This window comes from Ruegeria sp. CDSA193, assembly GCF_059611885.1.
Genome location: NZ_JBXWPN010000007.1, coordinates 1 through 56622, shown reverse-complemented (window position 1 = coordinate 56622; position 56622 = coordinate 1). Strand labels below are relative to the sequence as shown.

Annotated in this window: 52 protein-coding genes, 1 other RNA gene and 1 riboswitch (1 of these 54 only partly in view); of the genes, 37 read left to right on the top strand and 16 right to left on the bottom strand. The window is 57.2% G+C overall.

Features of this window, described 5'->3' with window-relative positions; genetic code table 11:
• Positions 1 to 715, bottom strand: partial view of a DUF1013 domain-containing protein gene (locus AC2FLG_RS14660; protein ID WP_142636995.1) — the 5' portion only. 44 nt of this gene lie to the left of the window's left edge; only the first 715 of its 759 coding nucleotides appear in the window; the start codon lies at positions 713 to 715; its stop codon lies beyond the left edge, outside the window.
• A 130-nt stretch (positions 716 to 845) separates the two neighbouring features.
• Here AC2FLG_RS14660 and AC2FLG_RS14655 point away from each other — a divergent pair, with 130 nt between their 5' ends.
• Complete coding sequence (locus tag AC2FLG_RS14655) at positions 846 to 1475, top strand: ribonuclease T2 family protein (protein WP_496697658.1); 630 nt, start codon at positions 846 to 848, stop codon at positions 1473 to 1475.
• Positions 1476 to 1616: 141 nt separating this feature from the next.
• On the opposite strand, the gene AC2FLG_RS14650 is transcribed toward AC2FLG_RS14655, so the two are convergent.
• The 4 genes from AC2FLG_RS14650 to AC2FLG_RS14635 all read right to left on the bottom strand — a co-directional run bounded on the left by AC2FLG_RS14650 (position 1617) and on the right by AC2FLG_RS14635 (position 5187).
• Positions 1617 to 2171 (bottom strand): thermonuclease family protein, encoded by a 555-nt coding sequence (locus AC2FLG_RS14650; RefSeq protein ID WP_496706764.1) that lies wholly within the window; start codon positions 2169 to 2171, stop codon positions 1617 to 1619.
• 106 nt (positions 2172 to 2277) lie between these two features.
• Entirely contained in the window at positions 2278 to 2871 is a 594-nt protein-coding gene (gene recR, locus AC2FLG_RS14645; protein WP_142636989.1) for a recombination mediator RecR, read from the bottom strand.
• 64 nt (positions 2872 to 2935) lie between these two features.
• The gene (locus AC2FLG_RS14640; RefSeq protein WP_142636987.1) at positions 2936 to 3280 is read right to left on the bottom strand and encodes a YbaB/EbfC family nucleoid-associated protein; all 345 of its coding nucleotides are present in this window, start codon (positions 3278 to 3280) and stop codon (positions 2936 to 2938) included.
• A 155-nt stretch (positions 3281 to 3435) separates the two neighbouring features.
• The gene (locus AC2FLG_RS14635; RefSeq protein WP_496706762.1) at positions 3436 to 5187 is read right to left on the bottom strand and encodes a DNA polymerase III subunit gamma/tau; all 1752 of its coding nucleotides are present in this window, start codon (positions 5185 to 5187) and stop codon (positions 3436 to 3438) included.
• 156 nt (positions 5188 to 5343) lie between these two features.
• On the opposite strand from AC2FLG_RS14635, the gene AC2FLG_RS14630 reads away from it, so the two are divergent.
• Positions 5344 to 5844 (top strand): protein-tyrosine phosphatase family protein, encoded by a 501-nt coding sequence (locus tag AC2FLG_RS14630; protein ID WP_425595855.1) that lies wholly within the window; start codon positions 5344 to 5346, stop codon positions 5842 to 5844.
• A gap of 1 nt (position 5845) precedes the next feature.
• Here AC2FLG_RS14630 and AC2FLG_RS14625 read toward each other — a convergent pair whose 3' ends face one another.
• Positions 5846 to 6250 carry a hypothetical protein gene (locus AC2FLG_RS14625; protein WP_496706760.1) on the bottom strand — a complete coding sequence of 135 codons (405 nt, stop codon included), beginning with the start codon at positions 6248 to 6250 and terminating at the stop codon, positions 5846 to 5848.
• Positions 6251 to 6333: 83 nt separating this feature from the next.
• A riboswitch (cobalamin riboswitch) is annotated at positions 6334 to 6553 on the bottom strand.
• A 139-nt stretch (positions 6554 to 6692) separates the two neighbouring features.
• Here AC2FLG_RS14625 and AC2FLG_RS14620 point away from each other — a divergent pair.
• A complete protein-coding gene (locus tag AC2FLG_RS14620; protein WP_496697663.1) occupies positions 6693 to 7550 on the top strand; it encodes an alpha/beta hydrolase family protein in 858 nt (285 codons plus the stop codon).
• A gap of 24 nt (positions 7551 to 7574) precedes the next feature.
• Here the strand turns inward: AC2FLG_RS14620 and rsgA are convergent, their stop codons facing one another.
• From rsgA to AC2FLG_RS14605, 3 genes are all read right to left on the bottom strand, one after another.
• Positions 7575 to 8603 carry a ribosome small subunit-dependent GTPase A gene (gene rsgA, locus AC2FLG_RS14615; RefSeq protein ID WP_496706757.1) on the bottom strand — a complete coding sequence of 343 codons (1029 nt, stop codon included), beginning with the start codon at positions 8601 to 8603 and terminating at the stop codon, positions 7575 to 7577.
• 158 nt (positions 8604 to 8761) lie between these two features.
• Positions 8762 to 8860, bottom strand: an RNA gene (ffs, locus tag AC2FLG_RS14610) — signal recognition particle sRNA small type.
• Positions 8861 to 8899: 39 nt separating this feature from the next.
• Positions 8900 to 10741, bottom strand: a complete 1842-nt coding sequence (locus AC2FLG_RS14605; RefSeq protein ID WP_496706756.1) for a 5'-nucleotidase C-terminal domain-containing protein — start codon at positions 10739 to 10741, stop codon at positions 8900 to 8902.
• A gap of 195 nt (positions 10742 to 10936) precedes the next feature.
• Between AC2FLG_RS14605 and nudC the strand changes: the two genes are divergently transcribed.
• Genes nudC through AC2FLG_RS14590 form a run of 3 tightly spaced genes read left to right on the top strand, consistent with a single transcriptional unit; the run spans position 10937 to position 12917 of the window.
• Positions 10937 to 11917 carry an NAD(+) diphosphatase gene (gene nudC, locus AC2FLG_RS14600; RefSeq protein ID WP_496697668.1) on the top strand — a complete coding sequence of 327 codons (981 nt, stop codon included), beginning with the start codon at positions 10937 to 10939 and terminating at the stop codon, positions 11915 to 11917.
• Between the two features lie 40 nt (positions 11918 to 11957).
• Complete coding sequence (locus AC2FLG_RS14595) at positions 11958 to 12425, top strand: SRPBCC family protein (protein WP_142636970.1); 468 nt, start codon at positions 11958 to 11960, stop codon at positions 12423 to 12425.
• A gap of 24 nt (positions 12426 to 12449) precedes the next feature.
• Positions 12450 to 12917, top strand: coding sequence for a GNAT family N-acetyltransferase (locus AC2FLG_RS14590; protein ID WP_496706754.1), 468 nt, complete (start codon positions 12450 to 12452; stop codon positions 12915 to 12917).
• A 1-nt stretch (position 12918) separates the two neighbouring features.
• Here AC2FLG_RS14590 and AC2FLG_RS14585 read toward each other — a convergent pair whose 3' ends face one another.
• Positions 12919 to 13752, bottom strand: a complete 834-nt coding sequence (locus tag AC2FLG_RS14585; protein WP_271949791.1) for a prephenate dehydratase — start codon at positions 13750 to 13752, stop codon at positions 12919 to 12921.
• A 119-nt stretch (positions 13753 to 13871) separates the two neighbouring features.
• On the opposite strand from AC2FLG_RS14585, the gene AC2FLG_RS14580 reads away from it, so the two are divergent.
• The 5 genes from AC2FLG_RS14580 (at position 13872) to AC2FLG_RS14560 (ending at position 20236) form a co-directional block, all read left to right on the top strand.
• A complete protein-coding gene (locus AC2FLG_RS14580) occupies positions 13872 to 14381 on the top strand; it encodes a c-type cytochrome (protein WP_281973121.1) in 510 nt (169 codons plus the stop codon).
• A 174-nt stretch (positions 14382 to 14555) separates the two neighbouring features.
• Positions 14556 to 16460 carry an extracellular solute-binding protein gene (locus AC2FLG_RS14575; protein ID WP_282021944.1) on the top strand — a complete coding sequence of 635 codons (1905 nt, stop codon included), beginning with the start codon at positions 14556 to 14558 and terminating at the stop codon, positions 16458 to 16460.
• A gap of 9 nt (positions 16461 to 16469) precedes the next feature.
• Positions 16470 to 17555 carry a microcin C ABC transporter permease YejB gene (locus tag AC2FLG_RS14570; RefSeq protein ID WP_142636962.1) on the top strand — a complete coding sequence of 362 codons (1086 nt, stop codon included), beginning with the start codon at positions 16470 to 16472 and terminating at the stop codon, positions 17553 to 17555.
• Positions 17556 to 18662: an ABC transporter permease gene (locus AC2FLG_RS14565; protein WP_496706752.1), complete on the top strand. Its 1107-nt coding sequence runs from the start codon at positions 17556 to 17558 to the stop codon at positions 18660 to 18662.
• Positions 18659 to 20236, top strand: a complete 1578-nt coding sequence (locus AC2FLG_RS14560) for an ABC transporter ATP-binding protein (protein WP_142636958.1) — start codon at positions 18659 to 18661, stop codon at positions 20234 to 20236. Before AC2FLG_RS14565 ends, AC2FLG_RS14560 begins: the two co-directional genes overlap by 4 nt.
• A gap of 19 nt (positions 20237 to 20255) precedes the next feature.
• Here AC2FLG_RS14560 and AC2FLG_RS14555 read toward each other — a convergent pair whose 3' ends face one another.
• Together AC2FLG_RS14555 and hemN are read right to left on the bottom strand one after the other, a co-directional pair.
• Positions 20256 to 22184 carry an elongation factor G gene (locus AC2FLG_RS14555; RefSeq protein ID WP_496697674.1) on the bottom strand — a complete coding sequence of 643 codons (1929 nt, stop codon included), beginning with the start codon at positions 22182 to 22184 and terminating at the stop codon, positions 20256 to 20258.
• Positions 22185 to 22391: 207 nt separating this feature from the next.
• The gene (gene hemN, locus AC2FLG_RS14550) at positions 22392 to 23747 is read right to left on the bottom strand and encodes an oxygen-independent coproporphyrinogen III oxidase (RefSeq protein ID WP_496706751.1); all 1356 of its coding nucleotides are present in this window, start codon (positions 23745 to 23747) and stop codon (positions 22392 to 22394) included.
• A gap of 61 nt (positions 23748 to 23808) precedes the next feature.
• On the opposite strand from hemN, the gene fnrL reads away from it, so the two are divergent.
• Both fnrL and AC2FLG_RS14540 read left to right on the top strand, forming a co-directional pair.
• On the top strand, positions 23809 to 24552 hold the full coding sequence (gene fnrL, locus AC2FLG_RS14545; RefSeq protein WP_496702633.1) for a transcriptional regulator FnrL: 744 nt from the start codon (positions 23809 to 23811) through the stop codon (positions 24550 to 24552).
• A 72-nt stretch (positions 24553 to 24624) separates the two neighbouring features.
• Entirely contained in the window at positions 24625 to 24879 is a 255-nt protein-coding gene (locus AC2FLG_RS14540; protein ID WP_142636950.1) for a GlsB/YeaQ/YmgE family stress response membrane protein, read from the top strand.
• A gap of 28 nt (positions 24880 to 24907) precedes the next feature.
• Here the strand turns inward: AC2FLG_RS14540 and AC2FLG_RS14535 are convergent, their stop codons facing one another.
• Entirely contained in the window at positions 24908 to 25747 is an 840-nt protein-coding gene (locus AC2FLG_RS14535) for a universal stress protein (protein WP_142636947.1), read from the bottom strand.
• 195 nt (positions 25748 to 25942) lie between these two features.
• Here AC2FLG_RS14535 and ccoN point away from each other — a divergent pair, with 195 nt between their 5' ends.
• Genes ccoN through ccoP form a run of 4 tightly spaced genes read left to right on the top strand, consistent with a single transcriptional unit; the run spans position 25943 to position 29377 of the window.
• Positions 25943 to 27550 (top strand): cytochrome-c oxidase, cbb3-type subunit I, encoded by a 1608-nt coding sequence (gene ccoN, locus AC2FLG_RS14530; protein WP_142636945.1) that lies wholly within the window; start codon positions 25943 to 25945, stop codon positions 27548 to 27550.
• 14 nt (positions 27551 to 27564) lie between these two features.
• Positions 27565 to 28293: a cytochrome-c oxidase, cbb3-type subunit II gene (gene ccoO, locus AC2FLG_RS14525; protein ID WP_142636943.1), complete on the top strand. Its 729-nt coding sequence runs from the start codon at positions 27565 to 27567 to the stop codon at positions 28291 to 28293.
• Positions 28294 to 28304: 11 nt separating this feature from the next.
• Positions 28305 to 28517, top strand: a complete 213-nt coding sequence (locus AC2FLG_RS14520) for a cbb3-type cytochrome oxidase subunit 3 (protein WP_142636941.1) — start codon at positions 28305 to 28307, stop codon at positions 28515 to 28517.
• Positions 28514 to 29377, top strand: a complete 864-nt coding sequence (gene ccoP / locus AC2FLG_RS14515) for a cytochrome-c oxidase, cbb3-type subunit III (protein ID WP_142636939.1) — start codon at positions 28514 to 28516, stop codon at positions 29375 to 29377. The genes AC2FLG_RS14520 and ccoP overlap by 4 nt, the downstream gene beginning before the upstream one ends.
• A gap of 103 nt (positions 29378 to 29480) precedes the next feature.
• Here the strand turns inward: ccoP and AC2FLG_RS14510 are convergent, their stop codons facing one another.
• The gene (locus tag AC2FLG_RS14510; protein ID WP_281973103.1) at positions 29481 to 29663 is read right to left on the bottom strand and encodes a hypothetical protein; all 183 of its coding nucleotides are present in this window, start codon (positions 29661 to 29663) and stop codon (positions 29481 to 29483) included.
• Positions 29664 to 29763: 100 nt separating this feature from the next.
• Between AC2FLG_RS14510 and AC2FLG_RS14505 the strand changes: the two genes are divergently transcribed.
• The 12 genes from AC2FLG_RS14505 to rplA all read left to right on the top strand — a co-directional run bounded on the left by AC2FLG_RS14505 (position 29764) and on the right by rplA (position 40174).
• Positions 29764 to 30639 (top strand): LysR family transcriptional regulator, encoded by an 876-nt coding sequence (locus tag AC2FLG_RS14505; RefSeq protein WP_281973104.1) that lies wholly within the window; start codon positions 29764 to 29766, stop codon positions 30637 to 30639.
• A 100-nt stretch (positions 30640 to 30739) separates the two neighbouring features.
• Positions 30740 to 32167 carry a cytochrome c oxidase accessory protein CcoG gene (gene ccoG, locus AC2FLG_RS14500; protein ID WP_496706749.1) on the top strand — a complete coding sequence of 476 codons (1428 nt, stop codon included), beginning with the start codon at positions 30740 to 30742 and terminating at the stop codon, positions 32165 to 32167.
• Positions 32168 to 32169: 2 nt separating this feature from the next.
• Complete coding sequence (locus AC2FLG_RS14495; protein ID WP_281973106.1) at positions 32170 to 32628, top strand: FixH family protein; 459 nt, start codon at positions 32170 to 32172, stop codon at positions 32626 to 32628.
• Between the two features lie 3 nt (positions 32629 to 32631).
• Positions 32632 to 34809: a heavy metal translocating P-type ATPase gene (locus AC2FLG_RS14490; protein WP_271949818.1), complete on the top strand. Its 2178-nt coding sequence runs from the start codon at positions 32632 to 32634 to the stop codon at positions 34807 to 34809.
• A gap of 5 nt (positions 34810 to 34814) precedes the next feature.
• Entirely contained in the window at positions 34815 to 34973 is a 159-nt protein-coding gene (gene ccoS, locus AC2FLG_RS14485) for a cbb3-type cytochrome oxidase assembly protein CcoS (protein ID WP_142636927.1), read from the top strand.
• 70 nt (positions 34974 to 35043) lie between these two features.
• Positions 35044 to 35241: a preprotein translocase subunit SecE gene (gene secE, locus AC2FLG_RS14480; RefSeq protein WP_142636925.1), complete on the top strand. Its 198-nt coding sequence runs from the start codon at positions 35044 to 35046 to the stop codon at positions 35239 to 35241.
• Positions 35242 to 35442: 201 nt separating this feature from the next.
• Positions 35443 to 35976, top strand: coding sequence for a transcription termination/antitermination protein NusG (gene nusG, locus AC2FLG_RS14475; protein WP_142637254.1), 534 nt, complete (start codon positions 35443 to 35445; stop codon positions 35974 to 35976).
• Between the two features lie 207 nt (positions 35977 to 36183).
• Positions 36184 to 36969, top strand: coding sequence for a phosphodiesterase (locus AC2FLG_RS14470; RefSeq protein ID WP_271949821.1), 786 nt, complete (start codon positions 36184 to 36186; stop codon positions 36967 to 36969).
• A gap of 3 nt (positions 36970 to 36972) precedes the next feature.
• On the top strand, positions 36973 to 37836 hold the full coding sequence (locus AC2FLG_RS14465; protein WP_496706747.1) for an EamA family transporter: 864 nt from the start codon (positions 36973 to 36975) through the stop codon (positions 37834 to 37836).
• 36 nt (positions 37837 to 37872) lie between these two features.
• A complete protein-coding gene (locus AC2FLG_RS14460; protein ID WP_496706745.1) occupies positions 37873 to 38103 on the top strand; it encodes a hypothetical protein in 231 nt (76 codons plus the stop codon).
• Positions 38104 to 39024: 921 nt separating this feature from the next.
• Positions 39025 to 39474, top strand: a complete 450-nt coding sequence (rplK, locus tag AC2FLG_RS14455; RefSeq protein ID WP_085823307.1) for a 50S ribosomal protein L11 — start codon at positions 39025 to 39027, stop codon at positions 39472 to 39474.
• A 1-nt stretch (position 39475) separates the two neighbouring features.
• Positions 39476 to 40174 carry a 50S ribosomal protein L1 gene (rplA, locus tag AC2FLG_RS14450; protein ID WP_142636917.1) on the top strand — a complete coding sequence of 233 codons (699 nt, stop codon included), beginning with the start codon at positions 39476 to 39478 and terminating at the stop codon, positions 40172 to 40174.
• Positions 40175 to 40243: 69 nt separating this feature from the next.
• Here rplA and AC2FLG_RS14445 read toward each other — a convergent pair whose 3' ends face one another.
• Positions 40244 to 41203: a phosphotransferase gene (locus tag AC2FLG_RS14445; RefSeq protein WP_496706744.1), complete on the bottom strand. Its 960-nt coding sequence runs from the start codon at positions 41201 to 41203 to the stop codon at positions 40244 to 40246.
• Between the two features lie 401 nt (positions 41204 to 41604).
• Between AC2FLG_RS14445 and rplJ the strand changes: the two genes are divergently transcribed.
• From rplJ to AC2FLG_RS14420, 5 genes are all read left to right on the top strand, one after another.
• Positions 41605 to 42123: a 50S ribosomal protein L10 gene (gene rplJ / locus AC2FLG_RS14440; RefSeq protein ID WP_142636913.1), complete on the top strand. Its 519-nt coding sequence runs from the start codon at positions 41605 to 41607 to the stop codon at positions 42121 to 42123.
• A gap of 79 nt (positions 42124 to 42202) precedes the next feature.
• A complete protein-coding gene (gene rplL, locus AC2FLG_RS14435) occupies positions 42203 to 42577 on the top strand; it encodes a 50S ribosomal protein L7/L12 (protein ID WP_142636911.1) in 375 nt (124 codons plus the stop codon).
• 250 nt (positions 42578 to 42827) lie between these two features.
• A complete protein-coding gene (gene rpoB / locus AC2FLG_RS14430; protein ID WP_271949830.1) occupies positions 42828 to 46961 on the top strand; it encodes a DNA-directed RNA polymerase subunit beta in 4134 nt (1377 codons plus the stop codon).
• Positions 46962 to 47010: 49 nt separating this feature from the next.
• The gene (rpoC, locus tag AC2FLG_RS14425; RefSeq protein ID WP_271949832.1) at positions 47011 to 51252 is read left to right on the top strand and encodes a DNA-directed RNA polymerase subunit beta'; all 4242 of its coding nucleotides are present in this window, start codon (positions 47011 to 47013) and stop codon (positions 51250 to 51252) included.
• Between the two features lie 174 nt (positions 51253 to 51426).
• Positions 51427 to 52314 carry a DMT family transporter gene (locus AC2FLG_RS14420; protein ID WP_496706743.1) on the top strand — a complete coding sequence of 296 codons (888 nt, stop codon included), beginning with the start codon at positions 51427 to 51429 and terminating at the stop codon, positions 52312 to 52314.
• Here AC2FLG_RS14420 and AC2FLG_RS14415 read toward each other — a convergent pair.
• Positions 52299 to 53105, bottom strand: a complete 807-nt coding sequence (locus AC2FLG_RS14415; RefSeq protein WP_496706742.1) for a putative rhamnosyl transferase — start codon at positions 53103 to 53105, stop codon at positions 52299 to 52301. The two genes, AC2FLG_RS14420 and AC2FLG_RS14415, sit on opposite strands and share 16 nt — an antisense overlap.
• A gap of 386 nt (positions 53106 to 53491) precedes the next feature.
• On the opposite strand from AC2FLG_RS14415, the gene rpsL reads away from it, so the two are divergent.
• From rpsL to fusA, 3 genes are read left to right on the top strand one after another with little or no spacing between them, the layout of a single operon-like run.
• Positions 53492 to 53863, top strand: a complete 372-nt coding sequence (gene rpsL, locus AC2FLG_RS14410; RefSeq protein ID WP_005621086.1) for a 30S ribosomal protein S12 — start codon at positions 53492 to 53494, stop codon at positions 53861 to 53863.
• A 15-nt stretch (positions 53864 to 53878) separates the two neighbouring features.
• On the top strand, positions 53879 to 54349 hold the full coding sequence (gene rpsG / locus AC2FLG_RS14405) for a 30S ribosomal protein S7 (protein WP_008756926.1): 471 nt from the start codon (positions 53879 to 53881) through the stop codon (positions 54347 to 54349).
• Positions 54350 to 54367: 18 nt separating this feature from the next.
• A complete protein-coding gene (fusA, locus tag AC2FLG_RS14400; RefSeq protein WP_496702612.1) occupies positions 54368 to 56485 on the top strand; it encodes an elongation factor G in 2118 nt (705 codons plus the stop codon).
• Positions 56486 to 56622: the final 137 nt, after the last annotated feature.

The window sequence follows — 56622 nt, the reverse complement described above, 5'->3', positions numbered from 1 at the left end:
TGGGCAAGTTGAAGAAACTGTCGGCGTCGATGATCGGCTCTTCTTTCTCTTCGGGGGAGTCATCAGACAACGAGAAGGTCTCGAGACCCTCGATCGCCGTTGGAATTTTGGGCGCTGCGTCCATTTCCAGCGACTGCTCGGTCGAAACCAGCTTGCGGCGCTCATCATCGCTCATGACGCCACCTTCAGCGGCTTTCTTGGCGGCGGCTTTTTGCACGATTGCGTCCAGCTCGGACTGTTTACACAAGCCCAGAGCGACGGGGTCAATCGGTTGCATGTTCGAGATGTTCCAGTGCGTCCGCTCGCGGATCGACTGAATGGTCGGCTTGGTGGTGCCGACCAGCTTGGCAATCTGACCGTCGCTGAGTTCGGGGTGGAACTTGACTAGCCACAGAATCGAGTTCGGACGGTCCTGACGCTTGGACAGTGGGGTATAGCGCGGGCCACGACGTTTTTCCTCGCCACTGGCAGCGGGGTTGAACTTGAGCTTCAGCTTGTGCAGCGGGTTGCCCTGCGCCACGTCAATCTCTTCCTGCGTAAGCTGGTTGTTGGCGATCGGGTCGAACCCTTTGACGCCAGCGGCCACATCGCCATCGGCGATGCCCTGCACTTCCAACTCGTGCATTCCTACGAAATCCGCGATCTGCTTGAAGCTGATCGTTGTGTTGTCTACTAGCCATACGGCTGTTGCCTTGGCCATAAGCGGTTTTGCCATCAGCCCGTCTCCTATGCATACATCTTTCCCGTCGCCGGAATTCGGCGGCCCCGTGATCTTGGGGCAGGTTTCCGTTGTCGGGGAACTTGGGCTGTATATAGTCGCGGCAGGGCAAGAAGGGAAGAGGCGAATGCGCTGGCTGGTTCTATGGGTTTTCAGTGCAATGACGGCGCTTGCCGAGGGTGAAAAGTCGGGCGCGTTCGACTACTATGTCCTGGCACTTAGCTGGTCGCCGAACTGGTGCGCGCGCGAAGGCGACGCGCGTGGGTCCGATCAATGCGATGTACGGCATGATCACGGCTGGATTCTACACGGGCTTTGGCCGCAATTCCATCAGGGCTGGCCATCTTATTGCCGTACGGCGGAGGCCCCGCCGACGCGGACCATGACCCGTGAAATGGAAGATATTCAGGGCAGTTCCGGCCTTGCCTGGCATCAGTGGAAGAAGCACGGCACCTGCTCGGGCCTCAGCGCTTCGGACTATTACATCTTGTCGCGGCAGGCCTATGGGTCGGTCGAGCGTCCAAAGGTGTTCCGCCAGTTGGACACATCTGTAAAACTGCCCGCATCTGTCGTGGAAGAAGCGTTTCTAAAGGTCAATCCGGGGCTGGAGCGCGACATGATCACCGTCACCTGCAAACAAGGCTATATCGAAGAGGTGCGCCTGTGCCTGTCCCGCGATCTTGAACCGGTGCCTTGTGGCCGGGATGTGATCAAGGACTGCGCGGCCAAAGACGCGCTTTTTGATCCGATTCGTTAGGGTTTGCGGTAAAGGCGAGATGGTGGGTAATCGCAACTTCTACGTTGTTGCCACCGCATCCTGTTCAATAGCCAGATCGTGCCGAGGCTAAGGCCTACCTTGCTATTCCAAAGTCCTCAGGGCCACTGCGATACCATAAAGCTAGTCGGAATTGCGTTTCGGTTTTACTTCGGAATGGAACGCGCGCATGTTTCCCTTTTGGCGTGCGGCTGCCCGCCAGAGTTTCTTTCGCGCATCGCCCGGCTCTAGATGCGCGTATTCACCGCCGGAAAACTTGGGCCAGTCCAGAGCCAGTCCAAGTTTAACCAATTCTGCGGCGACATCAGTACCATCTGGAAGCGTGCACTTGGCGACGATCCGATCGTAGGAAACCTCTTCTTTGATTTCGGCTGTGATCACCATGCCTTTGCACATCTTGATCAGCGCAAACTTGGATTTCTTGCCCCAGGGATGCTCAAGCTCGGGCGCATCGATTCCGGCAACCCTGATCTTGGTGCCGCTTATCACGATCGTGTCGCCGTCGATTACGTGGCACTTGCCTTTGAGAGTCCGTGTGGTTGGATAAGCCGAGGACGGCTGCTTTGACGGAACCGGTCGTGCTCCGGTGATCGCAGGTCGTTTAGTTGGTTGGAAGGGCACCACCCTGGATCGTTTGCGCGATGATCCGAACAGGGCCTTCAATATATATCTCAACATATGAAAAACGCATTCTAAATCTGCTTAATCGATGCGTAGAATGTTAGGCTGGATACAGTATTTGTGTAAACTTGATATTTGAATTCGACCAAGTGTCGAAGCTCAACTACAGCTCTTTCCGCGCCCTCAGCGCCGCCGTAATCGTCCCGTCATCCAGGTAGTCCAACTCGCCGCCAATCGGCACGCCCTGCGCCAGCGAGGTCAGGCGCACCTGCCCGTCCAGTTGATCGGCTATATAGTGCGCGGTGGTCTGGCCGTCGACAGTGGCGTTCAGCGCCAGAATGACTTCGGTGATCCCCTCGGCTGTGACCCGATCCTTGAGGCGAGGAATGCGCAGCTCATCCGGGCCGACTCCATCTAATGCCGACAAGGTGCCACCCAGAACATGATAGCGGCCTTTGAAAACTGCGGCGCGTTCCATCGCCCAAAGGTCGGCGACGTCTTCGACGACGCACAGCTCTCCGGTCGCGCGGACTTCGCTATCGCAGATGTCGCAGATATCCGAGGTGCCTACATTGCCGCAATTCAGGCACTCACGGGCAGTGATGGCAACCTGTTGCATTGCGTCCGCAAGCGGTGTCAGCAGAAGGGCGCGTTTGCGGATCAGATGCAGCACTGCGCGACGGGCCGAACGTGGGCCGAGGCCTGGCAGTTTGGCCATCAGGTCGATCAGATTGTCGATATCGCTGTTCGAACTCACCGCGCTTGCTCCTGCATAAGGGCCGGGCAGTTGGGCCCGGCCGGTATTTCGTCAGGAGTGCCTATCAGAACGGCAGCTTGATGTCTGCGGGCAGGCCCATGCCTTCGGTCAGCTTAGCCATCTCAGCCTGCGACCGTTCTGCGGCCTTGGCCTGAGCATCTTTGACGGCGGCCAGGATCAGATCTTCGACCACTTCCTTGTCGTCGCCGTTAAAGATTGACGGGTCGATATCGAGACCTTTCAGCTCTCCCTTGGCCGTGGCTGTTGCCTTGACCAGCCCTGCACCGGATTCGCCGACAACCATGATGGTATTCAGCTCTTCCTGCATATCCGTCATCTTGGTCTGTAGATCCTGTGCGGATTTCATCATCTTGGCCATGTCACCCAGGCCGCCGAGTCCTTTGAGCATCGGTATTCTCCTAATATCCGGTTTGACGCCTAAATACGGGCGCGGTCGGCGCGGCACAAGGGCCGAGCTGGCTCCTGCCCGTCGTCAAGGCCTTTGGCCAGACCTTTCCTCCCGTTGGGCGCGGGAGGTTTCCAGTTGGGTAAGATGGGACGGTTTCAGTCTTCCTCGAACGGGTCCCATTCGTCTTCGACCTCGGGCAGCGCCTCGGTTTCCACTTTGGCGGCACGTTCTTCCGGTGTTTCAATCCGCTTGATGCGTGCCTTCGGAAATTGCATGAGCACCGCCTGAACCAACGGGTGTTTCTCAGCCTCTGCTTTCAACGCCAGCTCGGCGGCGTCTCGAATCTCGGCGATGGTCGCAACCTCACCATCGGCCACAATCGACACAGCCCAGCGGTTGCCAGTCCATCGTTGCAGCGACGAACCCAGTCTCGCTGCCAGATCTGTGGGTGCGTTCTGTGTCGGGGTGAATTCGATCCGCCCCGGTTGGTAAGAAACCAGCCGCACCCCGTTTTCGACCTCGACCAGAAGTTTCACATCCCGATTGGTGCGGATCAATTCAACCACGTGGTCAAAACTCGGATACCGTGCAAGCGCCGATTGGATATCATGGGCCAGAGCGGCCGACGGCGCGCCGGCGGGGCTGCTAGTTGCGGATACGTAAGAAGATGATGCCGCTGGTACCGGAGCCTGAGAGGGCACGGCCATACCACCGCCAGGACCGCCATTCGGAGGCGGAGGCGGGTTGTCCTGCAGGCGCTTGATCAGCTCTTCGGGGCTGGGCAAGTCGGCAACATGGGTCAGGCGGATAACGGCCATTTCAGCAGCCATCATGGCATTTGGCGCGGCCGATACCTCTTCCAGCGCTTTCAGCAACATCTGCCACATCCGGGTCAAAACGCGCATTGGCAGGGCCTCGGCCATTTGCTGACCACGGGCACGTTCATCAGGGGAAACCGTCGGGTCCTCGGCTGCGTCTGGCGTGATCTTTACAACCGAAACCCAGTGCGTGATTTCGGCCAGGTCACGCAGCACGGATAGCGGATCGGCCCCTTCGGCATATTGCCCGCCCAATTCAGTCAGCGCGCATGCTGCATCCCCTCGCAGGATCATTTCCATCAAGTCCAATACCCGGCCCCGGTCGGCCAGACCCAGCATCGCGCGCACTTGATCTGCGCTGGTTTCACCGGCCCCATGGCTGATTGCCTGATCCAGCAGCGATGTTGCGTCGCGCGCCGACCCCTCGGCCGCGCGGGTGATCAGCGCCAGGGCATCATCCGCGATCTGTGCCTTCTCAGCCTCTGCGATCTTATTGAGCAGGCCAATCATGTCCTCGGGTTCGATCCGGCGCAGGTCAAATCGTTGGCACCGCGACAGAACAGTCACCGGGACTTTGCGGATTTCGGTCGTGGCAAAGATGAACTTCACATGCGCAGGAGGTTCTTCCAACGTCTTGAGCAGCGCGTTGAACGCGCTGGTCGAAAGCATGTGAACCTCGTCGATGATGTAGATCTTATAGCGCGCACTGGCGGCGCGGTATCGGACCGAGTCGATGATTTCGCGGATATCATTCACGCCGGTTCGGCTGGCGGCGTCCATTTCCATCACGTCGACATGGCGACCTTCCATGATGGCGACGCAATGTTCGCACTGGCCGCAAGGCTCGGTCGTGGGCTTGCCTTGCCCATCAGGACCGATGCAGTTCATGCCCTTGGCGATGATCCGGGCCGTGGTTGTCTTACCGGTGCCGCGGATGCCAGTCATGATGAAGGCTTGTGCAATCCGGTCGGCCTCGAACGCGTTTTTCAGCGTGCGCACCATTGCGTTCTGACCGACGAGGTCAGCAAAAGTTTCCGGGCGGTATTTCCGCGCGAGAACCTGATAGGCGGGGCTGGGCGTGTCGGTCATGTCTGCTCTGTTGGATTCGTGTCAGGTTTGCAGCGTAGAGACCCCCGCCGTCCGCGTCCACCGCGCGCGAAAAGGAATTTCGTTTTGGCAAGTTGCATCAGAGCCGGTAAATCATGAGGGGCTTTAGCCCCATGTGGTGATGCAGGAAAAGGAGCTGTGTTGGAGAGTTTTGCAATTCACCCTCTTGGATTGGGCAAAGGGCAGATCGCTCTGTGCCCACTGCCGGGTGTCACGGGCGATTATGCTGGGGATTTCGCAGTAATCCGGGATTGGGCGCCGGACCTGGTCATCTCGATGACTACTCTGGATGAGTTCCAGCATTCCGGCGCGCGTTCATTCGAGGCGGACCTGCAGTGCGAACGGATTGCCTGGGTCCACCTTCCGGTCTCCGATTTCGGCGCCCCCACGCCTGAGGTTGAGGCGCTTTGGCCGCAAGCCAGCGCCGCCGCCCAACATGTCCTTGCCAGTGGCGGCAAGGTGCTGGTGCATTGCCGCGGTGGGTGCGGACGCTCGGGGATGGTTGTGATGCGGCTAATGGTGGAATGCGGCGAAGCGCCTGACCAAGCGCTTCGGCGGTTGCGTGCGGTGCGGCCCTGCGCGGTGGAAACCGACGCGCAAAAGGACTGGGCCGGGTTGCCGGCCCGAACCCTTCCCTGAATCAGGCAGACACTTGATACGGAATACTTTCGCTGCGCGGCGGCAGGGTCGATACGTCGAGCATCGCACAGGGTGGTTCTGACAGAAAACCAGCGGATTTCTGGATGAACTCCGGCCCGAACATCATGTCGCCATAGGCGTCCAGCTTTTCTGTCGGCGTGTCTGTGCTGGTGCCGCAATAGACCCTGATCTGTTCTGATTGGGCCCGAAAACGGGCCGTGCAGCCTTCGGTGCAATGGGTCAGATCGCTGGTACCTTCGACCTCGAATGTTTTGGATGTCGCAGGCCTTGCCGTCGCCATCGCCTCGGCCATGGCGCGTGCCATTCGGGCAAGGGCGGGGCAGGGTTTCCCGGTCCTCTGACAGACGGTTGCGGTGAATTCGTGTGTTTTTGTCTTCCAGATCATAATGCGCCCTCCGCGCGCAGGACGGAGGGTGAGGATCAGGTGTGACAGCGCGCTGACGACCTGCCCGGACACCCCGCCCGAGTTTCGGTTTCGATACGATGGCAGGTCTCCTGACTTGCGGGTCGTCGCTTTGCCGACCTTCCCAGCCCTGGGGCCAGTGGTATTTCGGCATTGCTCACCGCTTACAGTTGCGGGGGCAGTCGCGGAGTTGGCCCTTTCCGGCATCGCCGGGGCAGACCGCACCGTGTTCCCTTTTCATCCCGCCCCAATTCCGGGGCAAGAACCATCACCACATCGCTAGCGGCTATGCAGACCCCGAGTCAAGCCACCTGTTGGGGTTCAAACCGGACGTTTGGTCATCTTGATGAAATCTTGACTCTGGTGGCCGAAATCGGGCCGATTGTTGAGTGAACCGAGTAGTTCAGAATTTGTTGGAAGCGCCATGCTTGATACCACGCCCTGCGTCCAGACTAAGGACTTTGACTTTGCCTCAGGCTCTGCCAGCCTGTCGGCGCGGCTGTATCTGCCTGAAACCGAGCCGAAGGTCGCCGTGGTGATTCACAGCGCAACTGCAGTGCCGCGCGAATATTACCAGCATTTTGCCCGTTGGCTGGCCGCCGAACAGGGTATTGCCTGTCTGACCTATGACTACAGCGATTTCGGGCATTCACTGCGCGACAAACTCAAAACCTCCGAGGTGACCATGGCGGATTGGGCCTTGGTCGACATGCCCGCCGCACGGGCTGAGATGCGCAGGCGGTTCCCGGACGCTTTGCAGTGGAGCATCGGTCATTCCCTTGGCGGCTTGCTGGGGCCGGTGCAGCCAGACATTGATCAGATCGACCGGATGATCTGTGTATGTTCGGGGCTGGTTACTCTGTCCGACCATCCCTGGCCCTATCGCGGGCTGGCGTGGTTGTTCTGGCACGGCCACGGGCGTCTGGCAGTGAATGCACTGGGGTATCTGCCGGGCAAAGCTGTGGGGATCGGTGCCGATTTGCCGGGCCCGGTCTATTGGCAATGGCGCAGCTGGTGCACGGCGCCGCAGAATTATGTGCCGCAGATCGGTGACGCTCTGCCCGAAGCGAGATGGGCGCAATCGAATACACCGGTGGACCTGTTCGCCTTCGAGGACGACCAGATGGTGCCGCCAGACGCAGTCTGGCGGCTTGCCGATCTGTATGGGCCGAAGGCGCGGCGACATCTGTTGTCTCCGAATGAATTCGGAGCGCCTGAGATCGGTCATATTGGCGCTTTTGCCCGCAGAAACCGGGCGGTTTGGCCCCGGTTGATTGCCTGAAAACGAGGCGCCTTTTTGTCACGCTTAGTGTCTGCTACGGGACTTTTTGTCGTGCATGACGGATCGCACCATTTTGCCAAAGGCTTTGTCACGTGCCCGTGACTGCGCGAGGGTCTCGGAATTCCTCTGATCTTCGCGCCGAAGCTTGTGCCAGCGCGCCAGCCGGTCGGGCTCAATCACGCCATTGGCAATCGCCTCCTGCACAGCACAACCGGGTTCGGCCTGGTGCTGGCAATCTGAGAACCGGCACGTTGCAGCCAATTCCAGAAGGTCGGAGAAAACCTCATCCACGCCGTCTTGGGCATCCATCAAACGCAGGGCGCGCATTCCTGGCGTATCAATCAGCCACCCCCCGTTTCGCATCGGGTGAAGCGCACGATGGGTCGTGGTGTGGCGACCCCGTGCGTCATCCTCGCGGATCCCCGCCGTTGTCCCGGCCTGACCAGTCATGGCGTTCGCCAATGTGGTTTTGCCGACACCGGATGAGCCGACCAAAGCAGCAGTTTGCCCGGCAGGGCACCAGGACAGGATCGGATCAATCTCTGACGCCTCCAGCGCGTTGACGGTTAGAACGGTCAGAAACCGAGCCAGCGAACTGGCCTGACTGGCATAGCTCTCTGGGTCAGGGCAGCTGTCGGCCTTGGTCAGGACAACAACCGGATAGCACCCGGCCTGATGCGCCAGCGCCAGATAACGCTCAAGCCGTGCCAGATTGAAATCGGCATTGCAGGAACTGACGATATACAGCACATCCACATTCGCCGCGATCAGCTGAACCTGCGCACCGGTGCCTGCGGCCCGGCGTTGCAAGAGGCTTTTGCGCTCCAAAAGATGCCGAATGCGGTTTTGATCATCCGCAAGGACCCAATCGCCAACCGCAAATTCGCCGGTTGATCGGTCAGGGGTCAGATCAGATGTGCCGCCAAGCGCATTCAGGCCGATCAGGCGATCACGATGGACGGCGTTGATGCGATGCGGTGTGCAGGTAGGGTTCACAGCATGTTGGGCTGCAAAATGAGAGGACCATCCCAGGTCCGAAAGTGTTTTGGACATTGTTCTGCCTGTGTTCAGATACAGGAAACCATCAGGGTGGCAGGCGCGCACCCGTCGGTAACGTGTTCAGGCAAAAGCGGGGGTTAGTCCCGGAAACGCTCTGCCCGAAGGGTCATTGCTACAATCATAAAGTCCCTCCTGCGGCAGTCGTTGCGCGTAAGTGAGAGGTTGGACATCGACCCAAGCGGGGCTCGTTGTGGCTGCTTCCTTCCGGATCTGACCAGGTTGGCGAGGCGCTCGCCCGCGCCAACCTCTCGAGGGTGGATATAGGCAGTTGGCCGGAAAAACACAACCCGTCAGAAGGTCAGAAGAATCCGTAAAAAGCCATTTCCGTCGGTTCCAAGGACTTGTGGATCAAATTCCTGAATGTCCTGCAGATGTCGGTGGGCATTTGGACCGGTGCGTAAGATCGCTTGCGTACCAGTACTACTGGTGATTCTGAAGGGTTCCTGGGCCTCTTCCAGCGGATCGCTGACCAAGGTGCCTGACAGATAATCCAGCAGGGCTTGCTGGACCGGCAGGATGGGCATGTCGATACGTTGCGCATTACCCGCAAATGGGAAATGCCCGCCCCCGCTGGCGCGATAATTGTTAAGCGCGACGGCAAATTGCTGATCCGGTGCAATGGGGGTGGCACCGACCAGAACCTCTGAAACACGCCGGTTTTCGGCATTGATCAAGGTGCCCATATCGTCGAAACGCGGAGGTTGTGTCAGATCAATTCTGCAGGACAGCCCGTATAGCACATCAAAGTTGTGACCCACCCGATTTTCGCAAATAAGTTCGGATGCAGATCCGGTCGAAATCTGGTTGAAAACAGCTGCGGACATCTCAAGCCAGTCCACGATTTGGTCACCGGATACAATGACACCCTGCAATTCGTTTGGAAAAATATGCAGGTCAACCACGTTACGCAGGAATATCTCGCCAGGCTTAACATCCGTATAGAATCGCGGCCCGGCCCGACCGCCGAATTTCGAAGGTGAAACCGCCGATAAAATCGGAATATCTGCCAGGTCGGTATCGGACATACACAGACGTAACGCGGCAGCCTGGGCGGCGGCGACCAGCCTCAGCCCACGGTCCTCGGCGCAAAAGCTGAAATAGCTGTGCAGATGGTGCGGGGTGCGGCCGACCGGCTGGCCCGCTCGCCTGCGGGTTTCGGCATGACCAGAGGAAAACAGATGCAACAATTCCGGATCTTCGGGCGCCAGTGATAACATTTCGTCGGGACGCCCCGCAGATATCGGTCGTAGCGCCGCCCGGGCTTCGCCAACGGTCCAGCCGCCGCGCTCTGCCGAGTGAAGTTTCAAGTCGATCACCCCCAGATGTGATCCGGCCGTTCCGGGTAAGACAACTGGTTTGCCATGCACCAGAGTGTTTTCAGAGCCGGCCTTGACGGGATAGGTCAAATGGGAATGACCAGCAATTATTGCGTCGATACCTTCGATTTCGGCCAGCGGAATAATCGCGTTTTCCATATTCCGTTGTGACCTGTCCGGTCCGAAACCGGTATGGGCCAGCGCGATGATCAGGTCGCAATTTTCGTCTTTGAGCTTTCTGACTTTGTTTGCCGCACAAGTCAGGATGTCCTGAGTGGTAAGGGTGTCGTGCAGCTTGTGCGCCTCCCATTGCGCTGTCTGAGGGGGAAGGACCGAAAATACACCAATCTTCAGGGCCATAGGTGTCGGCGCGCCAGGGATCTCTTTGTGCAAAATGACATGATCTTGCCAGATCTGTGGCCCATTCGTGCGCAAGGCATTGCTGCTGAGCACAGGGCAGGGGGCGTCAGAGATAACGTGCTGTAAGAATTGAAGCCCAAATCCGAAGTCGTGATTTCCCAGGCCAATCGCGTCATATCCCAGGCTGCCGAAGGCCTGCATCAGGATGTGCGGCGCATTGGCGGGATCGGCAGCCCAATCCCCCAACGGTGTACCCTGCAGAGCGTCTCCGTTGTCGAAGAGCAAGACGATATCTCCGTCTGCCTCAGCCTCGTTCCGCGCCTGCCGGATCAGGCTGGCCGTTCGGGTCAATCCGATCGTAGGTTCGTCTTGATCCGCGTAATAATCAAAACTGCACAGGTTCATGTGCAGATCGGTGGTCGCCAAAATCCGGATACCTACAGACTGATCAGACAAATGCGAAATTGTTTTCAATACTCTACTTTTGGCAGTTTTATGAATAACAACTTCAACAAAAAGCATAGTAAGTGCAAATTTTTTTATGCACTTGCGGTAATTTGACAGGATCGCCTCGGTTTTCGGTCGTGGAATTGTCGTTGCAACACCGAAGCTGTCATGGCAGCCCTGTGCAGGCGAACCAGAGGAATTTAAATGAAGAACGCGGAACAGGTAACGTTTGGTGGATCAGGGCTGGATCGTGCCGCACATCTTCGTGGAGACGTCGACGCGATGGCAGCAGCGCGAGCACATCCGAAAGCGAAATGCCTGTTGCTGTGGCGCGGAAAGCTGCTGGTTCAAGGAGAGGCCCTTGATCAACTCTGCTTGTTACCTGTCTTGCACGAGCTGATCGCAAATGGTCCCGGTGGGATTGTCCCAGCGCCAGTATTGCTTGGTCTCTCGGATGAGGTTCCGGTTTTTGCCTTTGATATATCCGATTGGATGCCCGAGGGCGTTGACCTGTCCGAGCTTGGGGCATTCTTTGACCGATCAGAGCAACAGCACCCGGATTTGCCTGAAGGTCAGGTTTTTGTCGAATTGCGCCGCATCATGGCGCGCCTTTCCCCACGTGATGCCGAACTTTCGGCTTCCGCCAAGGCGGTCATCGCATGGCATGAAACCCATAGATTTTGCGCCCGTTGCGGCGCCGCCAGCGAGATGTCGCAAGCAGGATGGCAACGCAGTTGCCCGTCGTGTGGGGGGCAGCATTTCCCACGCACCGACCCGGTCGTCATCATGTTGATCACATATGGGAATTCGGTGCTGATGGGGCGATCCCCGGGATGGCCTGAAGGGATGTATTCGCTACTGGCCGGATTTGTCGAACCCGGAGAAACGCTGGAAGCGGCGGTGCGCAGAGAGGTGATGGAAGAGGCCGGTGTCCCCGTCGGGCAAGTAACCTATCTTTCCAGCCAGCCCTGGCCCTTTCCGGCGTCACTGATGTTTGGCTGTGCAGGCGAGGCATTGTCGCAAGAAATCACTATAGATCCGGTTGAAATCGAAGACGCGATATGGGTGAATAAGGCTGAAATGATGCAGGTCTTTGCTGGGGAACATCCCAGCCTTCTGCCAGCGCGCAAAGGCGCGATTGCGCATTTTCTGCTGCAAAACTGGCTTGCAGATACGCTCGACTGACAAAATACTGGGCGAATAGGCAAGAGAACGATAACCCACCATGCAATTCTCCGCACGTGAAGATATTCAGGCCCCTGTCAACGCAGTGTTCGAAATGTTTGCGGATTTCGAACGGTTCGAGCGGATGGCAATGCGCCGCGGGATCGAGGTCCGGCGTTTGTCAGGGCATATGGGCGTTGTGCCCGGTACATCCTGGGAGACCGAGTTCCGTATGCGCGGAAAGCCTCGGCGCGTGGAAATCAATATGGCCGAATGTGATCCGCCGACCCATATGCGGTTCGAGGCGGCAAGCAAGGGAATGAATGGCTCAACCAGGGTCGAGTTTCTGGCCCTGTCGCAACGTAGAACCCGGCTGACCGTGGATATGTCGCTATCGGCCAAATCCCTGCCTGCACGGCTGTTGCTGCAATCGCTCAGATTGGGTCAGTCGCGGTTCCGGCGACAGTTTCAGGCCCGCCTCAGCGAATTCGCGCGGGAAATGGAAGAACGTCATCTGCACGGTTCTTGAGAATTCCGAGACAAGAGGCCCTGAATGTCTGATGTGATATTGCGCAGCGCTGTTGTGGATGACGCCAAAGGTATTTCCGATGTCCTGCAAGAGATCGTGACCGCCGGTAAGCGCACCAAACCCAGCGATGAGAGTTTTGCCAAAGAGCATTACATCAGCCACTGCGGCAGCATCCAATGCACCGTGGCGGTGCAGGGTTCACAGGTATTGGGCTTTCAGGCGCTGAAACTGGCCGTCGACGGAAACACTTATGGCGTAACAGCCGGTTGGGGCATCATCGGAACACATATCCGCCCGTCAGCCGCGCGCATGGGGATCGGACGGGCCCTGTTTCAGGAAACGCTGCTGGCGGCCCGCGCCGCAGGTCTGCCTGCAATAGACGCGACCATTGGCGCGCAAAATGCCGAAGGCCTCGCCTATTACGCGGCCATGGGATTTGTAGATTACCGCTCACATGACGGGGCGATGTGCAAGAAATACCTGCTGGGTTGAGCTAGCCACGCGGCTGGACCGCCGGATAGACGCCCAGAATCTCGACATTGGTGGTGAAATGTTCCAGCTCTTCCAGGGCCAGTTGTACATTGCGGTCATCCGGGTGCCCGACAATATCCGCATAGAACTGAGTGGCCGTGAACGACCCGTCGACCATATAGCTTTCCAGCTTGGTCATGTTGACACCATTGGTGGCGAACCCGCCCATCGCCTTATACAGCGCGGCCGGGATGTTACGGACCTGAAACACAAAGCTGGTGATCATCCCGTGCGCCCCGCGCCGCGACAGGTCCGCATCGCGTGACATGATCAAAAAACGCGTGGTGTTGTCGTCGCTGTCCTCGATATGGCGGGCCAGGACGTTCAGGTTATAGATCTCTCCGGCCAACTCGCTGGCCAGCGCGGCAGAATGCAGTTCGGCAGCCTCGGAAACCTCGCGCGCGGCGCGGGCATTGTCCGGGCTGACGCGTCCGTGAATGCCGTGCTGCTTCAGGAACCCAGCGCATTGTGGCAGCAGTACCAGATGCGAATGCGCTTCGGTGATGTCGCTCAGCTTGGCACCGGGGACGGCCAACAAATTGATGTGTACGCGAACAAAAGCTTCATCGATGATATGCAATCCGCTATGGGGCAGCAGGCGGTGAATATCGGCCACCCGCCCATAGGTCGTATTTTCGACCGGAAGCATCGCCAGGTCTGCTTTGCCGGACCGAACTGATTCGATCACATCCTCAAATGTGCGGCAGGGCAGGGCCTCCATATCGGGACGAGCGTTTCGGCATGCCTCGTGGCTATAGGCACCGGGTTCTCCCTGAAATGCGATACGTTTTGTCATTTGGTCGATTCCGTGCAACAAGTTCCAGAATTGGGCGTTTAGTCGCGGTGTCTATACCTTGCCTCTTGTAAGGGGAAGCCTTAGACACCCCGCAGACAGCTGAAATGGACTCGCGATCAATGTTCGACACGATGACAGTTACCAAGGCCGCAGCAGGCCTGTTTGGCACCTTCCTGGTGCTGCTTCTGGCCAAATGGGCCGCAGAAGAGCTTTACCACGCCGATGCCCATGGCGAGACGGCTTCGTACATCATCGAAACCGAAAGCGCAGGCGAAAGCGCCAACGGTGAAGAGGTAGTATTTGAAGAGCTTCTGGCCGCCGCCGACGTTGAAAAAGGCGCCAAAGTTTTCCGCAAGTGTACCGCGTGTCACAAGCTGGAAGACGGTGCAAACGGCACAGGCCCCTATCTGTATGGTGTCGTTGACCGCCCTGTCGCAACGGCCAGCGGTTTTACCGGCTATTCGCCACCGATGCAGGCCCATGGCGGCAACTGGACACCCGAAGCACTGGATGCCTTCCTGACCAAGCCAAGCAGCTATATCTCGGGCACATCCATGAGTTTTGCTGGCCTGAAAAAACCGCAGGACCGTGCCGATCTGATTGCCTATCTGCAGACAATCGGCAACTGATGCCAGACCGGCACATCTGAAATTCAAAGCCGCTGCCCCGTGCAGCGGCTTTTTTTGTATGAAGAAACCTTCACAATGCGCTCACGCATTCTAAACTTGAATCAGTCAACGCTGGACCTTTAGCTTCGTTCAGGCGCAAGACTATAAGAAGTGACGCAACAGGGGATGAGCCAAATGGAATCCAACCGACAGATTGTTCAGGCACGTGCATTGGATTTCAGAGGTTGGTTGACCATACCGATTACCGGCTTTTTGCTGCTTGCGCTCATGACCTCTCAACTGTTTGCCGAAGAGACCATCATCAAAAGCCACGGATTCTCGGAATTTGGCGATTTGAAATACCCTGAAGGGTTTGCCCATTTCGACTATGTAAATCCTGATGCGCCGCGCGGCGGAGAGTTGTCTTATGCAGCGCAAGGGACATTTGACAGTTTCAACCCCTACACGCGGCAGGGCCGCGCGGGTGCGCGTTCTGCGGATCAGTATGAATCCCTCATGGTCGCGTCCTATGATGAAACGGCCACTTACTACGGTCTGCTGGCAGAAAGCCTTGAATACCCGGAAAGCCAGGATTGGGTCATCTTCAACATGCGACCTGAGGCGCGGTTTTCCGATGGAACCCCGGTGACTGCCGAAGATGTTGTGTTTTCGCATAATCTGCTGCTGGAACAGGGGTTAAAATCCTATGCCGACGCCGTCCGCGAGATGATTCCGCGTGCCGAAGCGCTGGATGATCATCGGGTTAAATTCTACTTCGCACCGGATATCCCGCGCCGTGGCCTAATAAGTCAGGTTGCCGGGACATCTGTGTTTTCCAAGGCCTGGTTTGAGGCAGACCCCGAAAACCGGCGGCTCGACAAATCCCGGCTTGAGCCCGGTATCGGATCCGGACCTTATGTTTTGGACAGCTATGACATCAACCGGCGCATCGTCTACAAGCGCAACCCGGACTATTGGGGCGACCACGTTAATGTGAATGTTGGCCGCAACAACTATGACTCCATCCGGATCGAATATTTCGCGGACTCGATTGCTGCGATGGAAGGGTTCAAGGCGGGCACGTTCACACTGCGCCAGGAAAACAATTCAAAAAGCTGGGCAACGGCCTATGATTTTCCTGCCATAGCAAACGGAACAGTGGTTCGGGTAGAGCTGGAAGACGGGGATGTCCCCAACGCTTCGGGCTTTGTCATGAACCTGGACCGACCGCAATTTCAGGATCCCAAGGTGCGCGAAGCCGTCCAGTTAGGATTCAACTTCGAATGGACGAATGAAAGCTTGCAATATGGCCTGTTTCAGCAGCGCGACTCATTCTGGCAGGGAACTCACCTAGAGGCGACGGGGCTGCCCGAGGGGCGAGAACTGGAGGTTCTGCAAAGCCTCGGCGATGCGCTGGACCCTGCGGTACTGACCGACCTACCGGTCGTTGCCCATGAATCCCGCGCCGAGCGTCAGAATGATCGTCGCAATCTGCGCGCCGCGATGAAGCTGCTGGATGAGGCCGGTTGGCAGGTGGGCGAAGACGGTATCCGCCGCAATCAAAACGGTGAAGTACTGGCCATAGAATTTCTGTCAGACCAGCCGACTCTTGATCGTATCATCCAGCCATTTGTCGCTAACCTTAGGACGATGGGCATAGATGCGACCTACAATCGTGTGGACAATGCGCAATTCACCCTGCGCCGCCGTGACCGGGATTTCGACATGATTTTCGGCGGGTACCCAAGTTCGCTGCAACCTTCGACGGGACTATACCAGCAATTCGGAACCGAGGCGGCCTCGTATTCCGTATTCAACCCGTCCGGTGCGTATGGCCCGGATATTGAACCGTTGATCGACAACATCGTAGCAGCGACCAACAGCGAAGAGTTGTTTGCCAATGTTCGCGCCCTGGACCGTGTTTTGCGGGCCAAGCGGATCATGGTGCCCACTTGGTATTTGGGCAAATACTGGGTTGCCTATTGGGACATGTATGAATACCCGGAAAACCTGCCGCCTTATTCATTGGGTGTCGAAGACCTGTGGTGGATCAACGCCGAGCAGGAAGCCCAGTTGAAATCCTCCGGCGCCTTGAGGTAATCCGCCCAAATGGGAGCATATATTCTAAGACGCCTGCTGCTGGTCATTCCCACACTGCTGGGAATCATGATCGTCAACTTCACACTTGTGCAGTTTGTGCCAGGCGGCCCGATTGAACAGATCATCGCCCAGATGGAGGGTGGTGGAGATGTATTTGAAGGTATCGCTGGCGGTGGTGGCGATATCGAACAGCAGACCGGCGGCACAAATGACCGCTATATCGGCGGGCGTGGCTTGCCGCCTGAATTCATCGAAGAACTGGAAAAAGAATTCGGGTTCGACAAACCGCCCTTGGAACGGTTTCTGAATATGATGGGTAATTACCTGACTCTGGATTTTGGCGAGAGCTATTTCCGGTCGATCAGTGTGACCGATCTGGTGCTGGAAAAGATGCCGGTGTCTATTTCGCTGGGGCTTTGGTCGACGCTGATTGCCTATCTGGTGTCGATCCCTCTGGGTATTCGCAAGGCGATCAGGGACGGATCAAGCTTTGACACCTGGACCAGTGGTGCCATCATCGTGGCCTACGCCATCCCGGGATTTCTGTTCGCCATTTTGCTGCTGGTGCTATTTGCCGGTGGGTCCTATTGGCAGATCTTTCCGCTGCGGGGGCTTACCTCGGACAACTGGGACAGCCTGAGTGTATTTGGCAAGATTGCCGATTACTTCTGGCATATCGCGTTGCCGATCCTGGCGCTGACCATCTCTGCCTTCGCAACGCTCACCTTGCTGACCAAAAACTCGTTTCTGGACGAGATTAAAAAGCAATATGTCATGACCGCCCGCGCCAAGGGCCTGAGCGAAAGCCGGGTGCTGTACGGCCACGTATTCCGCAATGCGATGCTGATCGTAATCGCGGGTTTTCCGGCCGTCTTCATCGGTGTGTTTTTCGGTGGGTCAATCATCATCGAAACCATCTTTTCGCTGGATGGATTGGGCCGGTTGGGCTTCGAGGCCGCCGTGGCGCGGGATTACCCGGTTATTTTCGGGACCCTGTTCATCTTTGGCCTAATGGGTCTGGTGGTCGGCATCATCAGTGATCTGATGTATGTGTTGGTTGATCCGCGCATCGACTTTGAAAAGCGGGAGGGGTAAATGGCGCTTTCCCCCCTGAATCAGCGCCGGTGGCGCAACTTCCGTCGCAATGGCCGGGCGTTCTGGTCGCTGATCATCTTCTCGATCCTGTTCGGCCTGTCGCTATTTGCTGAATTTATCGCAAATGACAAACCGATCCTGGTGAAATACCGCGGTGAGCTTTATACGCCGATCTTCAATTTCTACCCAGAGACCGAGTTTGGCGGTGATTTCCAAACCGAAGCAATCTATCGCGACCCCGAAGTGCGTTGTCTGATAGACAGTGGCGGTTTGGATCAGTGCTTTGACGATCCTGACGGCATTATCGAACAGATCGAGGCCGGATCCTTTGCCGCCGACGGGTTCGAGCGCGGCTGGACCATCTGGCCGCTGATCCCATACTCTTTCAAAACCAGCGTTGATCGGCCGGGCGCCGCCCCGCTGCCGCCCAATGGTCAGAACCTGTTGGGCACCGATGACACCAAGCGCGATGTGCTTGCACGGGTGATCTATGGGTTCCGTCTGTCCATTCTGTTCACGCTGATGGTCACAGGTGTTGCCAGCCTGATCGGTATCTTCGCAGGCGCCATTCAGGGCTTTTTTGGCGGCTGGCTGGATTTGATCTTTCAACGGATCATCGAGATTTGGTCGGCCACCCCATCGCTTTATGTGATCATCATCATGTTCGCTATTCTAGGGCGCAGTTTCTGGTTGCTGGTGTTGCTTATGATCCTGTTCAGCTGGACCGGATTGGTTGGCGTTGTCCGAGCTGAGTTCCTGCGGGCGCGAAACCTTGAATATGTCCGGGCCGCGCGGGCGTTGGGCGTCAGCAACAGGACGATCATGTTCCGCCACATGCTGCCCAATGCAATGGTCGCCACGCTGACCTTCATGCCCTTCATCGTCACCGGCACGATTGGCGGACTTGCCTCGCTGGATTTTCTGGGCTTCGGCCTGCCGTCCTCGGCCCCGTCACTTGGCGAGCTGACCTTGCAGGCAAAACAGAACTTGCAGGCCCCTTGGCTGGCCTTTACCGCCTTTTTCACCTTTGCCATCATGCTGTCGCTTCTGGTCTTCATTTTCGAAGGCGTCCGCGATGCGTTTGATCCCAGAAAGACCTTCTCATGAGCCTGCTGGATGTAAACAACCTCAAGGTTTCGTTCCGGCAGGACGGGCAGGTCAGTGCGGCGGTCAAGGGCGTGTCCTTCACCGTGGATCGTGGGGAAACCGTGGCTTTGGTAGGGGAATCCGGGTCCGGAAAATCTGTGACCGCCTTGTCGACCGTCTCGCTGTTGGGAGACAGCGCGATTGTCGAAGGTTCGGTGAAATATGACGGGCAAGAGATGATCGGGACGTCCGAGCAACATCTGATGGATGTGCGCGGCAACGACATCAGTTTCATCTTTCAAGAACCGATGACATCGTTGAACCCGTTGCACACGATCCAGAAGCAGATGGCAGAGTCGCTGGCGCTGCATCAGGGGGTGGTGGGCGACGCGGCCCGTGATCGGATTGTCGAGTTGCTGACGAAGGTTGGTATCCGGGACCCGAAGGATCGGTTGGACAGCTATCCGCACCAACTTTCGGGCGGACAACGGCAGCGCGTCATGATCGCCATGGCGCTTGCCAATAAGCCGGACATACTGATCGCAGATGAACCGACCACGGCGCTGGACGTGACCATTCAGGCACAGATACTCGAGTTGCTGGCAGACCTGCAGAAAGCCGAAAACATGGGGATGCTGTTCATCACCCATGACCTTGGCATCGTGCGCCGGATCGCCGATCGAGTTTGCGTCATGAAGGACGGAGAGATTGTCGAAGCCGGTGCAACCGCGGACATCTTCGAGAACCCTCAGCATCCCTATACCCGGAAATTGCTGGCGGCCGAACCGTCGGGCCAACCCGATCCGGTCGCCGCGGATGCAGAAGAGGTCGCCCGCACTGATCATCTGAAAGTCTGGTTCCCGATCCAGCGCGGCTTTCTCAAGCGAACTGTCGGCCATGTTAAGGCGGTGAATGACGCCAGCCTCAGCGTGCGCGCCGGCGAAACCGTGGGGATCGTGGGCGAAAGCGGGTCGGGCAAGACCACGTTGGCGCTGGCCATCATGCGGCTGATCGCGTCCGAGGGTGGTATCACCTTTCGCGACCAGGATGTGCGCCGTTGGTCCACACGCGAATTGCGCCGTTTGCGCAAGGATATGCAGATTGTGTTTCAGGACCCGTTTGGCAGCCTGAGCCCGCGCATGACCTGTATGCAAATCATCGCCGAGGGTCTGGCAATCCACAAGGTTGATCCACACCGCTCCCCGCGTGATCTGGTGGCGGATGTGATGACCGAAGTGGGGTTGGACCCGGCGTCGATGGACCGGTATCCGCACGAGTTCTCGGGCGGGCAGCGGCAGCGTATCGCCATCGCACGGGCGATGGTGCTACGTCCCAAACTTCTGGTGCTGGATGAGCCGACAAGCGCGCTGGACATGACGGTTCAGGTGCAGATCGTAGACTTGCTGCGAGATCTGCAGCGGAAATACGGGTTGGCATATCTGTTCATCAGCCATGACCTAAAAGTGGTCCGGGCGATGTCACATAATGTCATCGTTATGCGGAACGGTGACGTGATTGAAATGGGCGCTGCCGAAGACCTGTTCGAAAACGCGCAGACAGATTACACCCGCGAATTGATTGCGGCAGCGGGCTGAAGCCCGCTCTCCGTGTTTTTCACGCGTTTGCGGTTTCCCGTGTTGCCGCTTTCGGTATCGGGCCGCGCAGTTCTTCATAGTGATCAAAGCTTAACTTTACCCAACCGGTGCCGCGCGTGGCGCTGGCCAGGGTGCGATGCAACTCATCCTCGGCCACGGCAGGGAGTTGGGCATTGAAAATCTCCCAGCCCGAAGCGTTGGGGTTGCCTTCGAATCCCAGCACTTGACCCTGTAAGGAACTGATCGTGGGGACAAGGTCGCCGACAAAATCGGATGGCAGGTGAATCTCTGCGTTCAGAATGGGTTGCAGGACCACCGGTTTGGCCTGAGGCAGCGCCTCGCGTACGGCGTTCTTGCCTGCGGTGCGGAAAGCATAATCGGAACTGTCCACATTGTGGTGTTTGCCGTCACTCAGCGTGATTTTGACATCAACAACAGGGAAGCCCTCGGGCCCCTGCTCCAGCGCGTCCTTGGCCCCGTGTTCAACTGAGGGAATATAGTTGCGCGGCACCGAACCGCCTTTCACGATCTCTTCGAACTGAAACCCTGATCCGCGCGGCATGGGCGTGACCGAGATCACGACATCTGCAAACTGACCCGCACCACCGGATTGCTTGCGGTGACGGTGGCGGTGTTCGATGGGCGCACGGATGGTTTCGCGATAGGCGGTCTCGATCGGGTCGGCCACGATTTCAATCCCGAAATCTTCGGCCAGTTTGGCGGTGATCCGGCGCATGTGCTGCGGGCCTTGAGAGCCCAGCACCGCATGGCCGGTCAGCTCATCCTGTTCCAGATGGAGACCGGGGTCGATCTCGACCAGACGGGTCAGAGCGTTCGACAGGCGCACGTCATCTCGCTCATGCGCGGGTGATACGATCTGACGTTGGGCGACTGGATGTGATGATGCCCATTCCGGCAACGGAGATTCGGATTTGCTGTCGTAAATATTGCCTGGGATCAGGTGATCGGATTTCACGGCCAGCCCGATCTGACCTGCCTCCAGCCCGGAAATCTGGGTCTTGGCGTCAAGTGTCGTCAGATTGCCGACTGTCTCACCTCCCAAAGCTTCATGCGCACGCACGCCATCTCCCAGGCCACGAAGGACGATGATCTTGCCGATATGTTTCTTCACGTCCGCGAATCCCGCAATGGCGCGGGCAGTCTCGGTGGCCTCATCGCGGTTGGCGGCAATGTTGAACTCAGGGGCTTCGTGCCGCAGGGCTTTCATCAGGCGGGTCAGGCCATTGCCATGGCTGGCCGCGCCCAGACAGGCGGGGATCAACTGGTGGTTCTGCAAAACCTGCGCGGCCAGATCGTAGATCTCGGCACTTGCGGGCTGTTTGTCTTCGATCAGCTGCTCCAACAGGTGATCGTCAAAATCCGACAGCGTCTCTAGCAGCTCGGTGCGGGCTTCTTGTTCGCGGTCCTCGACCGAGTGCGGCAGTTCGATCAGGGCCGAGGGCTGGCCTTCCTGATATTTCCAAGCCCGCTCCGAGATCAGATCGACCGCGCCGACTATTGTCTCGCCGTCGCGAATAGGGACCTGACGTAGGGCGATGTGGTGGGTGCAGTAGGTCTGTAGCGCGGCGATGATATCCCGGATACGGCCATTTGGGGCATCCATCCGATTGATGAACAGGAAACAGGGAATGCCCGCCTCTTCAACCAGCCGCAGATAGGGCGCGCACAAGACAGCCGCGTCTGGGTCCGGCGGGACAACAACAACCGCCGCATCCGAAATCGCCATGGCTGGTCCGACATAACCCAGATTGTCGCTGCCCCCGTCCACATCGATCGCGCACCAGGGCTCGTCCAAGTAAGAAAAACCGTGCAAGTGCACGGTTCCGGAGACATCGAATGTGGTGGGTCGGTTGTCGAGGCGGCTTATGGCCTCGACTAGGGTTGTCTTGCCAGATTGGCTGGGGCCGAGGACGGTGAATACGCGCATGAGTGATGTCCCTCTTTTCAGGTTGCAGTAATACCTGCACGAAAAGGGCCGACCCACACGGCTGCGTGGGCGAGGACTGACTGCGAATTCACCTGCCTCAGGGTTCGGATCGTTCCGCCCAAGTGTGAAGACAACCAGAGGCTCGCGTCAAGCCCCTGTACTGGTATCTAAGCGGCGGGCCGCACAACCGGGCCCACCTGTAAGCGATCAGATCGCCGAGCTGTGGCCTGCCTTGCTCAGGTCATAGGCGTCAAAGCTGCGGGCAATCATTCGGGTCAGCGGCCGGGCCTCGGGTGGAATGAAGAGGCCATCCTTGGTGACGTGTAGCAGATTGTTGAAGTCGGCATTGGCCCTCTGGTACATCTCGTTCAGCTCTTGGGCGGATATGTTGTGGTCACGCAGAATCTCAGCCGAATTGATCTGAAAATCACACATCAGCGCTTCGATCAGACGTGCGCGTAAAATGTCCTGCCCTTTGAACAAATGTCCGCGCGAGGTTGCAAAGCGCCCCTCGCGGATGGCTTTCGTATAGGCCGATGTTGCCGGTGCGTTCTGGGCGTAGCCCTGAGGAAATCGCGAGATCGAGCTTGCGCCCACACCGATCAGCACCTCGGCCTGATCATCCGTATAACCCTGAAAGTTCCGTTTCAGTCGCCCGGCCCTGAGCGCATGTGTCAGGCCATCATCCTGCGTGGCAAAGTGGTCAATTCCGATCTCGGCGTAATCATCCCAGAGGAACAGTCGACGCGCCGTCTCGAACAGCTCCAGACGTTGCTCGGGCGTGGGCAATGCGTCCGAAGGAATCAACTGTTGCCGCTTGGCCATCCACGGCACGTGGGCGTATCCGTACAGCGCAACGCGGTCGGGGTTCAGTGACAGCAGTTTCTGTACGCTTTCTGTCATCCTTGATTTGGTCTGATGCGGCAGACCGTACAGGATATCAGCGTTCAGGCTGGTAATGCCGCGGGCACGGATCATGTCCACAGCTGCGCGCGTGGTGTCATAGCTTTGGACGCGACCGATAGTTTTCTGAATCTCATCGTCGAAATCCTGCACGCCGATCGAGGCACGGTTCATGCCCGCTTCGGCCAACGCGTCCAGTCGGGCTTGGTCAATCTCGTTCGGGTCGATTTCGACCGAGAATTCAGCACCCGGGCCTAGCGGTACAACATCCAGAATGCGTGTGGCCAGATCCCGCATCAGATCGGGATTCAACAGCGTTGGTGTGCCGCCGCCCCAGTGCAGACGCGAGAGGGTGACGCCTTGAGGCAGGCACGCGGCTAGCAGATCAAGCTCGGCCTTGAGGACGTCGACATAGGCGATGACCGGGTTGTCAGTTTGAGTCCCCTGTGTTCGGCAGGCACAAAACCAACACAGCCTGCGGCAGAAGGGCACGTGTATGTACAACGAGACGGAGCTGCCGGGTTTAATGCTGGTAATCCAGTCTTCGTAAAGGTTTACCCCCACATCATTGTTGAAGTGAGGGGCTGTTGGATAGCTTGTGTAGCGCGGTACTTTCGCGTCAAATAGTCCAAGCTTTGCAAGTTGTGGTTTAACTATCATGGCGATACCGTTAGAGGACGGCACGCCTAGCAACCTTGATAGAGATCAAGTGGGAACGCGCATGACACAGATTTTCAAAATCGATCATACAAACTGTGAAGATTGTCCAATCCGCCACAGAGCAGTCTGCGCGCATTGCGATGTTCATGAGCTGGAGCTTCTTGAAGGTATTAAATATTATCGCAGCTTCGAGGCTGGGCAGACAATCATCTGGTCCGGTGATCAGATGAATTTCGTGGGCTCGGTCGTGTCGGGGATCGCTTCTTTGACTCAGACCATGGAAGATGGGCGCACGCAGATGGTTGGCCTTTTGCTGCCCAGCGATTTCGTCGGTCGTCCCGGTCGAGATTCAGCGCCTTACGACGTCGTGGCAACGACTGACATTGTCATGTGCTGTTTCCGTAAGAAGCCGTTCGAAGAACTGATGGGTGCTACTCCGCATATCGCGCATCGTTTGCTTCAGATGACACTGGATGAGCTGGACGCTGCCCGTGAATGGATGCTGGTGCTGGGGCGCAAGACTGCGCGCGAAAAAATCGCAAGCCTGTTGTCCATCATCGCGCGCCGGGATGCGTCGATTGGGCAGAACGGGAATTCCAGCCCAATCGTTTTTGATCTTCCGCTGACGCGCGAGGCGATGGCAGACTACCTTGGCCTTACACTGGAAACCGTCAGCCGTCAGATATCCGCCTTGAAGAAAGACGAGATCATCTTGCTAGAAGGAAAGCGCCGTGTATCTGTTCCGGATATGGGCCGGTTGATGGAAGAGGCAGGCGACGATTCCGATGGCGGATATCTGGTGTGATTCACATACGGCGTGACCCGTTGTCTTAACCGTGGTTTAGTGGGACCAGTGAAACTGCGTCAGGAGTAAGTCATGGGATTCAGCAGCCTTTTGGCCATGCTGCTTATTGGTGCCATCGCGGGATGGTTGTCCGGAAAGATCATGGAAGGCCGGGGATTCGGCTTGATTGGTAACATCATCGTTGGCGTTGTCGGGGCATTTCTGGCCGGGCTGATTTTCCCAGCCCTTGGTTTTGCCGTCGGCGGCGGTCTGGTCTCGTCAATTATTTTCGCCACCATTGGGGCAATCATTCTGCTTTTCCTGATCGGCCTTGTGAAACGCGGATAAAAGCCGCCCGCTGGGCGGCTCTGCCGTTTCAATGTGCCATGAACACCGGAACAGTCGATTGTTCCAGCATATTGCGTGTCGCGCCGCCCAGGATGGCTTCTCGGAATCGGGAATGCCCATAGGCGCCCATGACGATCATATCTGTTTCGGTATCCGTCGCATGGCGGTTCAGGATGTCCGATACACGCGACATTGTTTTGCTGAGCACGTCGATTTCGCACTTAACTCCGTGGCGCGACAGCATCTGGGACAACAACCCACCGGGGTCCGAGCGATCCGGCCCATGCGTTGGTGGGTCGATCACCACGATCCGCACCTGATCGGCCCCGATCAGGAAGGGTAGGGCGCAGCGAATTGCGCGCATGGCTTCGACGCTTTCGTTCCAGCCGACCAAGACAGTACCGGGCTTGTCAAAAGGCGTCGTGTTTTCGGGAATGACCAGAACCGGAGCGTGACCTTCGAACATGGCTGCCTCGACGATAGGCTCTGCTTCGACGCTGCGGTCTTTTCCGTAAGGTTGCGGCAAAATAACAAGGTCCGAGAACCGCGCCCGATGGGCAACGTGGCGACCAATATCGGCAATCTGGGCCACGCCGCTTTCCGCAGACCAGCGTACGCCGGAACTGTTCAGATAGGTCTCTGCATAGTGCAGGGTGTCCTCGGCCTCTGCTTTGGCGCGGGACAGGGTCTCCTGCAGAATCAGCGCGTTGGCGCCAGCATAGTAATAACCGGTCTGACTGCGATCGACCCCCAGGCACAGGGCTTCGGCATGCGCATCCTGGGCTGTGGCCAGGGCTGCCATCTGTGCAAGCGCCGGGGCCGATTGTTCCGTTTCCGTTAGAACTGTGAGAAGGGACTTATACGCCATCTTGACCTCTTGCCTCCAGGGCCGTTCCGTCCGCGACATTCCGGCCAAATCATTTCTGTAGCCTTGTCATAATATTCGCTATTCTGTCTTGATACAGATCAAAGCAGTTTGGGCTGTCCTCGGACAAAACAACGACCAGTCAAATGGGTTCCGCGACAAAAAAGAATCGCGCGGAGCATGGCAAAGGGACGCAATATGTCAAATTACATCAAGCTGATCGTGCTTGGTCTGATCGTGCTGTTTGCAGCGATCGGGACCAATTATGCACGCGATTTGGCGTATCAGGTGCATGCAATTCTGGTGATGTTGATCGCCGCGGGATTGTTCATCTGGACGCTTAGAAACACGGATGAGCCAGATATCCTCATAGATCGTTCAGGCGAATACATGGACGATGTGGTCCGTTACGGCGTAATCGCGACGGCCTTTTGGGGCGTGGTTGGTTTTCTTGCCGGGACATTCATCGCCTTTCAGCTGGCCTATCCGGTGCTGAACTTTGAATGGGCACAAGGATATCTGAATTTTGGCCGATTGCGTCCGCTACATACATCGGCGGTTATCTTTGCCTTTGGCGGCAACGCACTAATCGCAACGTCCTTCTACGTCGTCCAGCGGACCAGCGCCGCGCGCCTGTGGGGCGGCAATCTGGCATGGTTCGTTTTCTGGGGCTACCAGCTGTTCATTGTGCTGGCTGCGACCGGGTATGTGCTGGGCGGAACCCAGTCCAAGGAATACGCCGAGCCGGAATGGTATGTTGACCTGTGGTTGACCATCGTCTGGGTGGCCTATCTGGCTGTGTTCCTTGGGACGATTGTCAGGCGGAAAGAGCCTCATATCTATGTGGCGAACTGGTTCTACCTGGCCTTTATCGTTACCGTCGCCATGCTGCATCTGGTCAACAACATGACTATCCCTGTCAGCATCTGGGGTTCGAAATCTGTCATCGTCTGGTCAGGCGTTCAGGACGCAATGATCCAGTGGTGGTACGGCCACAACGCTGTGGGCTTTTTCCTGACAGCCGGCTTTCTGGGTATGATGTACTACTTCATCCCGAAACAGGCCGAGCGACCGGTGTTCAGCTACAAGCTGTCGATCATCCACTTCTGGGCGCTCATCTTCCTGTATATCTGGGCCGGACCGCACCACTTGCACTATACCGCGCTGCCTGACTGGGCCTCGACACTGGGCATGGTGTTCTCGATCGTGCTGTGGATGCCGTCCTGGGGTGGTATGATCAACGGGCTGATGACCCTATCGGGTGCGTGGGACAAGCTGCGTACGGACCCGGTGATCCGGATGATGGTGATTTCGGTCGGCTTCTATGGCATGTCCACTTTTGAGGGCCCGATGATGTCGATCCGAGCGGTTAACTCTTTGAGCCACTATACCGACTGGACCATTGGTCACGTGCATTCGGGTGCGCTGGGTTGGAACGGCATGATCACCTTTGGTGCGCTGTACTTCCTGGTTCCTGTCTTGTGGAAGCGTGAGCGTCTGTATTCGTTGCAAATGGTCAGCTGGCACTTCTGGCTCGCCACTATCGGCATCGTGCTCTACGCCGCGTCGATGTGGGTGACAGGTATCATGGAAGGCCTGATGTGGCGCGAAGTGGATGCCAACGGTTTCCTTGTGAACTCGTTCGCCGACACCGTGGCTGCCAAGTTCCCGATGTATGTGGTGCGAGCTCTGGGTGGGGTCATGTTCCTCGCTGGGGCGCTGATCATGTGCTACAACCTGTGGATGACTGTGCGGAAAGCGCCGGCCAAAGAGGCCAGCCTGACCGTCGCGGTCCCGGCTGAATAAGGAGGGCCGGAGCAATGGCAATTCTCGACAAACATAAGATCCTCGAGACCAACGCGACCCTCCTGCTGATCTTCAGCTTTCTGGTCGTGACCATCGGTGGCATCGTGCAGATCACCCCGCTGTTCTATCTTGAGAACACCATCGAAAAAGTGGAGGGCATGCGCCCTTACACCCCCTTGGAAATGGCGGGCCGTGACATCTATATCCGCGAAGGCTGCTATGTCTGCCACAGTCAGATGATCCGCCCGATGCGGGATGAGGTCGAGCGCTATGGCCACTACTCGCTGGCGGCTGAATCAATGTATGATCATCCCTTCCAGTGGGGGTCCAAACGCACCGGGCCTGATCTGGCCCGTGTCGGTGGTCGTTATTCTGACCAGTGGCATGTGGATCACCTGCGCAACCCGCAGTCGGTGGTACCTGAATCTGTAATGCCGAAATACGGCTTCCTCGAGCATCGCAAGATTGACGGTAAGTACATCGGTGATGTCATGAAGGCGAATGCGCTGGTAGGCACGCCCTATACCGAAGAGATGCTGGAGAACGCCGTGGCGGATTTCCGGGCGCAGGCCGATCCCGACAGTGACTATGACGGCCTGCTGGAACGCTATGGTGACAAGGTCAGCGTGCGGAACTTCGATGGTCAGCCCGAGCTGACTGAAGCGGATGCGATGGTCGCTTATCTGCAGATGCTGGGAACGCTGGTCGATTTCTCGACCTTCACCCCAGACGCGAACCGGTAAAGGAGGGTGTGATGGAAGAATATACACTCTTACGGCAATTCGCGGATAGCTGGATGTTGCTGCTGCTCTTTGTTTTCTTTGTTGGGATCATAATCTGGGTTTTTCGCCCGGGTTCCAGCAAGGAATACAAGGACACCGCGAATATCCCGTTTCGGCATGATGATGCACCAGCGCCCCTGCGGGGCGACGACAATCCCGCCACATCCAAGGAGGCGCGGCAATGAGCAAGACACCTGAAAAACAGCCGGGTGATCCGAGTACAACCGGCCACAGCTGGGATGGTATCGAAGAATTCGAAAACCCGATGCCGCGCTGGTGGTTGTGGACATTCTACGCCACCATCTTCTGGGCGGTAATCTATACGATCATGTATCCCGCATGGCCCTTGGTTCAATCCGCCACTGCTGGCGTTTTGGGCTGGTCCTCTCGCGCTCTGGTACAAGAAGAGATGATTGCGTTTGAGGAGGCGAATGCCCCTTGGAACGCCAAGCTTGTGGAAACATCGCTTGAAGATATCTCGGCAGATCCCGAACTGCAGCAATACGCGGCGAATGCCGGGGGCGCGGTGTTCCGTACCTGGTGTGCGCAATGCCACGGCTCAGGCGCGCAGGGTGCACCAGGATTCCCGAACCTGCTGGATGACGCCTGGCTGTGGGGTGGTTCGCTTGAGGATATCGAGACCACAATCGCCTATGGCATTCGCAACGAGGAAAGCGACGATGCGCGCTATTCCGAAATGCCTGCATTTGGCGAAATCCTGGAACATGACGAGATCACCCAAGTGGTTCAATACGTGATGTCCCTGACCAATGCGCAGACTGATGACGTAGCTGCGCAGGCAGGCAAGGTTGTCTTCGAAGATAACTGTTCGTCCTGTCATGGCGAGGATGGCACTGGTGACGTCTTTCAGGGCGCACCCAACCTGACCGATGCGATCTGGCTCTATGGTGGCGACGCAGAGGCATTGACTGAGACCGTGACCAATAGCCGTTTCGGTGTAATGCCTGCTTGGGAAAACCGCCTTACGGACGCGCAGATCCGCGCTGTGACGGCCTATGTCCACCAGTTGGGTGGCGGTCAGTAAGGCCAAAAGAATACCTTCGGACGGTTCGCCGCCCGAAGGTTAAGGCACCGGCTGTTCTCTCTGTTCGCGCGTTTCCTGAACAGCCGGTGCTACTATTATCAGACTACAGGCCCCCATTGGTGCAGTCCAGATGCGCCTTTTCGCGCGGGCCAGACTTTTCAATCCACCAGTGATGGTCCGGCAGCCAGCTGCTGCGCGCAAGGTCGCGGCTATCTGTGCCAGTGCCTTTGCCGTTAGCCTCTGTTTTGGTGGCTACCATGAAACTTCGTGCCAGTATCGCAAGCATCTGATCCCTCCTGGATTGTGTTGCCGCTGTTATCAGGATTGATCTTTAGCCTGATAAATGCGACTCAATTACCATTCCAATATGTAAGTAGGACTTACAGATGAACTGGATGGATATGCCGCCGCTTGCGGCTTTGCGCGCCTTTTCTGCCTTTGCTGAGACTGGAAATGTTGTTCAGGCAGGGGCGTCGCTGAATGTCAGTCACGCAGCGATCAGCCAACAACTGCGTGCGCTTGAAAAACACCTGGATCTGGCCCTTCTGGACCGATCCGGTAAATCCATGACCCTGACGGCCGAGGGCAAGGTTCTGGCGCGTGCCCTGTATTTGGGATTTGGGGCCATAGGTGCGGCGGTCACTGACCTGAAGCGTACAACCGAGGATCGCCCGGTCCACGTATCGCTGACGGCCTCTTTCGCAGCTTCGTGGCTTATGCCGCGCTTGCCCGCATTTCAGGCCGAGCATCCAGGCATTCACCTTGCGCTGGATCCTTCGCCCCGGTTGGTCGATCTGCGCCCGGGCGGCGTGGATCTGGCGATCAGATATGGGGCAGGGGACTGGCCCGATGTGACGGCCGAACTGCTGTTGCAAAGTCCGATCGTGATTGTCGCTGCGCCATCCCTGTTGACTGGGCGGGCACCTGTGACACCTAAAGCACTCAGCCGTCTGCCCTGGCTTGAGGAGTTCGGCACAACGGAGGCAACGCAATGGCTGGCCCGTCACGGCGTGGACCACAGCCCCGGCGCTGGCCGCATCGCCTTGCCGGGAAACCTGCTGCTTGAGGGAGTGCGCGCCGGGCAGGGTGTAACAGCCACCGTGCGGCATTTTGTCGAAGCGGATATCATTGCGGGTCGATTGGTCGAACTGTTCCGCGAACCCGACGGGCGCGGATACCATATTGTCACCGGTAATATGCCGCTTCGTCCAGGGGTGAAGATATTTATCAGGTGGCTCAGGCGGCAAGCTGGTAAGATGTGACAAAAGGTGTCTTTACGATGCGCTTTTGACCCATGTCAAAGTGGCTGCCCGTATGATCTGGAAGAAGACGCCGTAGAACAGCTACATCTGGAGCCAGCCCGTGAGCGATTCCGACCCCGCCCCCAGCCTATACGCAGCGCGCGAACCGATCTTTCCCCGCCGCGTGTCCGGCCCGTTTCGCAACCTGAAATGGTTCATCATGGCGGTAACGCTGGGGATCTATTACGTCACACCCTGGATCAGATGGGATCGTGGTCCCAGCCTTCCGGACCAGGCGGTGCTGCTGGATCTGGCCAACCGGCGCTTTTACTTTTTCTGGATCGAGATCTGGCCGCACGAGTTCTATTTCGTGGCCGGGTTGCTGATCATGGCCGGTCTGGGCCTGTTTCTGTTTACATCGGCGCTGGGGCGCGTGTGGTGCGGCTATGCCTGCCCGCAGACCGTCTGGACTGACTTGTATATTCTGGTCGAGCGCTGGATCGAAGGTGATCGAAACGCCCGCCTGCGCCTGCATCGTCAGAAAAAGATGGATTTCCACAAAGCAAGGCTGCGTGTGACCAAATGGGTCGCTTGGCTGTTTATTGGTCTGGCAACGGGTGGTGCGTGGGTGTTCTATTTCGCGGATGCGCCAACGCTGGTCCGTGATCTAGTGACCGGAAATGCACATCCGGTCGCCTATACAACCATATTGATCCTGACGGGGACGACCTTTTTGTTCGGTGGGTTCGCACGCGAGCAGATCTGTATTTACGCCTGTCCCTGGCCGCGCATTCAGGCCGCGATGATGGACGAGGATACTCTGGTGGTTGGGTATCGCGAATGGCGCGGTGAACCGCGCGGCAAAGGCAAGCGGACCGCGGATTCCGATCTTGGGGACTGCATTGATTGCATGGCCTGTGTGAATGTCTGCCCTGTCGGTATCGACATCCGCGACGGTCAGCAGCTTGAATGTATCACCTGTGCGCTGTGCATCGACGCCTGCGATGACATGATGGCCAAAATTGGCAAGCCGCGTGGCTTGATCGACTACATGGCGTTGAGCGACGAATCGAGTGAACGCGCCGGTGATCCGCCCAAGAATGTCTGGAAACACATCCTGCGGCCTCGGACCATCATGTATACGGGTATGTGGTCTGCGGTTGGCTTCGCGCTTTTGTTCGCCCTGTTCATCCGGTCTGACATTGATCTGACCGTAGCGCCGGTGCGAAACCCGACATTTGTAACCCTTTCTGACGGCACTATTCGTAACACTTATGATGTACGACTGCGGAACAAACATGGCGAGGACCGCCCATTCCAACTGACCCTGTCCGGTGATCCGGCCCTGAAGATACAGATCGAGGGGGTTGAAGGTGAGACTGTCAATGTGACGGCGGACACGGCACAGTTGACCCGTGTTTACATCGTCGCATCGGGCGACACCGGGCCAGCAACTTTGGATACGACGCCGGTCCGCATCTGGGTCGAAGACCTGCAGAGCGGTGAGCGCGCCTATAAGGACACCACGTTTAACGGACGAGGGAACTGAACATGGCTGAACGTAAATTCACCGGCAAACATGCGCTGGCTGTGTTCGTTGCATCCTTTGGCGTGATCATCACGGTGAACCTGGTTCTGGCCTATAGCGCGGTGAAGACCTTTCCGGGGCTCGAGGTCAAGAATTCCTATGTCGCCAGCCAGGAATTCAACGAACGCCTGAAGGAACATCAGGCGCTGGGCTGGTTTATCCGCGCCGAGATGTCGGGCGGCTTGCTGATCCTGCATATAACCGATCAGACGGGCGCACCGGTCAAGGTGGCTGACCTGCAGGCCGTTGTGGGCCGCGCGACCCATGTCAAAGATGATTTTGCTCCTGATTTCACATTCGACGGGACTGCATATGCGACTCCGGCATCGCTGGGTCCGGGCAACTGGAACATTCGGCTGGTTGCCAAAGATCACAGCGGGGCCGAGTTTGCACAGCGCGTGCCGCTTTATGTGAAGGGCTAGGGGATGTCTGCGCAGATGTCCTCTGGCACCGCAGCTTGCCCCGGCTGTATCGCCGCCCCGGCAGAGCCCGCAAGGCCGATCCCGCAGGATGTGCAGATCGCGCTGTCATTGCCGGGAATTCACTGCTCGGCCTGTATTGCCACGGTCGAGCGTGAATTGAATGCCCAGCCCGGGGTCGAGGACGCGCGCGTGAACCTGACCTTGAAACGCGCGATGGTCAAAGCCGCGCCCGATCTGCGGGCCGCCGATCTGATCCCGGTGCTTGAACGCGTAGGCTTTGAGGCGCACGAGCTGGACCCTGGATCCCTGTCTGCCACGCAGTCCGACAAAGCTGGTCGCGACCTGTTGATGCGGTTGGCGGTGGCTGGTTTTGCCTCGATGAATGTAATGTTGCTGTCTGTCTCTGTCTGGTCAGGGGCAACCGATGCAACGCGCGACATGTTCCACTGGATTTCGGCAGCGATTGCTTTGCCTGCGATCGCGTTTTCGGCGCAGCCCTTCTTTGCCAATGCCTGGAGCGCCTTGCGCGTCGGTCGCCTGAATATGGATGTGCCGATCGTGTTGGCAATCCTGTTGGCATTGGCCACATCGCTGTGGGAAACCGCGCTGAGTGGTGAGCACGCCTATTTTGACGCCGCCCTGACCCTGACGTTCTTTCTGCTGGCCGGTCGCTATCTGGATTACCGTACCCGCGCCGCCGCCCGATCCGCAGCCGAGGAGTTGACCGCGTTGGAAGTTCCGCGCGCGATCAGGCTGGCCGATGGTCAAGAAGTTGAGGTGCCCGTCGCAACGCTGAGCGTGGGTGATCTGATCCTGGTACGTCCCGGAGGCCGAATGCCGGTGGATGGCGAAATCGTTTCCGGGCAATCCGAGCTCGACCGATCGCTGCTGACGGGTGAAACCTTGCCGGTATTTGCGGAAACCGGTCTGACGGTCAGTGCTGGCGAGGTAAATTTAACGGGTCCATTGACCGTACGGGCGACAGCCGTGGGTGAGGATACCTCGCTGCACCGCATGGCCGATCTTGTGGCCATCGCGGAATCTGGGCGGTCGCGTTATACTTCGCTGGCGGATAAGGCAGCCAAGCTTTATGCACCGGGCGTGCATATCCTGTCGGCGCTGAGCTTTCTGGGCTGGTATATCTATTCCGGCGATATCCGCACCGCGCTGAATATCGCAGCAGCGGTGCTGATCATCACCTGCCCCTGTGCGCTGGGTCTGGCCGTACCGGCGGTGACGACGGCGGCCTCGGGCCGGTTGTTCCGCAAGGGGATGCTGATCAAACACGCCACAGCGCTGGAACGCCTCGCCGAGGTGGATACGGTTGTGTTCGACAAGACGGGAACACTGACCTCGGGAACGCCGGAGCTGACCAATCTTGCGGATCATGCGCCCGGCGATCTGGAAATTGCACTGGCACTGGCCGAGGCCTCGTCGCACCCGCTCTCTGTTGCGCTGGCGCAGGCTGCCCGTCAAGCGGGGGTCACGCCCGCAAATGTCGAGGGGATCTATGAGGTTCCGGGGTACGGCACCGAAGGCATCTTTCAGGACCATCCCGTGCGTCTGGGACGCGCCGAATGGACCGGTGGGCAAGAGGCTGAACAAACTGCGGCCTGGCTGTCGTTAGCAGGGCGGGCGCCTTCAGTGTTCTTGTTCTCGGACACATTGCGTGCTGGTGCGGCTGAGGCGGTTCAGGCGTTTCGCGATGAGGGGAAAAAGGTCATTTTGATCTCGGGCGATACGCAAGGCGCGGTTGAGACGCTGGCCGGTAAGCTGGGGATTGAGACATGGATTGCGCAGGCCCTGCCGCAGGACAAGGCAACCCATGTGCAAAGCCTGCGGGATCAAGGCTGCCACGTCCTGATGGTTGGTGACGGGCTGAACGACACGGCGGCGCTGGCCGCGGCGCATGTGTCGATTTCACCGGCCTCGGCGCTAGATGCTGCGCGCGTGGCATCCGATATCGTGCTGTTGGGTAACGACCTGTCGCCGATTGCGGGTGCCTGCGATACCGCGGTTAAGGCAACGAAACGGATTCGCGAGAACTTCCGTATTGCAACCATCTATAATATCATTGCAGTGCCACTGGCGGTTGCGGGCCTAGCCACGCCGCTGATCGCGGCATTGGCAATGTCGACCTCGTCCATTACCGTTTCTCTGAACGCGCTGCGGCTAAGGTGATCTGAATGGAAGTTCTGGCCTATCTCATACCGATTTCCCTGCTATTGGGAGGGGTTGGCCTGTTTGCGTTCATCTATACCGTTCGGTCGAACCAGTATGACGACCCCGAAGGCGATGCGCGCCGCATTCTAAGCGACGAATGGGACGATAAGCCCAAGCCCTGACGGCCCCCTTGAAATTGCCTCAATGCCCGGTTATGTCCGGCCCATCCGCTAGCAGAGAGAACAAAGCCAAATGGCAACTATGAATCCGATCCAGTTCATTCAGCAGGTCCGTGCCGAGGTTTCAAAGGTCGTCTGGCCAACCCGCCGCGAGGTGTTGCTGACCACGGTCATGGTGTTCATCATGGCAGCACTGACGGCTGTGTTCTTTGCGCTGGTCGATCTTGGTATTCGTGGTGGCCTGCAGCTGATTCTGGGCATGTTCGGTTAAACCGGGCCAGGCAGGGCGGAAACGTCGCTGCCCCCTTGCACAGCTTGCGATGTCAGAGTAGGTGACGCGGTACTATTCGGAATGGGCGTGCGGCGATTCGGGCTGTGCGCCGCTTTTTATTCCGGGTGACGCGACAGATTTTCAATAACGGCTTTTCCGGTAGATGGAATACAGCCGAAGGCAAACAAGGACGACAGGTTCATGGCGAAACGGTGGTACTCGGTCAGCGTTCTTTCGAATTTCGAAAAGAAGATCGCAGAGCAGATCCGCACGTCGGTGGCCGAGCAGGGCCTTGAGGATGACATTGACGAAGTTCTGGTGCCCACCGAAGAGGTGATCGAAGTTCGCCGGGGCAAGAAAGTCACAACCGAACGTCGCTTTATGCCAGGTTACGTGCTGGTGCATATGGAAATGTCGGATCAAGGGTATCACCTGGTCAACTCGATCAACCGGGTCACTGGTTTTCTGGGCCCGCAAGGCCGCCCGATGCCGATGCGCGATGCCGAGGTGAACCAGATCCTCAACCGTGTCCAGGAAGGCGAAGAAGCGCCCAAGCTGATGATCTCGTTCGAAATTGGCGAGAAGGTCAAGGTGAATGACGGTCCGTTCGAGGATTTCGACGGCATGGTCGAAGGTGTGGATGACGATAACCAGAAGCTGAAGGTCTCGGTCTCGATCTTTGGTCGGGAAACCCCGGTCGAGCTGGACTTCACTCAGGTCACCAAACAAAGCTAATTTCCAATTAGCGAAATTTGACAACGCCGCGTTGCCTTGGGCACTGCGGCGTTTCTTGTTTTGTAGCCTTCAGCCCGTTATCAGACCTGGGCAATTCAGGGCGGAACTGATCTGTCGAAATCGGGATAATCTTTGTCGTAACCAATCGGGATGGAACCCGGCCGCCTGGCATATTTGGACAACCATGCAAGGCAAGTGGGCAGGTAGATGAAATTCATACATATCACAGATATCCACCTTGTTGACCAAGACGGGCACCTGAATGGCGGCGTTCCTTCGACCCAATTTGCCCGTTGCCTTGAGGATATCGCCAAATGGCATTCGGATGCAGCGTTTTGCGTGATATCCGGCGACCTGGCCGAGTTTGGAAGGGCTGAAGCCTATCAGGTGCTCAAGTCACATCTGGACGGTTTCCAGCTTCCTTGTCACCTGATGATCGGCAACCATGATGATCGTAAGGTTTTCAGAACGGTCTTTACGGATGACCCTGTGGATTCAAATGGCTTTGTTCAGCACAGCATCGAGACCGACGCGGGAAAGTTTATCTTTCTGGATACGACAAAAGACGGTGCGGATATGCATGAAGGCCAGCTGTGCACCTTGCGCTTGAATTGGCTGAAAGAACAGCTGATCTCGGCGGGGGATAAGCCCTGCTATTTGTTCATGCACCACCCGCCTTTTGACATCGGCATTCCCTATGTGGACGACATCCGCCTGGTCGAAGCCGAAGTGTTTTTTGAAACACTCGGTCACGGGCGTAACATTCGCCACGTCTTCTATGGGCATGTCCATCGCATGACCTATGTGAACTGGCGTGGCATCCCGTTCACCAGCCTGCCCAGCCTCAATCACCAAATCCCTCTGACTGCCGACAGTGTTGACGGGGAATTCTGTGATGAACCGCCAGCCTATGGTGTTGTGCAGATCGCGGACGACCAGATGACTGTGCACTATAACACCTTTCTGCAGCGCAATCCGCTTCATCAGACCTGAGATATGGAACTTGGCCTGATTGTTCTTGTTCTGATTTCGGCGGCGACACATCCGCTGCGGGATCTGTTGTTGAAAGACACGGCGCATCCGGTGTCCTGTTATGTCGGTGTAGCGCTGACCTGGGTCATTCTTGCGGCGCTTCACGCTCGACTGGTCGGCCAACCCCTGACCGTCAGCCGCGAGGTCTGGCCTCTGGTGCTGGTTTCTTCCCTGGGGTTGAGTTTTTATTACTATGGCACGCTTTCAGCCCTGCGCCGGGGCAACCTTTCGGTGTATTATCCGATCATCCGGTCCTCGCCGATTGCCATCGTTGCATTTAGCTGGCTTGCGCTGGATCAGCAGTATTCGTGGCTCATCCTTGTGGGGATTTCGCTGGTCCTGATGGGCAGCCTGATGATCCAGAAATCGCCGGGCGGATTGCTGCATGATCACAAGGCTTTTGCGCTGGCTGTCATGGCGATGCTGGGCTCGGCCGCCTATTCGCTGAGCGACGCAAACGCTATGCAAAAAACAACGCCCGCGCCTTTCCTGTTCTACTGCTATATCCTGGTGACAGCGACCCTTGCCGGCATCCGGGCCTGGGAAGATCGCCATATGTTGACCCCATTTCTAGGCGTGGTACGAGGCTGGACACTCGCCCCGTGGCGGATCGTATTCGCGGGGGTTGCGTCCTATCTATCCTATCTTTTTATCCTGAAAGCTTTCCAGTTAGGCGCCGAGGCCGCACCTGTCAGCGCGGTCCGGCAGGCCTCGATTCCGGTATCCGTAGTCCTTGCCGCGCTCGTCCTGAAAGAGCCGCGCTTTCTCCACCGCATCGGCTGGGCCAGCCTGATCGCGCTTGGGATATTGGCAATCACACAGTCCTGATTTGCCTTTGCGCGACAACTGGCAAGCAAGGCAGAGGTGCACCAGGTTTTCTACATCACTCAGCGAGGTGGCGAAGCGCCCAAGCTGATGATCTCGTTCGAAATCGGCGAGAAGGTCACGGCCTACTCTGGTCCATTCGTGGATTTCGACGGGATTGTCGAGGGCGTGGATGACCAGAGGCAGGAGGCAAAATTTATTCGGTGGATTTTGAGGGGCCGCATTGCCCTAGTCAGTGCGGCATCTTGGATGGCTGAACGTTTACATTGATGATCTGGGTTGGTACAAAACTGCCCTATTGATTTGACCGAATGTTTTTTTCAAAAAAGTGACCACAAGGCGTTTTTCATGCGTGCGTTCATCTATTTTGTTTTCTTGATTTTAGCTGCGTGTACCGCTGATGTTTTGTCACCCGAAGTGTTGTCCTCGAAAGTAGCGCGCGCATCGTCCGCAGAGCTGTGTTCCGCATATCGGCTCCCAAGTACGACATTGCGGGGGAAACTGATGATCGAAGCAGAGCTGGCTGCTCGAAAAGTAGACCAATGTGGTTATAGCAATTATGGTCAGTACAGCCTGTCTACAGCTGGGACCAAATCCTACGAGCGACCGTTTTCATCCGAGGCAGCAGGGGTTGACTATGATTGTGATGGCTTTCCGAATGGCGCAGCAGCGCAGAGGTTCTTCTTAGCGTCTGGTGGACCTGTATCTGATCCACATAATTTGGATCTTGATGGCGATGGTCTCGCGTGTGAGTGGGGTGCTCAGATCAGGAAAGTATCTTCGTACCGCCGACCGGTTGCCAGCATTAGGCGTGTGACCTCACGATGCTACACGGGTCCAAGAGGCGGAACCTACACAATCACGGCGAGTGGAAACAAGAACTATGGCGGCTGCTAAGTTGCTCTGATAGCCCGCAAGGTTGTGCATGTAGCCTGTGCAATATCATTGGGCGATGACAGATGCTGTTTTGCTGTTGCTTAGCTTTGGAGCGAGGGTCAGTTTGGGTTCGATGTGGCTGCTTCAGGCCGTGATTCAAACCCTTGCCAATACTTCCGTTCCCCTGTACATGCCGCCTCTATCGTCTTTGGGCGAGATTCTCTCGTGGGAGATTACCGGGATCGCGATCCCGGATCGGACCACGCAACATAAACCGGGTGGAACGCGTTTCACCTACGTTGAAAGGAAAACCAAATGGCCAAGAAGCTTGCTGGTACAATGAAACTGCAGGTTCCTGCAGGTCAGGCGAACCCGTCGCCGCCAGTTGGTCCGGCGCTGGGTCAGCGCGGCATCAACATCATGGAATTCTGCAAGGCGTTCAACGCCAAGACCGCAGACATGGAGCAAGGCGCGCCTTGCCCGACCGTGATCACCTATTATCAGGACAAGTCCTTCACCATGGACATCAAGACGCCACCAGCGTCTTATTACCTGAAGAAAGCAGCTGGTCTGAAGCCGGTTGGCAAGCGTAATCGCCCCCGTGGTGCGGAAAACCCAGGTCGTGAGACCGTGGCATCCGTGACCTCGAAGCAGGTTCGCGAAATCGCCGAAGCCAAAATGAAAGATCTGAACGCCAACGACGTCGAAGGCGCAATGCAGATCATCCTGGGCTCGGCCCGCTCTATGGGCATCGAGGTGAAGTAAGATGGCAAAACTCGGTAAACGTACCCGCGCTGCGCGCGAAGCTGTCGCTGGCAAGGAAAACCTGTCGGTCGAAGAAGCAGTTGCCCTGGTCAAAGCCAACGCAACTTCGAAATTCGATGAGACCATCGAAATCGCTCTGAACCTGGGCGTTGACACCCGTCACGCGGACCAGATGGTTCGTGGCGTTGTTGGCCTGCCGAATGGCACCGGTAAAACAATGCGCGTTGCTGTATTCGCTCGTGGCCCCAAGGCTGACGAAGCGAAAGAAGCAGGGGCGGATATCATTGGTGCAGAAGATCTGATGGAAACCATTCAGGGCGGCACCATTGAATTCGATCGTTGCATAGCAACCCCGGACATGATGCCCATCGTTGGTCGTCTTGGTAAAGTTCTGGGCCCCCGCAACCTGATGCCGAACCCCAAGGTTGGCACTGTGACCATGGACGTGAAAGCGGCCGTAGAAGCAGCCAAAGGCGGCGAAGTTCAGTTCAAAGCTGAAAAAGGCGGCGTTGTGCACGCTGGCGTTGGCAAAGCGTCCTTCGACGAAGCCAAACTGGCAGAAAACGTTCGTGCATTTGTGACCGCTGTTGCCAAAGCCAAGCCAACAGGCGCCAAAGGCACTTACATGAAGAAAATCGCGCTGAGCTCGACCATGGGCCCAGGCGTGACTCTGGATGTGGCTGCTGCTGCGGGCGAATAAGTCCCTAGCTTACAGCTAAAATGATTGGACCCGAACGGTGAAGGCTGTTCGGGTCTTTCTTTTTCAGCCTCACTCATACACGGCTTGCAGGCGCAGGTTCAGGCGGTCTCTGCGAAAGCTCTCGTATTCGCTGCAGGATCTGTCCAATCGCCATAAGTCCAGCCAATCCATCACTAGACGTGCGCGCATGCACATATCCAGAACGTCCATCTGAATTGGATGGCGATATTTGCGAAAGAACATGTCTTTGTTTGTTTTCAGGATGCCGCTTTGATCAACCTGATCATCAGTGCCATCGCGAAAGATATCGGACTTTAGAAAGTCGACAATATCATACAAAGCTAGCTTTTCCCGCGTTTCGGTAAAATCCAGGCCGATCATTTCGCCATGCCCGACGATCAGATTTTGACTGTGACAATCTCCGTGTGCAAGGACCAGCAGTTCAGGGGTGCCTTTTAGCTGTAATGCCTCGTCGGTCAGATGCTGGACCATATTCCGCCCCCGGAGCTGTGCTGTGTCCGGGGCAAGACGTAGCAAAGCCTGAAGCCTGTCGATCATCCAGCTAGGGCGGAAATCATAGGTCTTGACGGGCTGAAAGCTGTGCAAATCGTTCAGCCACGATCCGGCGCGCCGATAGATGCGGCCGATCTGGTCGTCATCCGGGCTGTTATGGATAAGATCCGCAGCGGTGGGGCGGTCAATAAACTGCGTCACAAAAAACGCATCACCCGGTGATATGTAAACCGGGTCGACAACCCCCGCAGATTCGTATCGTGCAAAATGGGCGGTCAGCTTTCCGAGCATGTCAAACTCATCGCGCAAACGTCCCGTCCCGGGCGATTCCGTATCGACCTTTAGGGCATAGTCCCGGCGCGCACCCCGGACCCTGAGCACTATACGCGAGCCCGCAAAATCATGAGAACGATAGACGCATTCGAAACCCGCCGGTCCATCCTCGGGCGTTTGATCCAGGAACTCCTGAACAAAGCCGCGCGCGCGTTCGTATTCGTCTGTGGTGAGGGTCAGCATTCAGGGATGGATACCTAAGAAGAAAGGGGCTTAGCCAGACTGGACCTCAGCGCATGGAACATGTCAATCTAGGACACTGTTCCGGTGCCAGCTGCGCTGCTCGATCATTTCCGGTTTCTGCCCAATTTACCCCTTGGAAACCCGGCGTAACTGCCATAAAGAGAGCTGCGAAGTAAAGCGTGCGATTCGTCGTGCGCTTTATTTTGTTTCGTCCAAGACGGTGGGTGGTGTCATCTGGCCCCTTAATTCCCTGCCTGAGACGGGTAAGACCAAAGAATTCTGAGGGCTTCGATCCTCGGGCGAATTTTGGCTAATCCCGTAGCAACGGACCTGAACGCCGGAGCGTAAGCTGCGGCAAATATGAGCCGGGGTGAGATATCACCCCTAACTTGGAGAAAACTGTGGATAGAGCCCAGAAAGAGAAAGTGGTCGACGAGCTCGGCCAAATCTTCGAAAGCTCTGGCGTCGTAGTGGTTGCACACTACGCCGGTCTGACAGTTGCCGAGATGCAGGACCTTCGCGCACGTGCTCGTGACGCGGGTGGTGCCGTGCGTGTTGCCAAGAACAGGCTCGCCAAAATCGCCCTCGACGGAAAGCCATGTGAAAGCATTGCCGACCTGCTGACGGGGATGACCGTTCTGACCTATTCTGAGGACCCTGTGGCAGCAGCCAAAGTGGCCCAGGACTACGCCAAAGAGAACCAAAAGTTCGAAATTCTTGGCGGTGCAATGGGTGAGAACGCTCTGGATCGTGCCGGCGTTGAAGCCGTGTCCAAAATGCCTTCGCGCGAGGAGCTTATTGCTACTATCGCGGGCATGCTGGGCGCACCTGCTTCGAACATCGCTGGCGCAATTGGCGCACCTGCAAGCAACATCGCAAGCATCCTTTCCACCATCGAAGAGAAGGCGGAAGCTGCGTAAGCGGTTGGCACTGAATGATCTGCGTAGGGTAGCCACCCTGACGTTGGAACACACACTGTAAACGGAAAGAGCTGATAAAATGGCTGATCTGAAAGCACTCGCAGAAAGCATCGTGGGTCTGACCCTGCTGGAAGCACAAGAACTGAAAACCATCCTCAAAGACGAATATGGCATCGAGCCCGCAGCTGGCGGCGCGGTTGTCATGGCAGCCGGTGGCGACGCCGGTGGCGCAGCTGAGGAAGAAAAAACCGAATTCGACGTCGTTCTGAAGAACGCCGGCGCTTCGAAAATCAACGTGATCAAAGAAGTTCGCGGCATTACCGGTCTGGGCCTGAAAGAAGCCAAAGAACTGGTCGAGGCTGGCGGCAAGATCAAAGAAGCTGTGTCGAAAGACGAAGCCGAAGACATCAAAGGCAAGCTGGAAGCAGCTGGCGCCGAGGTCGAACTGGCCTAAGTCAGTCTTTTGGTGCATCGCAGATGCGCCGGAAATTTGGCTGGTCCCGGAGAAATCCGGGTCCAGCCGAACCTGTCTTAGAAAGGACCTCATGGATTGGGGTGTTTTCTAAGACGCGGTTCATGGATCGGGAGGCTGCCATTCGGGACGGTGGCCACGAATTGATCCGGACGTGTTGTCTCTAATGTGCAAGGCACCGGGGCCCGACGGTGTCTTTGTCCGCTGAGAACATCGAAAGGTGACATCTGACATGGCTCAATCGTTCCTTGGCCAGAAACGTCTTCGGAAATATTACGGCAAAATCCGCGAAGTGCTGGAGATGCCGAACCTCATTGAGGTGCAAAAATCTTCTTATGATCTATTCCTGCGCTCCGGCGATGCAGATGTGCCGACAGACGGCGAAGGCATCAAAGGCGTGTTCCAGTCGGTTTTCCCGATCAAGGATTTCAACGAAACCTCCGTTCTGGAGTTCGTGAAATACGATTTGGAAAAACCCAAATACGACGTCGAAGAGTGCATGCAGCGCGACATGACCTACAGCGCGCCGCTGAAAGTCACTCTGCGTCTGATCGTGTTTGATGTCGACGAGGACACTGGCGCCAAGTCGGTCAAAGACATCAAGGAACAGGACGTGTTCATGGGGGATATGCCCCTGATGACACCAAACGGGACGTTCATTGTGAACGGTACCGAGCGTGTGATCGTGTCCCAGATGCACCGTTCGCCCGGTGTGTTCTTTGACCACGACAAGGGCAAGACCCATTCCTCGGGCAAGCTGTTGTTCGCCTGCCGCATCATCCCGTATCGCGGCAGCTGGCTGGACTTTGAGTTCGACGCCAAGGACATCGTGTTCGCCCGTATCGACCGTCGCCGCAAACTGCCTGTGACAACCCTGCTGTATGCGCTGGGTCTGGATCAAGAAGCGATCATGGACGCCTATTACAACACGGTGTCGTACAAGCTGGACAAGAAGAAGGGCTGGATTGCACCGTTCTTCCCCGAGCGTGCACGCGGTACGCGTCCGACCTATGACCTGATCGACGCCAAATCCGGTGAAGTGATTGCCGAAGCGGGCAAGAAAGTCACCCCGCGCGCGGTCAAGAAGCTGATCGATGAAGGCAACGTCACCGAGCTGTTGGTTCCGTTCGATCACATCGTCGGGAAGTTTGTCGCCAAGGACATCATCAACGAAGAAACCGGCGCGATCTATGTCGAAGCTGGTGATGAGCTGACGCTGGAATACGACAAAGACGGCGAGCTGATCGGAGGCACCGCGAAAGAGCTGATCGACGCGGGCGTCACCGATATTCCGGTTCTGGATATCGACAACATCAATGTCGGCCCCTACATGCGCAACACCATGGCTGCAGACAAGAACATGGGCCGCGACACAGCGCTGATGGATATCTATCGCGTCATGCGCCCGGGTGAGCCGCCCACCGTCGAAGCGGCCTCGGCGCTGTTCGAAACGCTGTTCTTTGACAGCGAGCGCTATGACCTGTCCGCCGTTGGCCGTGTAAAGATGAACATGCGTCTGGCTCTGGATGCGCCCGATACACTGCGCACCCTGCGCCGCGAAGACATCGTGGCCTGCATCAAGGCGCTGGTTGAACTGCGCGACGGCAAAGGGGACATCGACGATATCGACCACCTCGGCAACCGTCGTGTGCGTTCGGTCGGCGAACTGATGGAAAACCAGTACCGCGTTGGCCTGCTGCGCATGGAGCGCGCGATCAAAGAGCGTATGTCGTCGGTCGAGATCGACACCGTCATGCCGCAGGACCTGATCAATGCGAAACCGGCTGCTGCTGCTGTCCGCGAATTCTTCGGCTCGTCGCAGCTGTCGCAGTTCATGGACCAGACCAACCCGCTGTCGGAAGTCACCCACAAACGCCGTCTCTCGGCGCTTGGCCCCGGTGGTCTGACACGCGAGCGTGCGGGCTTTGAGGTGCGCGACGTTCATCCGACACACTATGGCCGGATGTGCCCGATTGAAACGCCGGAAGGCCCGAACATCGGTCTGATCAACTCGCTGGCGACCTTTGCCCGTGTGAACAAGTATGGCTTCATCGAAACACCGTACCGTGTCGTCAAAGACGCCGAGGTGACTGATGAGGTTCACTACATGTCCGCGACCGAGGAAATGCGTCACACAGTGGCACAGGCGAACGCGACACTGGATACGGATGGCAAGTTCATCAACGATCTGGTTTCGACCCGCCAGTCAGGTGACTACACTCTGGCCCCGCGCGAGAATGTGGACCTGATCGACGTCAGCCCAAAACAGCTGGTATCGGTTGCTGCATCGCTGATCCCGTTCCTTGAAAATGACGATGCTAACCGCGCTCTAATGGGCTCGAACATGCAACGTCAGGCGGTTCCGCTGCTGCGGGCCGAGGCACCGCTGATTGGTACCGGAATCGAGGAAAAGGTTGCGATTGACTCAGGTGCTGCGATTCAGGCGAAACGCGCCGGTATCATCGACCAGGTCGATGCCCAGCGTATCGTTATCCGCGCGACTGAGGATCTGGAACTGGGCGACGCTGGCGTTGACATCTATCGTCTGCGCAAATTCCAGCGTTCGAACCAGAACACCTGCATCAACCAGCGTCCGCTGATCAAAGTGGGTGACACCGTCCAGAAGGGCGAAGTCATTGCTGATGGTCCGTCGACCGATATGGGTGAACTGGCCTTGGGTAAGAACGTGGTCGTCGCGTTCATGCCCTGGAACGGTTACAACTACGAAGACTCGATCCTGATCTCGGAACGTATTGCGCGTGACGACGTCTTTACCTCGGTCCATATCGAGGAATTTGAAGTCGCCGCCCGTGACACCAAGCTGGGTCCGGAAGAGATCACCCGCGATATTCCGAATGTCGGTGAAGAAGCGCTGCGTAACCTCGACGAGGCGGGCATCGTTTACATCGGCGCGGATGTTGAACCGGGCGATATCCTGGTCGGCAAGATCACTCCGAAGGGCGAAAGCCCGATGACCCCGGAAGAAAAGCTGCTGCGCGCCATCTTTGGCGAAAAAGCATCTGACGTGCGCGACACTTCGCTGCGCGTGAAGCCAGGCGATTACGGTACGGTCGTTGAGGTCCGCGTCTTCAACCGTCACGGCGTCGAGAAAGACGAGCGTGCGCTGCAGATCGAGCGGGAAGAAGTCGAACGTCTGGCCCGTGACCGGGACGATGAGCTGGCGATCCTGGACCGCAACATCTATGCGCGCCTGCAAGGCCTGATCATGGGTAAAACCGCGGTCAAAGGCCCGAAAGGCGTCAAGCCAGGGTCGGTGATCACCGAGGACCTGTTGGAAACCCTGACCCGTGGTCAGTGGTGGCAGCTGGCGCTGGAAGATGAGCAGGACGCACAGATCGTTGAGGCTCTGAATGAGCAGTACGAAGTGCAAAAGCGTGCTCTGGACGCCCGTTTCGAAGACAAGGTCGAGAAGGTTCGTCGCGGCGACGACCTGCCGCCGGGTGTGATGAAGATGGTCAAAGTCTTCATCGCCGTGAAGCGCAAGCTGCAACCGGGCGATAAGATGGCCGGTCGTCACGGGAACAAAGGTGTGATTTCCAAGGTTGTTCCGATGGAAGACATGCCGTTCCTGGCCGATGGTACGCCGGTTGACTTCTGTCTGAACCCGCTGGGTGTTCCTTCGCGTATGAACGTTGGTCAGATCCTTGAAACCCACATGGGTTGGGCCGCGCGCGGTCTGGGTCTGAACATCGACGACGCGCTGGGTGAATATCGCCGCTCTGGCGACCTGACCCCGGTTCGCGAAGCAATGAAGCTGGCCTATGGCGACGATGTCTATGAAGAAGGCATCACTGGCATGGACGAGGGTCACCTGATCGAGGCTGCGGGCAACGTGACCCGTGGTGTTCCGATCGCGACTCCGGTCTTTGATGGCGCCAAAGAGGCAGACGTCAATGACGCTCTGGTGCGCGCGGGCTTCTCGCAAAGCGGTCAGTCGGTTCTGTTCGACGGTCGTACGGGTGAGCAGTTTGCACGTCCGGTGACCGTGGGCATCAAGTACCTGCTGAAACTGCACCACCTTGTGGATGACAAAATCCACGCGCGTTCAACCGGGCCGTACAGCCTGGTTACCCAGCAGCCGCTGGGTGGTAAGGCGCAGTTCGGTGGTCAGCGCTTTGGTGAGATGGAAGTCTGGGCTCTGGAAGCTTACGGCGCCGCCTACACCCTGCAGGAGATGCTCACCGTTAAATCGGATGACGTCGCCGGCCGGACCAAGGTCTATGAGTCGATCGTCAAGGGCGAGGATAACTTTGAAGCGGGCGTACCGGAATCGTTTAACGTTCTGGTGAAAGAAGTCCGTGGCCTCGGCCTGAATATGGAACTCCTGGATGCGGAGGAAGAGTAGGGGCGGTAACGCCCCAAACTCATCCCATCCCAATTTGTAAGGACGCAAAATGAACCAGGAAATTACCAATAACCCGTTCAACCCGCTGACGCCGCCTAAGGTCTTTGACGAGATCAAGGTCTCATTGGCCAGCCCGGAACGGATCCTCTCTTGGTCTTATGGCGAGATCAAGAAACCCGAAACCATCAACTACCGGACGTTCAAACCCGAACGTGACGGTCTGTTCTGCGCGCGTATCTTTGGCCCGATCAAAGATTACGAATGTCTGTGCGGTAAATATAAGCGGATGAAATATCGCGGCGTTGTCTGCGAGAAATGCGGTGTGGAAGTCACCCTGCAGAAAGTCCGCCGCGAGCGTATGGGTCATATCGAGCTGGCCGCGCCCGTCGCACACATTTGGTTCCTGAAATCGCTGCCGTCCCGCATCGGTCTGATGCTGGACATGACGCTGCGCGATCTGGAACGCGTTCTGTACTTTGAAAACTATGTCGTCATCGAGCCCGGTCTGACCGACCTCTCCTATGGTCAGATGCTGACCGAAGAAGAGTTCATGGACGCGCAGGATGCCTATGGCATGGACGCGTTCACCGCGAACATCGGTGCCGAAGCTATCCGTGAGATGCTGGCCCAGATCGATCTAGAAGCCGAAGCCGAACAGCTGCGTGCTGATCTGGCCGAAGCAACCGGTGAACTGAAGCCCAAGAAGATCATCAAGCGTCTGAAGGTTGTTGAATCCTTCCTCGAGTCGGGCAACCGGCCTGAGTGGATGGTGATGACTGTAATTCCGGTCATTCCGCCGGAACTGCGTCCTCTGGTTCCGCTGGATGGTGGCCGTTTTGCGACTTCGGATCTGAACGATCTGTATCGCCGCGTCATCAATCGGAACAACCGTCTGAAGCGTCTGATCGAACTGCGCGCACCTGACATCATCGTCCGCAACGAAAAGCGGATGCTGCAGGAATCCGTCGATGCTCTGTTCGACAATGGCCGTCGTGGCCGCGTGATCACCGGCGCCAATAAGCGTCCGCTGAAATCGCTTTCGGACATGCTGAAGGGTAAGCAGGGTCGCTTTCGTCAAAACCTTCTGGGTAAGCGCGTCGACTTCTCGGGCCGTTCGGTCATCGTGACCGGTCCGGAACTCAAGCTGCACCAGTGTGGTCTGCCCAAAAAGATGGCGCTGGAACTATTCAAGCCGTTCATCTATTCGCGCCTTGAAGCCAAGGGTCTGTCTTCGACCGTGAAGCAGGCGAAGAAACTGGTCGAGAAAGAGCGTCCCGAAGTGTGGGATATCCTCGACGAGGTGATCCGCGAACACCCTGTCATGCTGAACCGTGCGCCGACACTGCACCGTCTTGGCATTCAGGCGTTTGAACCGGTTCTGATCGAAGGTAAAGCCATCCAGCTGCACCCGTTGGTCTGTTCGGCCTTTAACGCCGACTTCGACGGTGACCAGATGGCCGTACACGTCCCGCTGAGCCTTGAGGCCCAGCTGGAAGCCCGCGTTCTGATGATGTCGACGAACAACGTTCTGTCGCCAGCAAACGGCGCGCCGATCATCGTTCCGTCGCAGGATATGATCCTGGGTCTGTACTATGTGACCCTGGAACGCGAAGGTATGCCAGGCGAAGGCAAGGTCTTTGGCTCGATCGACGAAGTTCAGCACGCGCTGGACGCCGGTGAAGTGCATCTGCACACTAAGATCACTGCGCGGATTACTCAGATCGACAGTGAAGGCAATGAAGTTCAACAGCGGTTTGAAACCACTCCGGGCCGAGTGCGCCTGGGTGCTCTGCTGCCGATGAACAACAAGGCGCCGTTCGAACTGGTCAACCGTTTGCTGCGGAAGAAAGAAGTGCAGCAAGTGATCGACACCGTCTACCGTTACTGCGGTCAGAAAGAGTCGGTCATCTTCTGTGACCAGATCATGTCGATGGGCTTCAAGGAAGCGTTCCGCGCCGGTATCTCGTTCGGTAAGGACGACATGGTGATCCCGGATGACAAATGGGGCATCGTCGATGAAACCCGTAGTCAGGTGAAGGATTTTGAACAGCAGTACATGGACGGCCTGATCACTCAGGGTGAAAAGTACAACAAAGTTGTTGATGCCTGGTCGAAGTGTAACGATCGTGTAACCGAAGCGATGATGAGCACGATCTCATCTTCGGATCGGGCAGAGGACGGGTCTGAAAAGGAACCGAACTCGGTCTACATGATGGCCCACTCGGGCGCGCGTGGCTCGGTCACTCAGATGAAACAGCTGGGCGGTATGCGCGGCCTGATGGCCAAACCAAACGGTGACATCATCGAGACGCCGATCATCTCGAACTTCAAGGAAGGTCTGACCGTTCTTGAATACTTCAACTCGACTCACGGCGCCCGTAAGGGTCTGTCGGATACCGCTCTGAAAACGGCGAACTCGGGTTACCTGACCCGTCGTCTGGTGGACGTGGCACAGGACTGCATCGTGCGTGAGCTCGATTGTGGAACCGAGCGCGCGATCACTGCGGAAGCCGCGGTAAACGACGGTGAAGTTGTTGCTTCGCTAGCCGAACGTGTGCTGGGCCGTGTCTCTGCCGATGACGTTCTGCGTCCCGGCACCGATGAGGTTCTGGTCGCAGCAGGTCAGTTGATCGACGAACGTATGGCCGACATCATTGATGAGGCCGCTGTTGCGTCTATGCGCATCCGTTCGCCTCTGACCTGTGAGTCCGAGGAAGGCGTCTGTGCAACCTGCTACGGTCGTGACCTTGCACGCGGTACTATGGTCAACACGGGTGAGGCTGTCGGCATCATCGCCGCCCAGTCCATCGGTGAACCCGGTACGCAGTTGACAATGCGGACCTTCCACATCGGTGGTGTTGCGCAAGGTGGTCAGCAGTCGTTCCAGGAAGCCAGCCACGACGGTGTCGTTTCGTTTGAGAACCCGCAGATCCTGGTCAATTCCGCGGGCGAAAGCCTGGTCATGGGCCGGAACATGAAGATGGTGATCAAAGACGAACATGGCGAAGAGCGTGCCAACCACAAGTTGGGTTATGGCTCGAAGCTGTTCGTCAAGGATGGCACCAAGGTGAACCGTGGCGACAAGCTGTTCGAATGGGATCCTTACACCCTGCCGATCATCGCCGAAAAGTCCGGTACCGCGAAATATGTTGATCTGGTTTCGGGCATTGCTGTCCGCGACGTGACCGACGATGCAACCGGTATGACCCAGAAGATCGTGATCGACTGGCGCGCGGCCCCCAAAGGCAGCGACCTCAAGCCTGAGATCATTCTGGTTGGCGAAGATGGCGAACCAGTCCGTAACGATGCGGGCAACCCGGTTCACTATCCGATGTCGGTGGACGCGATCCTGTCGATCGAAGACGGTCAGCAGATCGAAGCTGGTGAAGTTGTCGCGCGTATCCCGCGTGAAGGTGCCAAGACCAAGGACATCACCGGTGGTCTGCCGCGTGTTGCCGAACTGTTCGAAGCCCGTCGCCCGAAAGATCACGCGATCATCGCAGAAGCCGATGGTTACGTGCGCTTTGGTCGCGACTACAAGAACAAGCGTCGCATCAGCATCGAACCGGCTGACGAGTCCATGGAGACCATCGAGTATATGGTGCCCAAGGGTAAGCACATCCCGGTTGCAGAAGGTGACTTCATCCAGAAGGGTGAATACCTGATGGACGGTAACCCGGCCCCGCATGACATCCTGTCCATCATGGGTGTCGAAGCGCTGGCGGATTACATGATCGACGAAGTGCAGGATGTTTATCGTCTGCAGGGCGTGAAGATCAACGACAAGCACATCGAAGTGATCGTGCGCCAGATGCTGCAGAAGTGGGAGATCCTGGATTCAGGTGACACCACCCTGCTGAAAGGCGAACATGTCGACAAGCAGGAGTTCGACGCGGCCAACGAGAAGACCCTCGCCCGCGGTGGACGTCCGGCTCAGGGCGAGCCGATCCTCTTGGGGATCACCAAAGCCTCGCTGCAGACGCGTTCGTTCATCTCGGCGGCGTCGTTCCAGGAAACCACACGGGTTCTGACCGAGGCTTCGGTTCAGGGCAAGAAAGACAAGCTGGTTGGCCTGAAAGAGAACGTCATCGTCGGTCGTCTAATCCCTGCCGGTACCGGTGGCGCAACGCAAAGCGTACAGCGCGTCGCGCAGTCGCGTGACAACGTTGTCATCGAAGCCCGCCGGGAAGAGGCCGAAGCCGCCGCTGCTCTGGCTGCGCCGATGATGGATGACGATATGGTCGGGGATGAGCTGGATGTTCTGGTGGAAACACCGGAAAGCCGCGAATAAGCGATCCTACATTCCAAAGATCAGGCCCCGCGATTTCGCGGGGCCTTTTCATTTCAGGCTCGGGTGGGGCGCTGCATGAAGCGCCATTGAAAATGCCATGCTAGCAGAGCATTGGCGGGCGGAGCCATATTGACATCTCTTTCTTGAACGTCGCCAAATGCACCTCGTGGCCAAATGCGGAGTTCAAAAAGAGTGACGCCGAATTTCAGGGGTGCTTTGCTGATGATGGGCAGCATGGCTGCCTTCACCATCAATGACACTTTGATCAAGGCCGCCGGAGCCCAGATGCCGCTGTTTCAGATGGTTGCCATCCGCGGGGTTTTGGCGACCATTCTGGTGTATCTTCTGGCACGGTATTATGGGGCGTTGCATCTGAACTTTCCGCGTCATGACAAGTGGTTGGTCGCGGCACGTTGTCTCGCCGAATTGTTGGCGACAATTTTCTTTTTGGTCGCGCTGCTTCATATGCCGTTGGCAAACGTGACGGCCATTCTGCTGGCCTTGCCATTGACCGTAACACTTGGAGCCGCGTTGTTTTTTCAAGAGTATATCGGTTGGCGTCGGATTCTTGCCATCGTTTTCGGGTTCGCCGGTATGTTGCTGATCGTTCGCCCGGGCACGGACGGTTTCAGCATCTACGCGATATATGCTTTGATCGCAGTTGCTTCGGTAACTGCCCGGGATTTGATTACGCGACGCATGTCGGTGCGTGTGCCATCACTTGCAGTAACGCTGGCAACAACCGCGACGATTACATTGACGGCGGTTCTTGTCACCTCTGTCTCGGGCTGGGTTCCGGTTCCGGCAGCCGCCGGTTCGATGGTAGCGTGTGCTGCGGTCTTTGTTCTGACGGGATATTTGTTCAGCGTCATTGTCATGCGCGCTGGTGAGATCGGCTTTATCGCGCCGTTTCGTTATTCCAGTCTGATCTGGGCGTTGGGTTTGGGCTGGGCCGTATTTGGGGACTGGCCCGACAGGATTACGATGGCGGGGGCGGCCTTAGTGGTTGGGGCAGGAATGTTCATGCTGTTCCGTGAAAGGACTCGTCAATCTGCCGAATGAATGCGGCGAACGGCGTCCTGGTCGATGGCGAACCGTGCGATGAATTCGCCTTCCTGTTCAGAGGTTAGGGGGGACAGCTCGGTCCTACTGTTTCGCGCATGCGGAGAATCGTTGAACTGGTTAAGCGTGCGGACCCACATAGGTGCATCCGGATAGCTGATAACGGGCATGAAATTCCCGATCCGATGGTGGCCGAAGTTCATGATCGTCAGCTCACACCCCCCGGCGGAATACATCGCAAAGCCGATCCCGAGCAAAGGTTGATACACCTGTGCGGCCCGGATGCCGTCTGCATCGAAACGGGCCAGGAACCCCTGGTTGTAATCAATCGCAACGGTTCTGTGGTTCTGCATTAAGCCCTGACCCTCATCTGCGGCGATGCGCAGGCGTTCCACGAAATCGACCGAGACCGCATCGTCATCATCATGGCGGAACTGGATGCAGGGGGCGGCCGGGTCAGTGCGCGCCGAATTCAGAACCTCTTTCATAAGCCTGCGATGCCGCTTCGGTTCGCGTGCGATGATCTGGACCTGAGGCATGCCGGCCGTTAAGTCATGAAGACGCTCGCGCGCCTCGTTTGGAAGGCATGTCCCGGTCACGATGAGAAACTGAAAATCCTCGTCGGTTTGTTCTTTTATGCAGGGCAGAGAGGTGGTTTCGAACAGGCGGAACCGCTCTTCCAGCCGGTCAGGTTGATACAGATAGGAGCGCCGGTCCTCGATCGTTTCGTGTTCGATCTGAAAGCCGCCATGGGCGGGATAGGAAAAACGACACAGGCCAAGTATTTGCATGATTCATCCGTGGTCCAGACCAATGGGCTGACTATGCCTGCACGGACCTGTTCCTGCAACGGGCGGTAAGACTGGATGAGCTTTGGTTCCAGCGCGAAACGGCCTGATGTGGAACGGATCAGCTGTACTGTTGACACTGGGTCCGACTCCCCCTATTACGCGCCACATCTCGGTACCGGGGGCCGCCCCAAAACCGATTTCAGTAATGAACTGGTCAAGGCCCGAACTCTTTTATCGTTCGCGCCCTCTGATAACAAACCGCGACGTTCACCTCGGAATGGGAACGCTCGCGGGTTTTGCGCTTGTGGACGCACGAACGCAGCGAATTTAACCGCACGCATCGCGCGTGCATGTCATGTGTGTTGCAAAACGGGGATATAACCGGAATGCCAACGATCCAACAGCTGATCCGCAAGCCGCGGCAGCCGAAAGTAAAACGCTCGAAGTCCATGCACCTGGAGCAGTGCCCGCAGAAACGCGGCGTCTGCACACGTGTTTACACAACCACACCGAAAAAGCCGAACTCGGCGATGCGTAAGGTTGCCAAGGTGCGCCTGACCAACGGGTTCGAGGTGATCTCGTACATCCCCGGTGAAAGCCACAACCTGCAGGAACACTCGGTTGTTCTGATCCGTGGCGGCCGTGTAAAAGACCTTCCCGGTGTCCGTTATCACATCCTGCGTGGTGTTTTGGATACCCAAGGCGTCAAAGACCGTAAGCAACGTCGTTCGAAGTACGGCGCGAAGCGTCCCAAATAAGAAGGAGAGGCTGATATGTCACGTCGTCACGCCGCCGAAAAACGCGAAGTCCTGCCTGACGCCAAATTTGGCGACAAGGTACTGACCAAATTCATGAACAACCTGATGATCGACGGTAAAAAGTCGGTTGCAGAGCGCATCGTCTACAACGCATTTGACCGCGTTGAAGGCAAGATCAAGCGCGCACCTGTCGAAGTGTTCCACGAAGCACTCGACAACATCAAACCGTCGGTCGAGGTTCGCTCGCGCCGGGTTGGTGGTGCAACTTATCAGGTTCCGGTCGAAGTGCGCCCCGAGCGCCGCGAAGCACTGGCCATCCGCTGGCTGATCACTGCTGCGCGTGGCCGTAACGAAAACACCATGGAAGAACGCCTCGCCGGTGAACTGCTGGACGCTGTACAGTCCCGCGGTACCGCTGTGAAGAAGCGTGAAGACACCCACAAGATGGCCGAGGCGAACAAAGCCTTCAGCCACTACCGTTGGTAATTCCAGAGGCTTATTGAAATGGCACGCGAATATACACTCAACCATTACCGTAACTTCGGTATTATGGCGCATATTGATGCGGGTAAAACGACCTGCTCGGAACGCATCCTGTACTACACCGGCAAATCCCACAACATCGGTGAGGTGCACGACGGTGCAGCCACCATGGACTGGATGGAGCAGGAGCAGGAACGCGGGATCACCATCACCTCGGCTGCGACGACCACTTTCTGGGAACGCACCGAAGACGGTGTAACTGCTGACTCGCCCAAGCACCGCCTGAACATCATCGACACCCCCGGCCACGTTGACTTCACCATCGAAGTTGAACGCTCGCTGGCGGTTCTCGACGGTGCCGTCTGCGTTCTGGACGCAAACGCCGGTGTTGAACCTCAGACCGAAACCGTGTGGCGTCAGGCTGACCGCTATAAGGTTCCACGGATGGTGTTCGTCAACAAGATGGACAAGATCGGCGCGGACTTCTTCAACTGCGTTGCAATGATCGAAGACCGTACCGGCGCACGCGCTGTTCCGGTTGGTATTCCGATCGGCGCAGAGACCGAGTTGGAAGGCCTGATCGACCTGGTCACCATGGAAGAATGGCTGTGGCAGGGCGAAGACCTGGGCGCAAGCTGGGTCAAAGCACCGATCCGCGACAGCCTGAAGGACATGGCTGACGAATGGCGCGGTAAAATGGTCGAAGCGGCCGTCGAAATGGACGACGACGCGATGATGGAATACCTGGAAGGCAATGAGCCCGACGTTCCGACCCTGCGCGCCCTGTTGCGCAAAGGTACTCTGGAAATCGCGTTTGTTCCGGTTCTGGGTGGTTCGGCGTTCAAAAACAAAGGTGTTCAGCCACTGCTGAACGCTGTGATCGACTATCTGCCCAGCCCGCTGGACGTTGTCGATTACATGGGCTTCAAACCCGGTGACGAAGAAGAAACCCGTAACATCGCCCGCCGTGCGGATGATGATATGGCGTTCTCTGGTCTGGCGTTCAAAATCATGAACGACCCCTTTGTTGGCTCGCTGACCTTTACCCGCATCTACTCGGGCACTCTGTCCAAGGGCGACACGCTTCTGAACTCGACCAAGGGTAAGAAAGAGCGTATCGGCCGGATGATGATGATGCACTCGAACGAACGTGAGGAAATCACCGAAGCGTTCGCGGGCGACATCATTGCGCTGGCAGGTCTGAAAGACACCACCACGGGCGACACTCTGTGTTCGACCGGCGATCCGGTGGTTCTGGAAACCATGACCTTCCCCGATCCGGTGATCGAGATCGCGGTTGAGCCGAAGACCAAGGCTGACCAGGAAAAAATGAGCCAGGGTCTGGGCCGTTTGGCCGCCGAAGACCCGTCCTTCCGTGTGGAAACTGATCTGGAATCGGGTCAGACCATCATGAAGGGCATGGGCGAACTTCACCTGGACATCCTGATTGACCGTCTCAAGCGTGAATTCAAGGTTGAAGCGAATATTGGTGCGCCGCAGGTGGCCTATCGCGAAACCATCGGTCACGAAGCCGAGATCGTTTACACCCACAAGAAACAGTCGGGTGGTTCGGGTCAGTTCGCCGAGGTGAAGATGATCATCACCCCAACAGAGCCGGGCGAAGGTTATTCGTTCGAATCTCGTGTTGTTGGTGGTTCGGTGCCCAAGGAATACATCCCGGGCGTTGAAAAAGGCATCAGATCCGTCATGGATAGCGGCCCGCTGGCTGGCTTCCCCGTGATCGACTTCAAGGTTGCCCTGATCGAAGGTAAATACCACGACGTGGACTCTTCGGTTCTCGCCTTTGAGATCGCGGCGCGTATGGGTATGCGTGAAGGCATGCGCAAAGCGGGTGCGAAACTGCTTGAGCCGATCATGAAGGTCGAAGTGATCACTCCGGAAGAATATACCGGCGGTATCATTGGTGACCTGACATCGCGTCGGGGACAGGTTTCCGGGCAGGAAAACCGTGGCAACGCCATCGCGATTGACGCGTTTGTGCCGCTGGCCAACATGTTCGGCTACATCAACACCTTGCGTTCGATGTCGTCGGGCCGTGCCCAGTTCACCATGCAGTTCGACCACTACGATCCGGTTCCGCAGAACATCTCGGACGAGATCCAGGCGAAATACGCATAAGCGAAAATTTGAGGGAGCTCGATTAGCGGGCTCCCTTCATTACCGATAAAGGAGGCCATCATGGCAAAGGAAAAGTTTGAGCGTAATAAGCCGCACGTCAACATTGGCACGATTGGGCACGTTGACCACGGCAAGAC

What these genes read in the sequence shown, in the direction of transcription:
- AC2FLG_RS14655 (WP_496697658.1), top strand. Translation starts at nt 846, where the DNA reads ATGCGCTGGCTGGTTCTATGGGTTTTCAGTGCAATGACGGCGCTTGCC.
- AC2FLG_RS14650 (WP_496706764.1), bottom strand. Translation starts at nt 2,171, where the DNA reads ATGTTGAGATATATATTGAAGGCCCTGTTCGGATCATCGCGCAAACGA.
- AC2FLG_RS14640 (WP_142636987.1), bottom strand. Translation starts at nt 3,280, where the DNA reads ATGCTCAAAGGACTCGGCGGCCTGGGTGACATGGCCAAGATGATGAAA.
- AC2FLG_RS14635 (WP_496706762.1), bottom strand. Translation starts at nt 5,187, where the DNA reads ATGACCGACACGCCCAGCCCCGCCTATCAGGTTCTCGCGCGGAAATAC.
- AC2FLG_RS14625 (WP_496706760.1), bottom strand. Translation starts at nt 6,250, where the DNA reads ATGATCTGGAAGACAAAAACACACGAATTCACCGCAACCGTCTGTCAG.
- AC2FLG_RS14620 (WP_496697663.1), top strand. Translation starts at nt 6,693, where the DNA reads ATGCTTGATACCACGCCCTGCGTCCAGACTAAGGACTTTGACTTTGCC.
- rsgA (WP_496706757.1), bottom strand. Translation starts at nt 8,603, where the DNA reads ATGTCCAAAACACTTTCGGACCTGGGATGGTCCTCTCATTTTGCAGCC.
- nudC (WP_496697668.1), top strand. Translation starts at nt 10,937, where the DNA reads ATGAAGAACGCGGAACAGGTAACGTTTGGTGGATCAGGGCTGGATCGT.
- AC2FLG_RS14595 (WP_142636970.1), top strand. Translation starts at nt 11,958, where the DNA reads ATGCAATTCTCCGCACGTGAAGATATTCAGGCCCCTGTCAACGCAGTG.
- AC2FLG_RS14590 (WP_496706754.1), top strand. Translation starts at nt 12,450, where the DNA reads ATGTCTGATGTGATATTGCGCAGCGCTGTTGTGGATGACGCCAAAGGT.
- AC2FLG_RS14585 (WP_271949791.1), bottom strand. Translation starts at nt 13,752, where the DNA reads ATGACAAAACGTATCGCATTTCAGGGAGAACCCGGTGCCTATAGCCAC.
- AC2FLG_RS14580 (WP_281973121.1), top strand. Translation starts at nt 13,872, where the DNA reads ATGTTCGACACGATGACAGTTACCAAGGCCGCAGCAGGCCTGTTTGGC.
- AC2FLG_RS14575 (WP_282021944.1), top strand. Translation starts at nt 14,556, where the DNA reads ATGGAATCCAACCGACAGATTGTTCAGGCACGTGCATTGGATTTCAGA.
- AC2FLG_RS14570 (WP_142636962.1), top strand. Translation starts at nt 16,470, where the DNA reads ATGGGAGCATATATTCTAAGACGCCTGCTGCTGGTCATTCCCACACTG.
- AC2FLG_RS14565 (WP_496706752.1), top strand. Translation starts at nt 17,556, where the DNA reads ATGGCGCTTTCCCCCCTGAATCAGCGCCGGTGGCGCAACTTCCGTCGC.
- AC2FLG_RS14560 (WP_142636958.1), top strand. Translation starts at nt 18,659, where the DNA reads ATGAGCCTGCTGGATGTAAACAACCTCAAGGTTTCGTTCCGGCAGGAC.
- AC2FLG_RS14555 (WP_496697674.1), bottom strand. Translation starts at nt 22,184, where the DNA reads ATGCGCGTATTCACCGTCCTCGGCCCCAGCCAATCTGGCAAGACAACC.
- hemN (WP_496706751.1), bottom strand. Translation starts at nt 23,747, where the DNA reads ATGATAGTTAAACCACAACTTGCAAAGCTTGGACTATTTGACGCGAAA.
- fnrL (WP_496702633.1), top strand. Translation starts at nt 23,809, where the DNA reads ATGACACAGATTTTCAAAATCGATCATACAAACTGTGAAGATTGTCCA.
- AC2FLG_RS14540 (WP_142636950.1), top strand. Translation starts at nt 24,625, where the DNA reads ATGGGATTCAGCAGCCTTTTGGCCATGCTGCTTATTGGTGCCATCGCG.
- AC2FLG_RS14535 (WP_142636947.1), bottom strand. Translation starts at nt 25,747, where the DNA reads ATGGCGTATAAGTCCCTTCTCACAGTTCTAACGGAAACGGAACAATCG.
- ccoN (WP_142636945.1), top strand. Translation starts at nt 25,943, where the DNA reads ATGTCAAATTACATCAAGCTGATCGTGCTTGGTCTGATCGTGCTGTTT.
- ccoO (WP_142636943.1), top strand. Translation starts at nt 27,565, where the DNA reads ATGGCAATTCTCGACAAACATAAGATCCTCGAGACCAACGCGACCCTC.
- AC2FLG_RS14520 (WP_142636941.1), top strand. Translation starts at nt 28,305, where the DNA reads ATGGAAGAATATACACTCTTACGGCAATTCGCGGATAGCTGGATGTTG.
- ccoP (WP_142636939.1), top strand. Translation starts at nt 28,514, where the DNA reads ATGAGCAAGACACCTGAAAAACAGCCGGGTGATCCGAGTACAACCGGC.
- AC2FLG_RS14510 (WP_281973103.1), bottom strand. Translation starts at nt 29,663, where the DNA reads ATGCTTGCGATACTGGCACGAAGTTTCATGGTAGCCACCAAAACAGAG.
- AC2FLG_RS14505 (WP_281973104.1), top strand. Translation starts at nt 29,764, where the DNA reads ATGAACTGGATGGATATGCCGCCGCTTGCGGCTTTGCGCGCCTTTTCT.
- AC2FLG_RS14495 (WP_281973106.1), top strand. Translation starts at nt 32,170, where the DNA reads ATGGCTGAACGTAAATTCACCGGCAAACATGCGCTGGCTGTGTTCGTT.
- AC2FLG_RS14490 (WP_271949818.1), top strand. Translation starts at nt 32,632, where the DNA reads ATGTCTGCGCAGATGTCCTCTGGCACCGCAGCTTGCCCCGGCTGTATC.
- ccoS (WP_142636927.1), top strand. Translation starts at nt 34,815, where the DNA reads ATGGAAGTTCTGGCCTATCTCATACCGATTTCCCTGCTATTGGGAGGG.
- secE (WP_142636925.1), top strand. Translation starts at nt 35,044, where the DNA reads ATGGCAACTATGAATCCGATCCAGTTCATTCAGCAGGTCCGTGCCGAG.
- nusG (WP_142637254.1), top strand. Translation starts at nt 35,443, where the DNA reads ATGGCGAAACGGTGGTACTCGGTCAGCGTTCTTTCGAATTTCGAAAAG.
- AC2FLG_RS14470 (WP_271949821.1), top strand. Translation starts at nt 36,184, where the DNA reads ATGAAATTCATACATATCACAGATATCCACCTTGTTGACCAAGACGGG.
- AC2FLG_RS14465 (WP_496706747.1), top strand. Translation starts at nt 36,973, where the DNA reads ATGGAACTTGGCCTGATTGTTCTTGTTCTGATTTCGGCGGCGACACAT.
- rplK (WP_085823307.1), top strand. Translation starts at nt 39,025, where the DNA reads ATGGCCAAGAAGCTTGCTGGTACAATGAAACTGCAGGTTCCTGCAGGT.
- rplA (WP_142636917.1), top strand. Translation starts at nt 39,476, where the DNA reads ATGGCAAAACTCGGTAAACGTACCCGCGCTGCGCGCGAAGCTGTCGCT.
- AC2FLG_RS14445 (WP_496706744.1), bottom strand. Translation starts at nt 41,203, where the DNA reads ATGCTGACCCTCACCACAGACGAATACGAACGCGCGCGCGGCTTTGTT.
- rplL (WP_142636911.1), top strand. Translation starts at nt 42,203, where the DNA reads ATGGCTGATCTGAAAGCACTCGCAGAAAGCATCGTGGGTCTGACCCTG.
- rpoB (WP_271949830.1), top strand. Translation starts at nt 42,828, where the DNA reads ATGGCTCAATCGTTCCTTGGCCAGAAACGTCTTCGGAAATATTACGGC.
- rpoC (WP_271949832.1), top strand. Translation starts at nt 47,011, where the DNA reads ATGAACCAGGAAATTACCAATAACCCGTTCAACCCGCTGACGCCGCCT.
- AC2FLG_RS14420 (WP_496706743.1), top strand. Translation starts at nt 51,427, where the DNA reads ATGCGGAGTTCAAAAAGAGTGACGCCGAATTTCAGGGGTGCTTTGCTG.
- AC2FLG_RS14415 (WP_496706742.1), bottom strand. Translation starts at nt 53,105, where the DNA reads ATGCAAATACTTGGCCTGTGTCGTTTTTCCTATCCCGCCCATGGCGGC.
- rpsL (WP_005621086.1), top strand. Translation starts at nt 53,492, where the DNA reads ATGCCAACGATCCAACAGCTGATCCGCAAGCCGCGGCAGCCGAAAGTA.
- rpsG (WP_008756926.1), top strand. Translation starts at nt 53,879, where the DNA reads ATGTCACGTCGTCACGCCGCCGAAAAACGCGAAGTCCTGCCTGACGCC.
- fusA (WP_496702612.1), top strand. Translation starts at nt 54,368, where the DNA reads ATGGCACGCGAATATACACTCAACCATTACCGTAACTTCGGTATTATG.